This is a genomic window from Paenibacillus sp. SEL1 (assembly GCF_054602535.1).
Genome location: NZ_CM137723.1, coordinates 5,658,813 through 5,716,483, shown reverse-complemented (window position 1 = coordinate 5,716,483; position 57,671 = coordinate 5,658,813). Strand labels below are relative to the sequence as shown.

At 47.2% G+C, this 57,671-nt stretch carries 14 protein-coding genes (2 of these 14 cut by a window edge); 13 read left to right on the top strand and 1 reads right to left on the bottom strand.

Annotated elements, in window-relative coordinates; genetic code table 11:
- The 8 genes from ACYCSE_RS26010 to aspS form a co-directional block, all read left to right on the top strand.
- Positions 1–1,410, top strand: the 3' portion of a protein-coding gene (locus ACYCSE_RS26010; protein WP_459700651.1) for an amino acid adenylation domain-containing protein. It extends 9,732 nt beyond the left edge of the window; only the last 1,410 of its 11,142 coding nucleotides appear in the window; the start codon falls outside the window, past its left edge; the stop codon is at positions 1,408–1,410.
- Positions 1,394–21,088 carry an SDR family NAD(P)-dependent oxidoreductase gene (locus ACYCSE_RS26005; protein ID WP_459700649.1) on the top strand — a complete coding sequence of 6,565 codons (19,695 nt, stop codon included), beginning with the start codon at positions 1,394–1,396 and terminating at the stop codon, positions 21,086–21,088. Before ACYCSE_RS26010 ends, ACYCSE_RS26005 begins: the two co-directional genes overlap by 17 nt.
- 50 nt (positions 21,089–21,138) lie before the next feature.
- Complete coding sequence (locus ACYCSE_RS26000) at positions 21,139–34,542, top strand: SDR family NAD(P)-dependent oxidoreductase (protein ID WP_459700647.1); 13,404 nt, start codon at positions 21,139–21,141, stop codon at positions 34,540–34,542.
- 31 nt (positions 34,543–34,573) lie between these two features.
- Positions 34,574–43,447, top strand: a complete 8,874-nt coding sequence (locus ACYCSE_RS25995; RefSeq protein ID WP_459700645.1) for an SDR family NAD(P)-dependent oxidoreductase — start codon at positions 34,574–34,576, stop codon at positions 43,445–43,447.
- A gap of 60 nt (positions 43,448–43,507) precedes the next feature.
- On the top strand, positions 43,508–44,383 hold the full coding sequence (locus ACYCSE_RS25990) for an SDR family NAD(P)-dependent oxidoreductase (RefSeq protein ID WP_061828465.1): 876 nt from the start codon (positions 43,508–43,510) through the stop codon (positions 44,381–44,383).
- A gap of 61 nt (positions 44,384–44,444) precedes the next feature.
- Positions 44,445–45,398 carry an acyltransferase domain-containing protein gene (locus ACYCSE_RS25985; protein ID WP_336078351.1) on the top strand — a complete coding sequence of 318 codons (954 nt, stop codon included), beginning with the start codon at positions 44,445–44,447 and terminating at the stop codon, positions 45,396–45,398.
- A gap of 31 nt (positions 45,399–45,429) precedes the next feature.
- Positions 45,430–47,703 carry an ACP S-malonyltransferase gene (gene fabD, locus ACYCSE_RS25980; protein ID WP_459700642.1) on the top strand — a complete coding sequence of 758 codons (2,274 nt, stop codon included), beginning with the start codon at positions 45,430–45,432 and terminating at the stop codon, positions 47,701–47,703.
- Positions 47,704–47,768: 65 nt separating this feature from the next.
- Complete coding sequence (gene aspS, locus ACYCSE_RS25975; protein ID WP_250262055.1) at positions 47,769–49,538, top strand: aspartate--tRNA ligase; 1,770 nt, start codon at positions 47,769–47,771, stop codon at positions 49,536–49,538.
- A 184-nt stretch (positions 49,539–49,722) separates the two neighbouring features.
- On the opposite strand, the gene ACYCSE_RS25970 is transcribed toward aspS, so the two are convergent.
- Positions 49,723–51,666 carry a serine hydrolase domain-containing protein gene (locus tag ACYCSE_RS25970; protein ID WP_250261002.1) on the bottom strand — a complete coding sequence of 648 codons (1,944 nt, stop codon included), beginning with the start codon at positions 51,664–51,666 and terminating at the stop codon, positions 49,723–49,725.
- 257 nt (positions 51,667–51,923) lie between these two features.
- Between ACYCSE_RS25970 and ACYCSE_RS25965 the strand changes: the two genes are divergently transcribed.
- From ACYCSE_RS25965 to ACYCSE_RS25945, 5 genes are all read left to right on the top strand, one after another.
- Positions 51,924–53,984 (top strand): glycosyl hydrolase 115 family protein, encoded by a 2,061-nt coding sequence (locus tag ACYCSE_RS25965; RefSeq protein ID WP_459700640.1) that lies wholly within the window; start codon positions 51,924–51,926, stop codon positions 53,982–53,984.
- Between the two features lie 120 nt (positions 53,985–54,104).
- Positions 54,105–54,767, top strand: coding sequence for an S-layer homology domain-containing protein (locus ACYCSE_RS25960; protein ID WP_459700638.1), 663 nt, complete (start codon positions 54,105–54,107; stop codon positions 54,765–54,767).
- 259 nt (positions 54,768–55,026) lie between these two features.
- Positions 55,027–55,695, top strand: a complete 669-nt coding sequence (locus tag ACYCSE_RS25955; protein ID WP_013310967.1) for a uracil-DNA glycosylase — start codon at positions 55,027–55,029, stop codon at positions 55,693–55,695.
- Between the two features lie 16 nt (positions 55,696–55,711).
- Positions 55,712–56,134, top strand: a complete 423-nt coding sequence (locus ACYCSE_RS25950) for a hypothetical protein (RefSeq protein ID WP_061828460.1) — start codon at positions 55,712–55,714, stop codon at positions 56,132–56,134.
- A gap of 120 nt (positions 56,135–56,254) precedes the next feature.
- Positions 56,255–57,671, top strand: partial view of an Ig-like domain-containing protein gene (locus tag ACYCSE_RS25945; protein WP_459700635.1) — the 5' portion only. The gene runs 470 nt beyond the window's last position; 1,417 of the gene's 1,887 nt are visible here — the first part of the coding sequence; it begins with the start codon at positions 56,255–56,257; its stop codon lies off the right edge, out of view.

The window sequence follows — 57,671 nt, the reverse complement described above, 5'->3', positions numbered from 1 at the left end:
ATCGCTGATGGGGACCTCATCCATGCGGTGATCCGGGGGACAAGCATTAACCATGGAGGCAAGACCAACGGCTATACAGTGCCGAACCCGACAGCCCAAGGGGAACTGATCCGGGCGGCCCTAGAGCGAGCGGGGGTACATGCGCGGACGGTCAGCTATATTGAAGCCCACGGAACAGGCACGGAGCTGGGAGACCCGATTGAAGTGACGGGTCTGACTCAGGCATTCAGGAAGGATACGCCGGATACGGGATTCTGCGCCATAGGCTCTGTGAAGTCCAACATCGGACATCTGGAGGCGGCAGCGGGCATCGCCGGGGTGGGGAAAATCATCTTGCAGATGAAAAACCAGACGCTGGTTCCCAGCCTGCATGCCCAAGAATTGAATCCGAACATCCATTTCGGTCAGACGCCGTTCGTCGTCCAGCAGGAGCTGGGGGAATGGAGACGGCCGGTGGTTGAGATCGATGGAGAGACGCGGGAATATCCGAGGATAGCCGGGATTTCATCGTTTGGAGCGGGAGGCTCCAATGCACATGTCATCATCGAAGAGTACATTGCGGAAGAGAAGGTGCCCATGAGCGTTACGGCTCAGAAGCCTGCGATCATCGTATTGTCAGCCAAAAATGAAGAACGACTGAAAAAGCAGGCCGAGAGAATGCTAGCCGTTATGCGGGAAGGACAGCTCAGCGAAAGCAGTCTGGCCGATGTGGCCTACACGCTGCAGGTGGGACGCGAAGCCATGGAAGAACGGCTGGCAGTGATTGCAGGGTCTATGCAGGAGCTGGTGGATAAGCTGGAAGGATTCCTGGAAGGACGAGATGGAATCCCTGAGTTGTACCGGGGCCAGGTCAAACGGAATAAGGAGGCGCTGACGGCGCTGGTAGAAGATGAAGACATGGAGAGAATGATTGCTGCCTGGATAGGGAAAAGGAAATATTCGAAGGTTGTTGATCTCTGGGTCAAGGGACTGGCAATGGATTGGAACCTGCTTTATGGGGATTCCAAGCCGCGGCGAATCAGCCTGCCGGCCTATCCTTTTGCGAGGGAGCGGTACTGGATCACGGATATTAAAACTAAATCGGCTTCCATTGAATCTGCAGATGCTGTAAAGCCAACAGATTCGTTCATTGCCCAAAAGGCACTTGCCAAAACGGCAAATGTTTCGGAAATGAATAAGGAAGACATCGATGCTTCAAATCTCGAAGCTATTCCTTCGTATATCCAAAACATCCAGAGTCATATTTCTGCCAGTGTAAAAATAAAGAAGATGCCGGATCTTTCTTATCTAGCGGCTGCATACGAGACAATGTCCTCGACTACAGTCGACAGCAAAGCTTACTCGCAACAGGATGGAGCGACACGAGGGACTGAACGGGAATGGAGGCTTACAGATGAAGGAAATGAATGATATCTTATGCAGGCTGTTATGGAGTCATTTGCGCTTGATGGGATTATGTCCATATGCGCAAATGGAAAAGAAAGCTATGATGGCGGATTTTAAAACAAAAAACGGCTTACTGAATTTATACGATCGTTGGCTTGAAGAAAGCATAGAGATTTTGGTACGGAATCAGTATTTGTACTGCAATGGAGAGTCATATAGCGTAGCGGGTACTGCTTCGGTCGATCTGCAGGCTGTATGGAAGGAGTGGGAATGGAAGAAAGGGGCATGGCTGAAAAATCCGGATCTCTCAGCCTGGGTATTTTTGGTAGGATCGACCTTGCGCAAGCTGCCGGAAATTTTAACCGGGAAGATACCAGCCACCGATATCATTTTTCCTAATTCCTCCATGAAACTGGTAGAAGGTATATATAAGAACAGTCCTGCAGCGGATTACTTTAATGAAGTGCTGGGAGATATCGTAGTTTCCTATCTAAATGAGCGGATCAAGCATAACCCGTCGGTACCGATTCGAATCATTGAAATTGGTGCAGGCACTGGAGGTACTAGCGCTTTGGTCTTCCAGAAGCTCGAACCTTATCGGGAGCATATTCAAGAATATTGCTATACCGACAAATCCAGAGCATTTTTATTACATGCACAAAAAGAGTACGGTCCGAAAAATCCTTACCTGACTTATCAGATTTTTAATGTGGAAGAGTCGGCTCAGGGACAAGATATTGATGCAGGTGGATATGATATTGCGATTGCCACCAATGTATTGCACGCCACCCGGAACATTCGCCAAACGTTACGCAATGTCAAAGCGGCGCTGCGAGAAAACGGTCTGATTCTTATAAATGAAATCAGCGGTAACTCTCTGTTAAACCATCTATCCTTTGGCCTTTTAGAGGGATGGTGGCTTTATAATGACCCGGAGCTGCGCATTCCAGGCTCTCCCGGGTTATATCCCGAAAGTTGGCAAAAGGTATTGGAGATGGAGGGTTTCCGGTCCGTTTTCTTCCCTGCTCAGGAAGCGCATGATATAGGTCAACAAATTATTGTGGCGGAAAGCGATGGTATGATTCTTAACAAACAGGAGCCTGAACACGACAAATCTCAAATGAAACAGCGTGACGAAGGAATTCGATCAGATATTGATGTAACAAGCGAGATGGCTGAAGAGTATGTCAAGGAGCTTATCGTAGGGAAGCTGGTAGAGGCTTTGAATGTGGACTTTACTATGATTGATATTCATGAGTCATTCGCAGATTATGGGCTGGACTCCATTCTTGGCGTCAACTTTGTGCAGGCTGTCAATCAGGGGCTGGGGATTCATTTGCAAACTACCGATATCTTCGATTACAGTTCGGTAAAACAACTGACGCTATACATTTTAAGCCAATATGGCGATAAAGTTTCACAAGTCTTGGACCAGAGCGCTAATCCAATAGACAACATGGAAGATGCAAGTCGCGACATCCAAAAACTTAAAGACACAGATTATACTCTTCCTCCTGTGGAAACAGCAAGTGTATCCTTTGAGCCGGAGAGACTCAATAAGAAGGATAAAGAGAACGTTTTAACACCTAAGGAGTCCATTGCGATTATTGGAATGAGCGGGCGGTTTGCTGGATCTGATAATGTACATGAGCTTTGGAATCACCTTAAGAACGGTGACGATTTAGTGGAAGAGGTAACCCGGTGGGATCTTTCGAAATACCAGGAAAAACATGCAAGCTACTGCAATCACGGCAGTTTTTTGGGGGATATTGATAAGTTTGATCCGCTTTTTTTCAATATCTCGGGATTGGAAGCGACCTATATGGATCCGCAGCAGCGATTGTTCCTGGAGGAAGCGTGGCATGCTCTGGAAGATGCTGGCTATGCGGGGACAGGGATGGAGGGTCGCCGTTGTGGAGTGTATGTGGGCTGTGCCGAGGGAGATTACCAACAATTGCTGGGTGAAGACCTGCCTCCACAAGCGCTTTGGGGTCATATGGGTTCCGTGATACCCGCTAGAATCTCCTACTACTTGAATCTTCACGGACCAGCAATAGCTGTAGATACAGCTTGTTCCAGTTCGTTAGTTGCAGTTCATCTGGCCTGCCAAAGCTTATGGACCGGAGAAACGGATATGGCTTTAGCTGGTGGTGTCTATATTCATACGACTCCTCGCTGCTATTTATATGGTGACCGGGCAGGAATGCTGTCTCGCTCGGGACGCTGCTATACCTTTGATGATAGGGCAGATGGAATGGTTCCGGGAGAAGCGCTTGGCGCGATTGTGCTCAAGCGACTTCATGAAGCTGTTGCTGATGGAGACCACATCTATGGAGTGATTTTAGGCTCAGCAATCAACCAGGACGGCACCACGAATGGACTTACTGCGCCAAGTCAGAAATCTCAGGAGCGACTCGAGCAAAATGTATACGATACATTTCATATCCACCCAGAGCAAATCCAGATGGTGGAAGCACATGGAACTGGCACCAAATTGGGAGATCCCATTGAATATCAGGCACTGACTCGAACCTTTAGAAAGTATACCGACAAGAAGGAATATTGCGCCCTAGGGTCCATTAAGACGAATATTGGCCATACGCAAATTGCGGCAGGAATTACGGGAATGATCAAACTGTTATTGTCATTAAAGAATAAGCAAATTCCTCCTACACTTCATTTCCGTTCGGGCAATTCAAACATTCAGTTTGCGGATAGTCCTTTTTATGTCAATACGTATCTGCAGGACTGGGAAGTTGAGCCTGGAATCAGACGCTGTGCAGCAGTCAGCTCCTTTGGTGCCAGCGGTACGAATGCTCATATGGTCATAGAAGAGGCTCCACAGACGGAACGGAGACATTCCGAAAAGCCAGGTTATTTCATTCCGTTGTCGGCACGGACTTCAAAACAATTACGCCAGCAGGTAGAGCAACTGCTCGCTTATTGTGAACAGGAGCCTAAGGCGGATTGCGGTAATATGAGCTATACATTATTGCTTGGGAGAAAGCACTGTAATCATCGGCTTGCATGTGTTGCCCGTAATCAAGGCGAGCTTGTCATGTCCCTTAAAAAGTGGCTGGAAAAGGGCAGTGCTTCTCAAGTTTATCATTCTGAACTGCACGAAAAGGATCAACGCATACAAACATCTTTGAAAAGATACGGGGATGAATGTATTTACAATTGTCAAAACGCAAGCGATACCCGCGAGTATTTGGAGCTTCTGACTACGATTGCAGATCTGTATGTTCAGGGATATTCGTTAGACTTTGAGTGCTTGTTTTCAAATGAACAGTACTCTAGGATTCCGTTGCCAACTTATCCTTTTGCAAAAGAGCAGTATTGGGCGCCTAGGAGTGAGGACAAAATTACAGGCGGCAGAGAGGCAGAGCGTGAACCAAAATTTACGGTCGCCAGAGCTGCGGAAGCGCCTGCCGTTACGAGTAGCCGTACACTGCTATTTGAACCTACATGGAAAAAGCAGGATGTACCGCTGGAAGCCGAAGTCCCTGCCTATGATCGGCGAATGGTCTTGCTTTGTGAGCCAGACGAAGCTTTGCACGAGCGACTCGAAGCGAGTTTGAACGGAGCTGTGCAGGTGCTTGCCTTTCAATCCGGGAAGAGGCGGGTTGATGAGCGGTTCCAGGCCTATGCTATTCAGGCCTTTGAGAGCATTCAAAGCATACTCAAAGACAAGCCTGAGGGGAGGGTGCTGGTCCAAATTGTGGTGCGGAACGCCGGGGAAGGACGGCTCTTTTCGGGACTTTCGGGACTGTTGAAGACAGCCCGGCTGGAAAACCCGAAATTCATCGGGCAGCTGATCCAAGTGGAACAGGGAGAACAGGCGGAAGGCATCCTGGCGAAGCTGGAGGATAACAGCCGTAGCCCGATGGATGGCTGGATTCGCTATGAGAACGGACAACGGACAATCGCTTGCTGGAGCAGGCTTGAAACATCTGGGCAAGAAGAGGGGCTTCCATGGAGAGACGGTGGGGTCTATCTGATTACCGGCGGCTCCGGCAGTCTGGGACTGCTGGTTGCAGAAGAGATTGCCCGGCAGACGCAAGCAGCGACCTTCATTTTGACGGGGCGCTCGCCGCTGGACCGAGACAAGCAGACGAAGCTGCAGGAGCTGGAGTCTTCAGGCGCCAGCGTGGTGTACAGGCAAGGCGATATCACTCATAGAAACACCGTTATCGGTTTATTGGACAGCATTCAGCAGGAATTTGGACGTGTCCATGGGATCATCCACTGCGCAGGGGTGATTCACGATGATTTCATGATTAAAAAAACTAGTGAAGAATTTTTGGAGGTGCTGGGACCGAAGGTGAGCGGACTGGTCCATCTGGATGAGGCAAGCAGCGGCCAGAACCTAGACTTCTTTGTGCTCTTTTCTTCCATATCGGGCAGCCTGGGCAATCCGGGACAGGCTGACTATTCGACGGCCAATGCCTTTATGGACGCATACGCCGAATACCGGAATGCCCTGGTAGGGGCCAAGCAACGGCGGGGGCAGACGTTATCCATCCGCTGGCCGCTATGGAAAGAGGGCGGAATGCGGATCGATGCGGACACGGAACAGATCATGACGCAAAACATGGGTATTACAACCATGCAGACCCGGTCGGGAATGAGGGCGTTGTATCAAAGCTTGGCCTCCGGCAAGGAGCAGGTGATGGTCATGGAAGGGGAGCCTGAGAAAATCGAGGCCTACTTGGCGAAAGGCGTCTCACAGCCCGGTGTCCGTGCCATCCAAGTAGCTGTTTCTAATCAGGCAACCCCTAAGCTGGATGCAGGCCAGCTCTACGATAAAACCTTATATCGACTCAAGGTGCTTTTGGGAGAGGTGACTCGGCTGAGCGTCAGCAGCATCGAAGCCCATGAGCCGCTGGAGAGGTATGGAATCGACTCGATCATGATTACCCAGCTGAATGCCAAGCTGGCGGACTTCTTTGGTGAACTGTCCCAGACGTTGTTTTATGAGTACCAGACCTTGCACGCCTTGACGGAATATTTTGTGGCGGAATACCCGCAGGAGTGCATGCAGTGGACCGGAATAAGCCATGACATGCAGCCTGTAGAGGAAATACTTGCGGCACCGTTGTACGCCGAGGAAGAAGCCGTGCCGGCTGCGGCAAAGGCGGAAGCGAAGACTGTCCGAAGCTTGGCTGGGTCTGCCCCTGCGGAAATGCGTGAACCGATAGCGATCATTGGGATGGCTGGAAAGTATCCCTGGTCCAGGGACATGAACGAATATTGGGAAAATCTAAAAGCAGGGAAGGACTGTGTCACCGAAATCCCCAGTGAGCGTTGGACGCTGGAAGGGTTCTTCCATCCTGATCCACAGGAAGCGGTGGCGAATGGAAAAAGCTACAGCAAGTGGGGTGGCTTTATCGAAGGATTTGCGGATTTCGATCCGCGCTTTTTCAATATTGCGCCACGGGAAGCACTCGGTATGGACCCGCAGGAAAGGCTGTTCATTGAAGCCTGTTGGGAAGCGTTGGAGGACGCGGGTTACACCCGGGAACAGCTTGCGGTGCGGCATAACCGCCGGGTAGGCGTATTTGCCGGAATTACCAAAACGGGTTTTGATCTATACGGACTGGATTTATGGAGAAAAGGAACGCAAATATACCCTCACACATCCTTTAGTTCAGTGGCCAACAGGATTTCATATCTCTTTAATTTGCAAGGGCCAAGCATGCCGATCGATACGATGTGTTCGTCCTCGTTGACCGCGATTCATGAAGCCTGTGAGCATCTGTACCGCGGAGAATGCGAAATGGCTATTGCAGGCGGAGTAAATCTGTATCTCCATCCGCTCAGTTATGTGGGACTTTGCGCCAACCACATGCTGTCAGCAGACGGGCAGTGCAAGAGCTTCGGCAAAGGAGGCAATGGGTTTGTCCCTGGAGAAGGCGCGGGGGTCGTCCTATTAAAGCCGCTGTCCAAGGCGATCGCTGATGGGGACCTCATCCATGCGGTGATCCGGGGGACAAGCATTAACCATGGAGGTAAGACCAACGGCTATACGGTGCCGAACCCGACAGCCCAAGGGGAACTGATCCGGGCGGCCCTGGAGCGAGCGGGGGTCCATGCGCGGACGGTCAGCTATATTGAAGCCCACGGGACAGGCACGGAGCTGGGAGACCCGATTGAAGTGACGGGTCTGACCCAGGCATTCAGGAAGGATACGCCGGATACGGGATTCTGCGCCATAGGCTCTGTGAAGTCCAACATCGGACATCTGGAGGCGGCAGCGGGCATCGCCGGGGTGGGGAAAATCATCTTGCAGATGAAAAACCGGACGCTGGTTCCCAGCCTGCATGCCCAAAAATTGAATCCGAACATCCATTTCGGTCAGACGCCGTTCGTCGTCCAGCAGGAGCTGGGGGAATGGAGACGGCCGGTGGTTGAGATCGATGGAGAGACGCGGGAATATCCAAGGATTGCCGGGATTTCATCGTTTGGAGCGGGAGGCTCCAATGCACATGTCATCATCGAAGAGTACATTGCGGAAGAGAAGGTGCCCATGAGCGTTACGGCTCAAAAGCCTGCGATCATCGTATTGTCAGCCAAAAATGAAGAACGACTGAAAAAGCAGGCCGAGAGAATGCTAGCCGTTATGCGGGAAGGACAGCTCAGCGAAAGCAGTCTGGCCGATGTGGCCTACACGCTGCAGGTGGGACGCGAAGCCATGGAAGAGCGCCTGGCAGTGATAGCAGGGTCCATGCAGGAGCTGGTGGACAAACTGGAAGGATTCCTGGAAGGACGGGACGGTATCCTTGAGTTGTACCGGGGTCAGGTCAAACGGAATAAGGAGGCGCTGACGGCGCTGGTAGAAGATGAAGACATGGACAAAACGATCGCTGCCTGGATAGGGAAAAGGAAATATTCGAAGGTTGTTGATCTCTGGGTCAAGGGACTGGCAATGGATTGGAACCTGCTTTATGGGGATACCAAGCCGCGGCGAATCAGCCTGCCGGCCTATCCTTTTGCGAGGGAGCGGTACTGGATCACGGATATTATGAGTCCCTCTGTAGAAAGAGTCTCTTCTGTAGAAAGAGCCGTTACGGAAGCTCAGGAAAAGGCAATTCCCGTCCAGACTCATGCGATGCAGACAACAGCCCTAATGCAATCCGTTTTTTTGAATAGTTCTGAAAAACCAAGCGCTATATCCTTACCGAATTTGTTGGACCGTCAGCCGCATATAAGCAAGTCTGCCAACCAGGAGGGGACAACGATCATGTTAACTTCACTGGAGGAGACATCGCACACATTAGAAGATGAGAAGAAGACGGAAGCGCTGTCGTCTATTCCTTCTGCAATATCAGCGGAAATATTGCAGGAGGAGCTGACAACAAGCCTGGCGCAGGCTTTATATATAGATCGGAGCGATATCGATTCGGATAGAAACTTTGTTGATCTTGGATTGGATTCCATTATAGGCGTAGAGTGGGTTCGTAGCATTAATAAGCATTACAATACATCCATAACAGCGACAAAAGTCTACGATTATCCAACCATCCGGGATTTTAGCAAATTTGTAGAGAAGGAATTGTTGAGCAAATCAATTGCGCCATTCTCTGCCCAGTCTATTTCGGATCATTCTCCAGCAGAGTATTCACCGTCATCCGTTGCATTAGAGCCGGAGAAATCGGCAGAGGCTTCCATTCAGGTGAATTTGATGCCGATTTCGTTTAAAAAGCAGGTGCAGGCCAGCATGGCTGAGTGCAGCGCCTCTGCAGAGCTGTTGCAGGAAGAACTGACGGTAAGCCTGGCAGAGGCTTTGTACATGGAACGGAGCGAGATCGAGGCGGATAAAAACTTTATAGATACCGGACTAGATTCCATTATAGGCGTAGAGTGGGTTCGAAACATAAATAAACGATTTGGTACATCCATAGCAGCGACCAAGGTCTACGACTATCCGACCATTCGCCAATTCGCTACATTTTTGGCACAAGAAATCAATAAGCGTGGAGGAAGCTCCAATCAACAGTCCTTGAACACAGTCCCGGACACAGACAAGCCTATTGCGGAAGTCCATTCGAAGGGACCTGACATGATGCAATGCTCTCCAAGGCTATCGCCCAAGGAGGATTCAGAGCCATTCCACCTGGTAAAGGTAGCAGAGGATTCATCGCCTTTGCCTTCGGAAAATAAAGACGTAATTGCAATTGTCGGGATTTCGGGAAGATATCCTGGTGCGGAAGATGTGCAGCAATACTGGGATAACCTCGCTCTAGGCAAAAATTCCATTATTGAAATCCCGAAGGACCGTTGGGATGTATGCCAATATTATGATCCTCGTCCAGCGCAAGAGGGGAAAATCAATTGCAAGTGGTTGGGTGCTTTAGAGGATATGGAATATTTTGATCCGTTATTTTTCAATATTTCTCCTACCGAGGCGGAAGGGATGGATCCCCAGCAGCGCATCTTTATGCAGGAAGCATATAAGGCAATTGAGGATGCAGGCTATAGTGGCTCACAGTTGGGAAATAAAAAATGCGGGGTTTACCTTGGAATTTTAAATAATGAATATAGTATGCTGCGGTACAAGCATCAAGCGCAGTTCACCAATACTACTGGGAACAGCAACGCTATTGCGGCGGCTCGAATCTCTTATTTTCTCAATCTGAAAGGTCCAGCCATATCCGTAGATACGGCATGCTCCTCATCGCTGGTTGCAACCCATCTGGCATGCCAGGCGTTATCTAACGGAGAGATAGAAATGGCGTTGGTTGGCGGGGTGTCGTTATATCTGACTCCTGAATCGTATGTAGGCATGTCTGCATCCGGAATGTTGTCACCAGATGGCCGGTGTAAAGCGTTTGACAATAGCGCCAACGGCTTTGTTCCAGGGGAAGGAGTAGGGGCGCTGGTTCTGAAGCGGCTGAAGGATGCTGAAGCTGATCGGGATCATATATACGGAGTTATTATCGGGTCCGGAATCAATCAAGATGGAAAAACCAACGGGATTACCGCTCCAAGCACAAACAGCCAAATTGAGCTGGAGCGGGAAATATACAACAAATATCAGATTGAGCCTGAAAGCATTAGCTATGTTGAAATGCATGGGACAGGAACCAAGCTGGGCGACCCTATTGAATTGGAAGCTTTATCAACCGCTTTTAAAGAAAAAACCGATCAGAAGAACTACTGTGCCATAGGTTCGGTAAAAAGCAATATCGGGCATACTTCTGCAGCAGCGGGCATAGCAAGCGTGCAAAAGGTGTTGCTATGCATGAAGCATAGAAAACTAGTACCGACACTGAATTTCAAAAACCCGAATGAGCATTTTGATTTTGATAATTCTCCTTTTTATGTCAATACAGAATTGAACGCGTGGGAACCTTCCCGCGGGGACAAAAGGCGCGCCGCTGTGAGCTCTTTCGGTTTTAGCGGTACGAACGCCCATCTTATTATTGAAGAATATCGTCCCGGGACGGGAACATCTGCGACATCACCAACAGCCGCCGATATCCATAATCCCGTTCTCTTCGTTTTGTCTGCCAAAGGTGAAAAGCAACTAAAAACGTATGCCGAAAGAATGAAAAGCTTTATTGCATCCCAGGAAAATCTTAACCTCTCGGATATGGGATATACGCTGCAAGTGAGCCGCGAGCCGATGGATTACCGGCTGGCTTTTGTGGCAGATTCAAAAGAGGCAATGCTAAAAACGCTCGAAGGATTTGTGAATCATGATCCGCTTGCTGGCGTCCTAACGGCTCAGGTGAAAAAGAGCAAAGACGGGATTGTGATGTTTGAGGCGGATGAAGATGCCAAATCGTTGCTTGAAACCTGGATCAAGAAGAGAAAACTAAAAAAAATAGCGGAGTTGTGGGTAAAGGGGCTAACTATTGACTGGAACAAGCTGTACGGGGACATCAAACCTTACCGGATCAGTCTACCGACCTATCCTTTTGCGAGAGAACGCTGTTGGGCGCCTGAGCTTGACAGCAAGGCAGGCAAAGGCATGACTTCTGTCACTGCTTCGCTCCATCCTTTACTGCATCTAAACACCTCCGATTTCTCGGAACAGCGGTTTAGTTCGACTTTTACAGGCCAGGAGTTTTTCTTGAAGGATCATGTGGTGAATGGACGCAAGGTTCTATCCGGGGCTGCTTGCCTTGAAATGATCCGGGCGGCCGTGGATCAGGCAACAGGATCTGATGAGGATGGGTCAACCGAAATTTGCCTTAAAAACGTGGTTTGGGCACGGCCTATTATCGTAGAGCATGGGCCACTACAGTTACACATCGGACTTTTCCTGGATGATCATCAAGAGATTTCCTATGAAATATATGGGGAGAGCGAAGAAGCTGATGCAGGGATTGTGATATATAGCTACGGCAGTGTTGCACGAAGATTAGCTGCGGAGGTCCCAGCACTGAATATTAAAGACTTGCAGAATGTATGCAGTCGGAACTTCGATCCCACACAATTGTATAGAGTTTTCAGGGATATGGGAATGGATTATGGTCCTGGACATCAAGGGATTAAGATGGTGTATGCGGGAGAGGGTCAAGTGCTGGCTAAGTTATGCTTGCCGTCTTCCGTTTCTGACAACCAAAGCCAATTTGTCCTGCATCCAACTATGATAGATTCGGCCTTGCAGGCAACCATAGGCTTGACGCTGGGGTCTGACGAGATCAAACCTTCTCTGCCTTACGCCATTCAAGAAGTTGAAATTATAAAAAATTGCAGCTCCATCATGTGGGCGTTGATTCGTTATAATGCAGACGGTATAGCTGAGGAAAAGGCACAGAAGCTGGATATTGACCTGAGCGACGAAACCGGAGCCATCTGTGTCAGGATAAAAGGATATTCATCAAGAATCCTGAATAGGGACTCGATTTCCTCGGATGTTCAGTCTAATTCTAGTAACTTGATGCTTGAACCCGTATGGAAAGAGCAAGGGATTGCTCTAGAGGCCGAAATGCCTGCATATGATCGCCATGTCGTGTTACTCTGCCAGCCGTCCGGGATTTCCCGTGAACAAGTTGAAGCTCGGATGGACGGCGTGCAATGCATGGTACTGCAACCCGACCGAAACGGAATCGCGGAACAGTTCCAGCGTTACGCCGTCCAGGTGGTTGAAGAGATTCAAAGCATTTTCAGGGAAAAACCCAGTGGTAAGGTGCTGATCCAGATTGCCATAAGCGGACAGGAGGAGCAGCAGCTTTTCTCGGGACTTTCCGGTCTTTTAAAAACGGCCCGGCTTGAGCATTCAAAACTGGTAGGTCAGTTAATAGAACTGGGACAGGATGAGGACTGGGGAGCAATCATAGACATTTTAAAAGAAAACAGCTGTAGCCTCGAGGATATCCAGATTCGGTACGAGAAAGGCACACGGTGGGTTTCCTGCTGGAACGAAGTTCACATCTCTCAGGAAGCAGCGGGTAACCCTTGGAAGGATGGGGGAGTGTACCTGATTACTGGCGGTGCCGGTGGATTGGGGCTCATTTTTGCCAGAGAGATTACGGATAAAGTTCATAAAGCCGTCTTGATTTTAACGGGGCGTTCCACGCTGGATGAGGGCAAACGGGCTGAGATAAAGAAAATGGAGGCATTAGGGGCACGAATCATATACAGACAGGTTGATGTGACTCAGGAGCAGGCGGTGACCGATTTAATCCAGGAAATTCAGGAGGAATTCGGAAGCATCAATGGCATTATTCACAGTGCAGGAGTCATTCGCGACAACCGCATACTCCAAAAAAATAGCGAGGAGATGCTGGAGGTTCTCGCTCCCAAAGTATTAGGGATAGTGAATCTGGATCAGGCAAGCAAGAACCTGCCGCTTGACTTCTTTGTTCTATTTTCTTCTGTAGCCGGAGGATTAGGTAATCAGGGACAGGCAGACTATTCTGCAGCTAATGCGTTTATGGATGCTTATGCCGGATACCGGAACACTCTGACAGCATCTAAGCAGCGACAGGGTCAAACGCTATCCATCAATTGGCCGCTATGGAAAGAGGGTGGGATGCGTATTGATGAGGAAACGGAGAAGCTGGTAAGGCAGCGTACAGGCATGAGCGGCATGTCAACCTCTTCCGGCATTCAGGCCTTGTATCGTGGCATGATCGCGGGCGTTGATCAGGTTATGGTGATGGAAGGCAATCTCGCAAAAATGAAGAAAACCATGGGGTTAATCACGACTCCAGAGACTAGGCAGCCTGAAAAGGTGACAGGAATTTCAGAAGCTTCCTCTGAAAGCAATGTCGTACCAGATCTGCTGGACAAGGTGCAGGCCGCTATGATACAGGCCGTGTCAAGATTGCTGAAAGTCAAACTTGAAGATATTGATGAACATGTAGAAATGAGTGAGTATGGCTTCGATTCCATCCTGCTCACACAATTTACCAACAACATCAATCACTTATACCGGCTTGAGCTGACGCCGGACATATTTTTTGAATACACAACGATTCATGACTTCACCAGGTATTTGGTGGACGAATATGATGCCGTGCTTGGCGAGCAGTTTGCCGTGCATGCCCGGACTGAGCCTGCTGTGCAGGCCGTGGAAGATGATAGGGAAGACAGTACCCGCGGTAGACGGCAGCGTTTCCGGTTTGCAGGCGGGAATGTGTTGTCCAACCCGCAGCTGACTCAGGCTGCTCCTGAACCCATTGCCATCGTGGGAATGAGCGGTGTATTTCCCATGGCCCGGGATGTGGATGAGTTTTGGAAAAATCTTGAGGAAGGCAGGGACTGTATCACTGAAATCCCTGAGGATCGCTGGGATTGGAAGACGTATTACGGTGACCCTGAGCAGGAGGCCAATAAAACAAACATCAAGTGGGGCGGGTTTATTGAGGGGATCTATGAGTTTGACCCGCTATTCTTTGGAATTTCACCGCGAGAAGCCGCACTCATGGACCCGCAGCAACGTCTGTTGATGACCTATATCTGGAAGGCGATTGAAGATGCAGGCATTCAGGCTGGGAGTCTGTCGGGAACCCGCACAGGAATCTTTGTAGGTACCGCGAACAGTGGCTACAGCGGTGTGATTTATCAGGGAAATGTGGGTGTCGAGGCGTATTCCTCCAGCGGTATGGCACCGTCTGTTGGGCCCAATCGAATGAGCTATTTCCTTAATATTCATGGTCCGAGCGAGCCTGTCGAAACGGCTTGCTCCAGTTCACTGGTGGCCATTCACCGAGCCGTTAGGGCCATAGAGGATGGAAGCTGCGAGATGGCGATTGCGGGTGGTGTTAATGTGATTATCACACCTGAACTCCATATCAGCTTCAACAAAGCAGGAATGCTGTGTGAGGACGGTCGATGCAAAACCTTCTCCAATAAGGCCAATGGCTACGTGCGTGGTGAAGGGGCCGGCATGCTTTTCCTGAAAAAGCTGAAGGATGCAGAGAAGGATGGAGACCATATTTATGGTGTAATTCGGGGTACTGCCGTCAATCACGGAGGCCGGGCCAATTCCCTGACAGCTCCTAATCCGAGGGCTCAGGCGGATGTGTTGGTAAATGCATATACAAAGGCCGGAATCGACCCAAGGACTGTCTCTTACATTGAGGCCCACGGGACAGGCACCGAGCTGGGCGATCCGATTGAAATTAATGGACTGAAAGCAGCTTTCAAAGAGCTTTATGAGAATACAGAAGGGCCCGGGATTACAGAATCCCATTGCGGATTGGGCTCGGTGAAGACCAATATCGGACATCTGGAACTGGCTTCTGGAATCGCGGGCGTCATAAAAGTGCTGCTCCAGTTAAAGCATAAAAAGCTGGTCAAAAGCCTTCATTGTGATGCAATTAATCCTTATATAAAACTTGAAGGCAGTCCGTTCTATATCGTTCAGGAGGCGCAGGAGTGGAAGCCACAGCGGGATACTCGAGGGGAAAATATTCCTCGGAGAGCAGGTGTTAGCTCCTTTGGATTCGGGGGTGCCAATGCCCATTTGGTAATCGAAGAATATATTCCTGGAAAGCAGGAGCAGGATTCTATTACCCGTACCACCCCAAAATCGGCTATTGTGGTGCTGTCAGCCAAGAGTGAAGGACAACTACAAGAGCAGGCGCAGCTATTACTAGCTGCAATCGGGGAGCATCCGTTTACAGACAGCAGTCTGGTAGATATAGCGTATACCCTTCAGGTGGGGCGCGAAGCGATGGAAGAACGTTTGGCTTTCGTTGCAGGCTCTCTCCGGGAGCTAGAAGAGAAATTAAAAGGATTTGTGGAAGGCTGGGATGGTATCCACGGCTTATACGTGGGACACGCCAAACGCCATAGAGAAGAAAATAGAGCTCGTGAAGACGGAGAGGGTGCGGGCACGGCGATTGATGTGTTAGTTAGCGAAGGCTGCTATGGCAAAATCGCTGACCTTTGGGTAAAAGGAGTCGTTATTGACTGGGCCCTGTTGTACGGAGAGGCTAAACCAAACCGTATCAGTCTGCCAACCTATCCCTTTGCCAAAGAACGATATTGCATAACCGATATCAATAAACGGACGGGAGCAAGCGGTGTAGTGCTGGAAAGGGAGACAGCAGTCGGCATTCATCCCCTACTTCAGCGCAATACGTCCGATATTTATGGACTGCAGTTCAGCTCCATTTTTACGGGGAAGGAATTTTTCCTGTCTGACCATGTGATAAGGGGGCAGAGGCTCTTGCCTGGAGTGGCCTACCTTGAAATGGCGCGGGCGGCAGTAGAGCAGGTTGCAGGATCTCCAGAAGACAAGTGGACGTCCATCCGGTTAAAAGATGTGGATTGGATCCGGCCTGTTGTGGTTGGGGAGGAGTCGGTGGACGTTAGTGTTGGGCTCTATCCTCAAGATGGCGGGGAGATCGCCTATGAAATTTACAGCAAGTCTGGAGCAACGGACACGGAGCTGGTGGTGCATAGTGAAGGCAGGGCAGTAATTGTTCCGGTGGCAGACATCCCTGCTATAGATATTAAAACCTTGCTGGAGCAGTGCAGTCTGGGCTCCTTCTCATCCCGTCAGTGCTATGAGGCGTTTGCAGCGATGCAGGTTTCCTATGGGCCGGGACACCAGGGAATTGAGAAGATATATATCGGGGTGGACCAAGTTCTTGCCAAGTTGTCCTTGCCTTCTTCCGTTTACTCTACGATGGAACATTTTGTGATGCACCCCAGTTTGATGGATTCCGCTCTTCAGGCGACGATAGGCTTGATTATGAGTGCGGGTGATTGCAAAGCTTCCATTAAGCCAGCTTTACCATTTGCATTGGAAGAGTTGGTGGTGTTTAACAAATGTACATCAGAGATGTGGGCCTGGATCCGTGATAGTGAAGACAGCATACAAAATGGCTCGCTGCAAAAGTTAGATATCGATTTGTGTGACGAGCAGGGGAATGTTTGTGTGAGAATGAAGGGATTCTCATCACGAGTTGCTGAAGGAGGAACAGGCGGCCCAGATGAATGGACTGCACCTGAGACTTTGATGCTTGAGCCTGTGTGGGAAGAACAAGCGATTGCTCTGGAAGGAACAGCACCTGACTATCAACAGCATCTGGTAATTTTATGCGAACCGGGATATATTTCCGGGGAAATTATTGAATCGCAAATGAACGGGGTGCAGTGCCTCATTCTCCAATCCGAAGAGAAGAGCATTGATGCACAGTTTAGGACTTATGCGACACAGGTGTTTGAGGCAATTCAACATATTCTTAAAACGCAATCCAAAGGCAAAACATTGGTTCAGCTTGTCGTTCCGGTGCAGGAACACCAACAGGTATTCTCGGGACTTTCCGGACTCTTAAAAACAGCATGGCTGGAGAATCCAGTACTGGTTGGCCAGCTGATAGAAATAGATGTGGAGCAGGATTCAGCAGGTATGATAAATATCCTTCAGGAAAACAGTCGCAGTTCGATAGAACCACATATTCGCTATCAACAAGGTAGACGGCATGTTGCCGTATGGACGGAAATTAAAGCCTCCGGGGAAGCAATCAGCATTCCGTGGAAAGACAGGGGAGTATATTTGATTACCGGCGGAACCGGAAGTCTCGGTTTGATTTTTGCCGAAGAAATTACACGACAGGCCAGAGATACTGCTTTAATTCTTGTCGGACGCTCCCCGCTTCGTGGTGACACCAAAGCAAGGATTGAGGAGATAGAAGCTTTAGGTGCAAGAGTAGTATTCCGGCAAGTCGATGTCGCCGATAAAAGGGCGGTTGAAGATTTGATTCGGGATATTCAGGAAGAGTTTGGGAAGCTGGATGGAATTGTGCACAGCGCAGGAATGGTTAGCGATAATTTCATTATTAAAAAAACACGGGAGGAATTGCAAAACGTTTTGGCACCAAAGGTTACGGGATTGGTGAATCTGGATCAGGCTTGTAAGGAAATTCCGCTGGACTTCTTCATCCTTTTTTCATCCGTTGCAGGGAGCCTTGGGAATATAGGACAGGCTGACTATGCTGCTGCCAATGCCTTTATGGACTCCTATGCCAAATACCGCAGTACGCTGGTAGAGCGAGCACAACGCCATGGGCGGACGATTTCAGTCAATTGGCCGCTCTGGAAAGAGGGCGGAATGCGTATTGATGAGGAAACAGAAAAGATCATGGAAGGGATGGGGATGTTTGCAATGGAGACGGGTGCAGGAATTCGGGCTTTGTATCAGAGCCTGGCTTCCGAAAAGAATCAAGTCATGGTGTTGGAAGGGCATGCCAGTCAGCTAAGAGAAACGCTCCTACAGCAACCGTCCCTGAATCAGACTGGAGATGCCTCCTCTATGATAAGGGAAAGCGAGATGGGTTCGGTCATCGGACAAGACCTGCTTGCCGAAAAAGCGGCAAATTATTTAAAGCAATTGCTCGCTACATCCATCAGGCTACCGGTAAGGCAGATTGAAACCGATGCCCCTATGGAGAAATATGGCATTGATTCCATTATGATTAAACAGCTAACCCGTGAGTTGGAGAAAACGTTTGGAACACTGCCCAAAACTTTATTTTTTGAATACCAGAATATCCGGGAATTGACCCAATATTTCCTCAAAGTCCACCAGAAGCAGCTGATTAAATTACTTGGAATCGAGACAGAGGACGCTACGAAAGATTTCAAGCCTTCGTCGGTGGAAAACGACCCGGTAAGGTCACTTTCTGATAGTCGGAAGCAATCGCGTTTCATGCCAGTTCAGGCAAGTTTCCAACCGCAACCGGAAAGAGCAGGCGGATCGGAGGAAATTGCCATTATCGGTTTGTCGGGCATGTATCCCGATGCAGAAAATATCCGGGAATTCTGGAACAATCTGCGCGATGGGAAGGATTGCATTACGGAAATCCCCAAAGATCGCTGGGATCACAGTATGCACTTTGACGAGGACAGGGACCAGTTCGGAAAAACTTACAGCAAGTGGGGAGGCTTTATTAAAGGTGTGGATCAGTTTGACCCCATGTTTTTCAATATCTCACCTAGAGAAGCACAGATCATCGATCCTCAGGAGCGCCTATTCCTAAAATGCGTCTATGAAACGATAGAGGATGCAGGCTATACCCGGGAAGCACTTGGATTGGAGCGGGGCCTTGGGCAGGATAGGAATGTAGGTGTTTTTGTCGGGGTCATGTATGAAGAATACCAACTTTATGGAGCACAGGAACAAGCTAGGGGCAGAATGATTGCCGTTCCTGGCAATCCGGCTTCCATCGCAAACCGGGTATCTTATTTCTGTAACTTCCACGGTCCGAGCATAGCTGTGGACACCATGTGCTCTTCTTCATTGACGACCATTCATCTGGCCTGCCAAAGCTTGCAACAAGGCGAGTGTGAGCTTGCCGTTGCTGGCGGCGTCAATGTATCCATTCATCCGAACAAATACCTGATGCTTGGGCAAGGCAGGTTTGTATCGAGTAAAGGACGGTGCGAAAGCTTTGGACAAGGCGGAGATGGATATGTGCCGGGAGAAGGCGTAGGAGCTGTATTGCTCAAACCACTGGCCAAAGCTATTGCAGATGGCGACCATATATATGGGGTCGTAAAGGGGACCTCGGTGAATCATGGAGGGAAGACAAACGGATTCTCAGTTCCGAATCCCCATGCGCAGGCCAGTGTCATTGGAAGGGCATTAAAGAAAGCAGGAATTAACCCCAGAACCATCAGTTACATCGAAGCGCATGGCACTGGGACATCCTTAGGTGACCCCATTGAAATCGCCGGATTGCAAAAAGTGTTCCAGGAATATACGGAGGATAAGCAATTTTGCGCAATCGGATCAGCAAAATCAAATATTGGGCATTGTGAGAGCGCGGCAGGGATTGCCGGAGTTACAAAGGTGCTCCTTCAGCTCAAATACGGACAAATCGTGCCTTCATTGCATTCAAAAACACTAAACCCGAATATCGATTTTAGCGATAGTCCTTTTATAGTTCAGCAGGAGCTGGGAGAGTGGAAAAGACCCGTCGTCACAATGAATGGGAAGACGGTTGAATACCCAAGAATCGCAGGTATTTCCTCCTTTGGCGCCGGAGGCTCCAACGCACATGTGCTTATTGAGGAATATATCCCTGAGAAGCAGGAGACTAGACAGGCTACCACTTCACTGCAAAATCCGGTAATGATCGTGCTGTCGGCGAGGAATAAAGAGCGACTGGAAGAACAGGTGCAAAGGTTGCTGGCTGAACTCAAAGAGCCGGAATACTCGCAAATCAGCCTGGAAGATATAGCATTTACTCTGCAGGTGGGACGGGAAGCCATGGAAGAACGGTTAGCAGTTATAGTTAAGTCTACCCGTGAACTTACAGGAAAGCTGGAGAGCTTTTTAGCGGGGGATGAGAATATTGACGGGCTATATTGGGGTCAGGCAAAGAAGAATAAAGACATCCTAGCTGTTCTTGAGGCGGACGAAGATATGGCAAAAATGGTGGATAGTTGGATAAGCAAGGGTAAGTATACAAAGCTGGCGGAGCTTTGGGTTAAGGGGCTGCTCTTCGATTGGACTAGACTTTATGAGAATAGCAGCCCTCGTCGGATTAGTCTGCCAACTTATCCATTTGCCAAGGAGAGCTATTGGATCTTCGCGCGTGGGGGCGAATTCCGGGACGTCGAGGCGGAATCTCCTGTAGCCGATGTGTCGGTACAAGAACTCGTTTCCAACCCTCCTGCAGTTAACCATAGCAACGATAATGTGCAGAGACAGACTTTGGCGAAAGTACCTGAAAAACCGCAGGGCATTTTGCTGAGCTCCGTTTCCAACATCCAGATGGTAGCAGATAAGCCGGAGAAGTCAGCCGCGCTGGCAGAATCCAAGCCTGCCCCGCCGCAACCTGAGGCCAAGCCTTCTTCGTCGCCGCCCGCTGCCAGGGATGAGGCAAAGCGTTCGACATATGCGCCAACGGCTGTACGGATAGAAGCATTGGAGAAGGAACTGGTAGAAAGTCTTGCGAAATCCTTGAGTATGAATGAAAAGGATATTGGCCGGGACGATCAATTTATTGATATGGGGCTGGACTCCATTATAGGTGTAGAGTGGGTGCAGGCTGTGAATAAACGCTTTGGAACAGCTTTTCCAGCAACCAGAGTGTACGACTATCCTAACATTAAAGAATTCTCCAAATTTTTAGCAAAGGAATTGAACAAGTCGGCGGGAGATACAAATCAGGCTTCTACAGAGCCGAAGCCTAAGCAGCCCATGCAAGCCTTGTTACAGAAAGTACTGCAGGGTGAGTTGGATTTTGAACAGGCCGACCAGTTATTCAATCAATTACACCCGTAGACAGCCAACACGATATTTGTCCTATTTCATACAGCTAGGAGGACATGTTTATGGATTCAAAAGATATTTTTCGTGCGGTGCAAGCAGGGGAAATAAATTATGAAGATGCTGAAAAACAATTGCTTCAATTTATTGGCGAGCTCCCAGATGAATCATTGGAAGCCAGTCCACAGGAATTACCAGAAGGACTGGCTTTCACGTTGCAGCCATTGGACAGCTTTCACACGCCGGAGGATGGGCAGGAGATAAGCGCCCCCCAAATAAAGGTACAGCCTGTGGTTGAATTGCAGGAATTTGAGCACGGGATTGTTTTGTTGAAAATGAAGGACACGGCGCACAAAAATACATTTTCCGATGAACTGATTAATGGCCTGAATCAGGCGTTTGAGACGGTGCAGGCTAACGAGAATTATAAAGTTGTGATTCTGACGGGATATGACACCTACTTTGCCACAGGAGGCACCCAAGAGGGATTGCTGGCTATCCATGAGGGAAAGGCGAAATATAGCGATACCAATGTTTACAAGATTGCTTTGGATTGCAAGCTGCCCGTCATCGCTGCTATGCAGGGACATGGGATTGGTGCTGGCTGGTGCATGGGGATGTTTTGCGATTTTATCGTGATGAGTCGGGAAAGCATCTATACTACTAACTTTATGAAGTACGGCTTTACTCCCGGAGCGGGTTCGACCCTGATTTTCCCTGAGAAATTTGGGGTTAGTATGGCACAGGAAATTTTATTTACAGGTACTAGATATAGCGGTTCGGAACTGGAAACCAAAGGGGTTCCTTTTCCAGTTGTACCGAGGAATGAAGTGGTGCCGTACGCCATCCAGCTGGCAAGAAAACTGTCCGAGTCTCCCAGGGAGTCATTAATTGAGCTGAAAAACCATATGGCTCAATCGATAAGAGAAAAGCTGGCGGCTACTATTGAAAAAGAAATAAAAATGCAGGATAAAACGTTTGTAAATCAGCAAGAGGTTAAAGAACGGATTCAATTTGCCTATGGACAGCTGCCGAATAGCAATGATTCCCATAAAACGGTCAAGCATGCTGATTCTAAAAAAGCTATGCCAGATATGCCGCGCGGTCAGGAACATAAGGAGTCTATCGCGATTATTGGTATGGCAGGGCAATTCCCCGAATCCAGGACTTTGGCTGAATTTTGGGACAATCTGGCTCAGGGAAGGGATTGTATATCGGAAATCCCTTCAACGCGATGGTCAATCGATGAATATTACGATACCGATCCCAAGGCTCAGGGAAAAACCTATAGCAAATGGATGGGTGTTTTAGAGGATGTAGATAAATTTGACCCATTGTTCTTTAATATATCCCCTGCTGAAGCAGAGATGATGGACCCTCAACAGCGCCTGTTTCTTGAAAGTAGCTGGAAATGCATTGAAGATGCCGGATTAAATCCAGCCTCACTGTCGGAGAGCCGATGCGGTGTTTTTGTAGGTTGTGCAGCCAGTGATTATGGGAGGTCCATGAGTGGGCAGGGGTTAAATGCGCAGGTTCTCATGGGAGGGTCTCCTTCAATTCTATCCGCTCGGATTTCGTATCTGCTAAATTTGAAAGGTCCTTCTTTGGCTATTGATACCGCGTGCTCTTCCTCTCTGGTGGCCATTGCTGAAGCTTGCAACAGTCTCCTTTTAGAAACAAGTGACCTTGCTTTGGCAGGCGGAGTCATGATTATGGCTGGTCCGGGAATGCATGTTATGACTAGCAAGGCAGGAATGCTGTCCAAGGATGGACGGTGCTTTACCTTTGATGCCCGTGCAAACGGGTTTGTCCCCGGAGAAGGAGTTGGGGTCATTTTATTAAAACGGCTCTCTGATGCAGTCAGAGACAAGGACTCCATATATGGAGTTATTCGGGGATGGGGAATGAACCAGGATGGAAAAACCAACGGAATAACTGCCCCAAGTGTAAATTCACAAATCTCGCTGGAAAAAGACGTATATCGACGGTTTAACATTCATCCCGAAACCATCTCCATGGTCGAGGCTCACGGGACAGGAACAAAGCTGGGTGATCCTATCGAGGTGGAGGGACTTACGGAATCATTCCGATCCTATACAAGCAAGAAGGGCTATTGCGCATTGGGGTCACTGAAAAGCAATATGGGTCATATGATGACTGCGGCCGGGGTGGCCAGTGTGATGAAAGTGCTGCTGGCCATGAAGCACCGCCAATTGCCGCCTACCATCCATTTCGAATCCTTAAATGAGCATATTTCTCTGGAGAATAGCCCGTTCTACATTAACACCGGTCTACAAAGCTGGGAGCCCGAACCGGGAGTACCGCGGCGTGCGGGCGTAAGTTCCTTCGGATTTAGCGGCACTAACGCTCATATGGTTATTGAAGAATATGTTCCTGTAGTCTCTGCGGTGAATCTACCCCCAGTGGGTAAAGACAACCCGGGACTATTTGTGCTGTCCGCTAAAAGTGAACAATCCTTGAAAACCTATGCAGCAGATATGATGAATTTTGTTAAGTTGCACGAAAGCGTTAATCTGACGGACCTGACCTATACCTTGCAAGTGGGAAGAGAGGCTATGGACTGGCGTCTCGCGTTTTTGACGGATTCAAGAGAAAATCTGATAGATGAACTTGAACTTTTTATTAACGGAAGTTCGTCGGAAAAAGTGCTGATCGGCCGTGTGAACTATGCAGGGGGCGGAATCGAACTCTTGGATTCGGACGAAGACACCGGAACCCTGATTCGGGCCTGGACTGAGAAAAAAAGACTTGATAAGGTAGCCAAATTGTGGGCCAATGGTGCAAGCATTGAATGGGATGCACTTTATGGAGATATCAAGCCCAGACGAATCAGTCTGCCGACCTATCCTTTTGAAAGGACACGCTATTGGTTATCCGAAACAGGCACTGGAAAAGGCAGTGTAAATCCAGCTATGCCTGCCCAAATTCATCCTTTGTTGCATCAGAATATTTCCGACCTCTCCGGACAACGTTATAGCTCTACTTTTACAGGCCGGGAATTTTTCCTGTCAGACCACAGAATCAAGGGTCAACAAACATTACCCGGGGTGGCTTACCTCGAAATGGTGCGAGCAGCTGTAGAAGAGGCAGTGGGGGCCGTAGTAGAAGGTGAGACTCATATTCGGCTGAAAAATATCGTATGGGCTCGGCCTGTGGTTGTAGCAGACGAACTGGTGAGGGTACTCATCAGTCTATATCCCCAAGACAATGGAGAGATTGCGTTTGAAATATGTAGCGGCATGGAAGGAGCCGACGCCGAAGGGATTATACACAGTCAGGGAATGGCTGTGTTGGTGAGGGCTGGCGAGCTACAGTATCTGGACCTGAATGTCTTACGGGCAGACTGTACCCGCACACCACTTTCTTCAAGCCAATGCTATGAAGCTTTCAGAGCCATGGGGATAGACTATGGACCCGCACACCGTGGCATTGAGGCAATCTTTCGAGGAAAGGATTACGTGCTGGCCAAGCTGTCCCTACCATCCGCTGTACTCCATACTCAAAGTGAATTTGTACTGCATCCAGCTTTGATGGATTCAACTTTGCAGGCCACAATCGGCTTGGTAATGGGTTCGGAAGAAAATTTGCTTGTAGGCAAGCCTGCGTTACCCTTTGCTTTGGAGGAACTGAAGATATCCGAAAAATGCACTCCAGTGATGTGGGCCCGGATCTCTCACGATGGGAGTGAAGAGACGTCGAATGGATTAAGCAAGGTGGATATTGAGCTGTGCGATGAGACCGGAAAGATTTGCGTGCAGCTCAAAGGACTTTTATCCAGAGCGTTGGAAGGAGATGTGGGGCAAGCCAGCATCACTGAGGATATAGGTACACTGATGCTTGAGCCTGTCTGGCAGGAGATGCCTGTCACCACAGGGGTGAACGCTAACGACGATATCCGGCATGTTGTGATCCTGTGTGAAGTGGATGGTATCACCGGGGAGGATATTGAAGCCCGCATGGATGGTACTCGCTGCCTTGTTTTACAGTCCTCCAGCATGGATATGGACAGTCGGTTTGAAGATTATACCATTCAGATATTTGAAGAATTGCAAAGTATCCTGCTAGACATACCCAAACAGAAAGTTTTGATACAGCTTGCAACCCACGCTCGGAAGGACCAACAGGTTTATTCCGGGCTCTTTGCAATGCTGAAAACCGCTCAAAAAGAAAATCCGAATGTCATGGGCCAGTTGCTTGAGCTTGATGTGGAGGATGATGTCGAAAGAATCATTGAGAAACTACAAGGGAACCGGAGTGGCCTGTATAACGAACGGATACGGTACCAAGGGGACAAACGACAGGCTTTAATATGGCAAGAAATTGAAGCCTTACGTGAAGATGCAGATCTGCCGTGGAGAGATGGTGGGATTTATCTCATTACTGGTGGCTTAGGCGGCCTCGGGCTTATTTTTGCCAGAGACATTGTGCGCAATGTGAAAAACTCCACCGTCGTATTGGTGGGTCGGTCATCACTTTCTGCGGACCAAAAGGCTCTGTTAAACGAACTGAGAGCGCTGAGTGGTCATATAGAGTACCAACAGGCGGATGTGGGCCACAACGAATCGGTTAGCGGGCTAATTCATGGCATCGTCGAGCAATTTGGCGGCCTTAACGGTATTTTGCACACAGCCGGAGTGATTCGGGACAACTTCATCATCAAGAAGACTAAAGAAGAGGTTAGAGAAGTGCTGACTCCGAAGGTCTCAGGGGTGATGAATCTGGACCAGGCCAGCAGAGACCTGCCCCTGGATTTCTTTATCTTATTTTCTTCGGGCGCAGGAAGCCTTGGCAATGTAGGACAGGTTGACTACTCCGCTGCTAATGGCTTTATGGATGCCTATGCCTCCTATCGAAATGCTTTGGTGACAGCAAAGCAGCGCCAGGGGCAAACGCTGTCGATAAACTGGCCTCTGTGGAAGGATGGAGGCATGCATGTCGACCTGGAAACGGAAAGGGCAATGCAGGGCCTAGGCATGCTTGCCATGCAAACGGAGAGTGGAATCAAAGCTTTGTATCAAAGTCTGTCTTCCGGCAGAAGTCAGGTTATGGTGATCGAAGGATATCCCCAAAGGATTAAAGCGGCAATTTTAGGCCAGCTCTCGGAAACTGATGTCTCAGGCCGATCTGTAATGGAAAGCGAGGGAGCACCGCTTATCGGAGAAGAATGGCTAAGGGAAAAAGCGGAGGGGTATTTGAAAACGGTACTTTCAACCGTGATCAAGCTGCCCGCTGAAAGTATAGATGTAAATGCACCAATGGACAGGTATGGGATTGACTCCATGCTGGTTATGCAGCTTACCAATGAATTGGAAAAGACTTTCGGCTCACTACCGAAAACATTATTTTTTGAATACCAAAATCTCCGGTCATTGACGGGTTATTTCCTTGAAACGTATCGCGGTCGGCTGATTGATGCTGTAGAAGCGACAGAGAAGAATACGGCTTCTGATGCAGGCCCGAAAGCACCTATAAAAGCAACCATAGAGCCTTTGACCTCGATATCGGCTAATCGTAGACGCCCATGGCTTCTCCCGACAGGTATACAGCCACATCAGGAGAAGAAGGCATTAGACATTGCAGTTATCGGCGTGTCAGGAAGATATCCGGGAGCACTAGGTATCCGAGAGTTCTGGGAAAACCTAAGGGATGGAAAGGATTGCATTACAGAGATTCCCAAGGGGCGCTGGGATCACAGTCTGTACTTTAATGAAAACAGAGGCAAGCCTGGGAAAACCTACAGCAAGTGGGGAGGGTTCATCGATGGGGTGGACTGGTTTGACCCGTTGTTTTTCAATATTTCGCCAAGGGAAGCGGAAACGATGGACCCGCAGGAGCGCTTATTCCTGGAATGCGTTTATGAAACGATAGAGGATGCAGGTTATACGAGAGAAAGCCTTTGTGCAGAGCGGGAGCTTGGCGGCATAGAAGGCAATGTCGGGGTTTACGTTGGAGTGATGTACCATGAGTATCAACTCTATGGAGCCCAGGAACAAGCCAAGGGGAGGATGATTGGACTTTTCGGGAATGCCTCGGCGGTTGCCAACCGGGTATCGTATTTTTGTAATTTTCAAGGGCCAAGTATCGCTGTAGATACCATGTGCTCCTCGTCACTGACATCCATTCATATGGCCTGTCATGGACTGCAGCATGGAGAATGCGAACTGGCAGTAGCAGGAGGGGTCAACGTCTCCATCCATCCTAACAAATACCTATTGTTGGGACAGGGAAGTTTTGCATCAAGCAATGGGAGATGTGAAAGCTTCGGACAGGGAGACGGATATGTACCGGGAGAAGGAGTCGGGGCTTTGCTGCTCAAGCCATTAGCCAAAGCCATAGCAGACGGAGACCGGATATATGGAGTTATCAAAGGAACTGCAGTGAACCACGGGGGGAAAACCAACGGCTATACCGTACCTAATCCCAACGCACAAGCCAGTGTGATTGGTCAGGCAATTAAGGAGGCAGGAATCAACCCCAGAACCATCAGCTATATAGAAGCCCATGGTACAGGAACTCCACTGGGAGATCCGATTGAAATTGCAGGCTTACAAAAGGCCTTCCGGAAATATACCGGCGATAAGCAGTTCTGTTCAATCGGGTCTGCGAAGTCTAATATCGGGCATTGTGAGAGCGCTGCTGGTATCGCCGCGGTGACAAAGGTGCTTTTGCAGTTGAAATATAAACAAATCGTGCCTTCGCTACATGCGAGTACCTTAAATCCCAATATCGACTTCAGCGATAGTCCCTTTAAAGTTCAGCAGGGATTAGAAGAGTGGAAAAGACCTGTAGTTGCCATCAACGGTGAAACCAGAGAATACCCAAGGGCAGCAGGAGTGTCGGCTTTTGGTGCTGGGGGCTCTAACGCTCATGTGGTCATCGAAGAATATATTCCAGAAGAAGCTAGTCAGCAGCAAGCTGCTCCTACATCCCTGAATCCTGTCATGGTCGTGTTGTCGGCCAAAAATAAGGAAAGGCTGGACGAGCAGGTGCAAAGATTGCTGTCTGCAATCAGAGAACTGAATGACCCCTATACAAGTCTCTCAGATATCGCCTATACGCTGCAAATCGGGCGGGAAGCGATGGACGAACGTCTGGCGATCATTGCAAAATCCATCCAAGAGCTTGATTGGAAATTGGAAGGCTTCCTGCAAAAAAGGGAAGGCGTAGAAGAGCTGTATAGAGGACAGGTAAAGCGTAATAGAGGAGGGCTTGTCACTCAGGAAGTCGATGAAGATATGGCTAAAATGATTGATGCAAGGGTGGACAAAGGGAAGTATGGAAAGCTCGCTGAACTTTGGGTTACGGGACTGATTTTGGATTGGAACAAGCTTTATGAGGATGTGAAGCCTCGCAGGATGAGTCTGCCAACCTATCCTTTTGCTAGAGAAAGCTATTGGATACCCGTACATGAGGGAAAGAGCGCCGCAATAACAGAAGCCGCTTCGTCCCAATCTTCCTTTTTGACACCTTTACTGCATCAGAACACTTCAGACTTTCTGGAGCAGCGGTTCAGTTCAACGTTTACAGGCGAGGAATTTTTCCTCAAGGATCATGTTGTAAAAGGCCAAAAGGTTCTGCCTGGCGTAGCCTATCTTGAGATGGTACGGGCGGCTGTAGAACGTTCCACAGGCGATATGGACAACAGCACAACAGGAATCCGTTTGAAAAATGTAAACTGGATTCGGCCCATTGTGGTGGACAACCAGCCAGTTCCTGTACACACCAGGCTATCCCTGGAAGACACCGGAAAAATAAGCTTTGAAGTGTATAGCGGGCAAGTAGGAAGCGAAAGAGGGCATACCGTGCATAGCCAAGGTGATGCGGTGCAGGTTTGCGTAGAGCAAAAACCGAGACTAAACCTTAAGGCGTTACAGACAGATTTTGGTCAACACAGGTTTAACGGATCGCAATGTTACGAAATCTTCGAGGAAATGGAAATGGATTATGGCCCGGCATACAGATGTGTGGAGAAGGTATATACACATCCGGGCAGGGTGCTAGCCGAGCTGGCATTGCCTTCCTTCATTTCTAATATGGCGGACAGCTTGGTCCTTCACCCCAGCTTGCTGGATTCGGCCTTGCATGCATCCATCGGGCTAATCATGGGCCAAGAGAACGGAGGGCTACCGGGTAGCGCTGTACCAGCTACGCCTCATATGCCGTTTGCCCTCCAAGAGATTGAGATTTATGGGGCATGCACCCCGACCATGTGGTCGTTGATTCAATACAGCGAGGGCAGCAAGAAAGAAGACAAGGTACAGAAGCTTAATATTGACTTGTGTGATGAGGAAGGAACTATTTGCGTCAGAATAACAGGATTATCCACCCGGGCGCTGGACAGAGAAATCGGCATTGAAAATGCACAAGGCGCAGCGGCAGGAGAAAGTGCCGCCGATCCGCTTGTGGGATCTGTAATGCTCATCCCGAAATGGGACCCAGCTGCTATAAAAAAAGATGTCGTTTTTTCCCCGTCATCGACAGACCGATTGGTCCTTGCAGGTGGTACTGTCAAAGACAGACAGGCCATCCGGGAGTATTATCCTAGGGCGCATTTCTTGGAGCTTCAAGCGCACGATTCCATTGAAACAGTTGCCTCAAAGGTAGAAGAATATGGAGTCGTTGACCATATTCTGTGGATTGCACCCTGTGCTCCCGTCGAATCGGTGCTTGCCGAATCCTTGATCAAGGAACAGGAGCAGGGAGTCCTACTCTTCTTTAGAATGGTCAAAGCGATGCTTTTATTGGGATACGGGACGAAAAAGCTAGGCTGGACAACGATAACCAATCAAGCTCAGCCGATGGATCAGAACGATACAGTCAATCCGACTCACGCAAGTCTTCATGGGCTGGTAGGCACCATGGCCAAAGAATATCCGAACTGGAAAATCCGTATCCTTGACCTGCAATCCGATGATGACTGGCCACTATCCGATATATTTACGCTGCCTTCGGACCGGCAAGGACGGATGTGGGTTTTCAGAAATGGGCAGTGGTATCGGCAGCAATTGATTCCATTCAAACAGACTTCAGGTTTAAAAGGACAGACGCTATACAAAGCCAGAGGCGTCTATGTGGTCATCGGGGGCGCCGGCACTATCGGAGAGGCTTGGAGCAAGTATATGGCCTGTACCTACCAGGCCCAGATGGTGTGGCTAGGCAGAAGGCAAAAGGATGCCTCTATCCAGGCCAAACTGGACGGATTTGAAGGCCTGGGACCTGTTCCATGCTATATCACGGCGGATGTAGCAGACGAAAGGGAGCTGCAGCGGGCATATGAGGAAATAAAACAGCGGTACTCCAACATAAACGGAGTGGTCCACTCAGCCATTTCATTTTTGGAGAAGGGCTTGGAAGATTTGACGGAGGAAGAGCTCCGGTCAGGGCTTTCAGCAAAGGTTGATGTCAGTGTACGCATGGCTCAGGTCTTCCAAAATGAGCCGTTGGATTTCGTATTGTTCTTCTCTTCCATGATTACCTATGTAAAGAATCCGGGACAAAGTAGCTATGCTGCCGGAAGTACCTTTAAAGACGCGTTTGCGCATCGTCTTTCGCAGGAATGGCGTTGTCCGGTGAAGGTCATGAACTGGGGATATTGGGGGAGCGGCGAAAACAATGCCTCCGAAAATGGACGGCAGGAGGTAGAAAACTACTCCAGACTGGCGCAAATAGGTGTTGGGCTCATTGACCCGCAGGAGGGGATGGAGGCGCTTGAGACGCTTCTTGCCTCACCGATCGACCAAATGGGGCTTATGAAAACAACAAGACATCTGGAGATGGAAGGGACTAATCCGACAGAAGAGATTGATCTCTACCCGCCTAATTCGGATCCGAACCTCAGGGATATACAGGAAAATATTGCTACAGCAATACAATCAAGAAGCCATTTTATCGAAAATTATGCCGCAGACGATATGGGCGATCTCCAGGAAAGGGAGATGGAACATCTCCTACACAGGTTGTTGCGGGAGCAGCTCTTGTCCATGGGGTTATCAGGGACAGATCGTCAGTCTGTCGACGAGTTCAAAAATAAACTCGGACTTCCTGAGCTATATGGCAAATGGCTGAAAGAGAGCATGCAGATTTTGGCACAGATGGATAACGACCTATCAGGTAGAGATTCCAGCTTGACGGATCGAGATGATGTCTGGCAGGAATGGGAAGAGCGCAAGCGTACATGGCTGCAATATCCGCAGATGAGAGCAAGGGTCAATTTGGTTGAGACAACGCTACGAGCTTTACCGGAAGTGCTTACCGGAAAATCGCCTGCGACCGAAATCATCTTCCCCAATTCCTCAATGGAACTAGTGGAAGGAATTTATAAGAATAATCTGGTTGTGGACTACTTTAATGAGGTACTTGCCGATACTACTGCCGCTTATATCCAGGAGAGGATTATGGCCGACGCCGCTGCGGAAATCAGAATTCTGGAAATCGGCGCGGGCACCGGAGGGACCAGTGCTACGCTATTCCTGAAATTACGCCCATATCGCAAACACATTCAGGAATATTGCTATACCGATATTTCCAAAGCCTTTTTGATGCACGCGGAAAAAGAGTATGGGCCGCATAATCCGTATCTCAGCTATCAGATTTTTAATGTTGAAGAACCTATTGCCGGGCAAGGTATTGAGACGGGGAAATATGATATTGTCATTGCCGCTAATGTGCTTCATACCGCAAAAGATATCCGTCAGGCATTACGTAATGCAAAAGCGGTTTTGAAAAGCAACGGCTTGCTCCTGCTCAATGAAATCACAGGTAGTAGCGTGTTTACCCACCTTACCTTCGGATTGCTAGATGGCTGGTGGGCGTATGAGGATCCGGAATGGCGTATTCCTGGATGCCCAGGGCTCCACCCTCAAATATGGGAAACCGTATTGGACAAAGAAGGTTTCCATGCAGCGTTCTTCCCGGCGCAAGAGGCGCATGATTGGGGCCAGCAGATTGTTGCAGCCCAAAGCGATGGCTTGGTTCGGCAAAAGCGACAGCACAAACGAAGATCAATATTGATAGAGAAAAGAACCGTAGAAACGGTATCAGTGAAACAACGAACTCAACCCAAAATAGAGGTAGCACAAGCAGAGGTAGAACATGTGCTGCGTGAAAAAAGTACGGCGTACTTTAAACATTTGCTTGGTGAGACGCTAAAAATGGAACCGGGAAGTATCGACTCAACGGTTGACCTGGAAGAGTATGGAATTGACTCGATATTGGTAGTGCAAATCACAAATGTTTTGCGTGAAGTCATCGAGGATTTTGCCAGCACGCTGTTTTTTGAGTACAACACCATAGATGATCTAGTAGCATACCTTCTTCAAACGCAAAAGGACTCGTTGAAGAAGCTGGTAGGAATGAAGGAACAGGAGTTGACCGAAGAGACTTCCAGAGTTGAAGAGGGCCCTGCTTCGCAATTACTCGCTACTGTCCCAATGAGGTTTGACCGGGGAGGGCGTTTCCTTAAGCCTTCTGACAGCACAATGGAAAAGCCAACGACACGATCCTCCAATATCAGGGATGTTGCGATTGTTGGGATGTCAGGACGCTATCCGGGAGCTCGTAATATAGAGGAATATTGGAACAATCTAAGAGAAGGTAAAAATTGCATAACTGAAATTCCGAAAGACCGTTGGGATTGGAAGACCTACTTTGACCAAGAAAAAGGGAAAAGGGGCACAATCTATACGAAATCGGGTGGTTTTATCGAAGGCATTGATTTATTCGATCCGCTATTTTTCAAAATTTCTCCCGCAGAAGCCGAAACAATGGACCCGCAGGAAAGACTGTTCCTGGAAGCAGCATATGCAAGCATAGAGGATGCTGGGTATACCCCTGCCAATCTTTGTGAGAGTAGAAGAGTCGGTGTATTTGCAGGTGTTATGAACGGAAATTACGGTTTGGGACCTCAATATAATTCCATCTCGAACCGGGTTTCCTATCATTTGGATTTCCAAGGTCCGAGTATGTCCTTAGATACCGCTTGTTCTTCCTCATTGACGGCGATCCATTTGGCTTTGGAAAGTCTGTATAGTGGTACAAGTGAGTGTGCCATTGCCGGGGGAGTCAACTTAATTGTAGATCCTATCCACTATATCAAGCTGTCGGCTATGACGATGCTTTCTAAAACGGGTGAATGTAAGTCATTCGGAGACCAGGCAGATGGATTTGTCGACGGAGAGGGTGTCGGCGCGATTGTGTTGAAGCCGCTGGAGAAGGCCATTGCAGATGGCGACCATATTTATGGAGTTATCAAAGGGAGCATGCTTAATGCTTCAGGTAAAACCAGCGGTTATACAGTACCTAGCCCTCAAGCTCAATCCTGGTTGATTGAAGAAGCGCTCCAGCGTGCGGATGTCGATGCAAGGACAGTTAGTTATATTGAAGCCCACGGAACCGGTACAGCTCTGGGAGATCCTATTGAAATTGCAGGATTGACAAGGGCTTTCGAAAAATTCACAAAGGATAAGCAGTTCTGCGCCATAGGGGCGGTCAAATCGAATATAGGCCATTGTGAGAGTGCAGCAGGCATTGCAGGAGTGACTAAAATATTGTTGCAGCTTAAGCACAGCCAGCTAGTACCATCCTTACATTCCAGGAAGTTGAACCCTGAAATTAATTTCAACAATACTCCATTTATCGTTCAGCAAAGCCTGGAGGAATGGAAGAGACCGGTAATTACAAGCGATGGAATCACAAAAGAATATCCAAGACGGGCTGGAATATCGTCTTTTGGTGCAGGCGGGGCAAACGCCCATATCGTGATTGAAGAGTATATTCCCGAGTATCAGGAACAGTCTGGAACAGAATCTGACTCTCAGGGACCTGCTATGATCGTATTGTCAGCCAAGAGCGAGGAGCAGCTTAAGGAAAAGGGACGGCAGCTGCTGAATGCTCTTCAGGGTCAGCTATCCTCCGCAAGCCTATCGGATATTGCTTACACGCTTCAGGTGGGACGCGAGGCGATGGAGGAGCGTTTAGCCGTACTTGTGGAATCTACCGCAGAGCTTGAGGAAAAATTAAAGAGTTTTGTGGATGGACGTCATAACATGCTCAACCTATATAGGGGACAGGCTAAACGCAACAGAGAATCGTTGTCTATTTTTTCGGGGGACGAAGACTTGCAACAAATGATCGATCTTTGGATTTCCAAAAAGAAATATACCAAGCTTTTGGAGCTGTGGGCCAAAGGGATAAATTTGGATTGGAAAAAACTTTACACAGGGAAGATGCCTCACCGTATCAGCCTGCCTACCTACCCTTTTGCTAAAGAGCATTACTGGACTTCTGAAAGCAAGGATCAAGTAAAAGCCTATGCATTATTTTCGCAAGGTGAGAGCGATGTAGACTTTGATGATATATTGTGCGGCAGACTCTTGGATGAAATGATGAACGATACCCTGTCTGTTGATGAGGCTGCCAGTGAAATCCTCAATATATGTATACGTAAATGAGAAGTTTCTACGTGCTGGGAGGCAATAGAAGATGAAGGACTTTTTTCAATATATTCTAGGCGAGGTAAAAAGCGGACGGATACAGAAAGAGGACGCCATTGTAAAAATACGCCAATTTCAAGCTCAAATGGCTTCGCATGAGACCCCGCAAAGCGGAATAAGGACTTCGGGGTCCTTGGCGGATACGGGAGTCCTTATGCTTGAGCCTTTCTGGAAAGAGCAAGTTGCTCTCCAGAAAGTGGCACACCCTGAATTTAGCCAGCATCTGGTGGTGCTTTGCGAACTGGATCATTTCGCGGAGCGAAGCATTGAATCGCTCATGGAAGGAACCCGTTGCATCAAGCTGCATGCCAGCCAAAGCAGCATGGATGAACGCTTTCAGGCGTATGCCACCCAGCTGCTCACGGAAGTGCAAATGGTTCTCAAAGAGGAATCCAAGGGTAGCGTACTAATACAGATTGCAGTTTCCGCACACAGCGCGCAGCAACCTTTCGCAGGACTATTGGGATTACTGCAGACAGCTGAGAAAGAAAACCCGAAAATCGTAGGGCAGTTCGTAGAATTGGAATCTGTAGGTCTGGAAGAGGTGATTGAGAAATTAAAAGAGAACAGTCAATATCCAAAGGATAAAAGGATACGGTATGAGGATGGCAAACGTCTGGTTCTCGGCTGGAACGAGATGAAACCCACCGAGACAACGGGGAGAGTGCCCTGGAAGGATCGGGGGACTTATTTGATTACAGGCGGTGCAGGAGGTTTAGGACTTATTTTTGCGGAGGATATCGCCCAGCGAGTCAGGGAAGCCACGCTAGTTCTTGTAGGCCGGTCAAATCCGGACGAAGGCAAACAGGCCATATTGGAGAAGTTGAGGGCGCTGGGGGCCCGCGTTGAGTACAGACAGGTAGATGTAGCACGGAAGGAAGAGGTCTCCAAATTGATCCTTGAGATCAGGGAAGAGTATGGAGGCCTTGATGGTATTCTTCATAGTGCTGGAGTAATACAGGATCGTTTTATCATGAATAAATCACAGGAAGAGTTCGCGGGAGTAATGGCACCAAAGGTTGCCGGACTGGTGAACTTAGATCAGGCGACCAAGGAGCTACATCTTGATTTCTTTATTCTCTTCTCCTCAATAGCTGGGATTATGGGCAACCCCGGTCAAGCCGACTATTCTGCCGCAAATGCCTTTATGGATGCCTATGCCGCGTATCGAAACAGCCTTGTATCCTCAAAAGAGCGCAGAGGGCAGACGCTATCTGTCAATTGGCCTCTCTGGAAGGACGGAGGGATGCATGTGGACGATGACACGGAGAGGGCTTGGCAAAGTATTGGCATGGTAGCTATGCAAGCTTCAAACGGTATCCGGGCTTTATATAACGGTCTGGCCGCTGGTCTAAATCAGTTATTGGTCATAGAAGGTGAGCAATCCAGATTGCAAAAGTATTTCTTGGAGTCCCAACCGCAGGAGAAAGAATATGTTGAAGAGTCAGCTTCTTCAGAGGTGAATCTTGAACTGCTTCTGGAAAAAACCTTACATCAGCTAAAACTGTTGTTTGGAGAAGTTACCAAGCTGAGCATTGACAAGATTGATGTCAGCGAGCCTTTGGAGAGTTATGGCATAGACTCCATCATGATTACAAGGCTTAATCAAAAGCTGCAGGGCATTTTTGGAGAAATATCAATGACCTTGTTTTATGAATATCAGACGTTGGAGGCAGTGGCCGAATATTTTATTGCTGATTATCACAAGGAATGCGTACGGTGGACAGGAATCGGAAGCCCGATAAAGACGGAAGAGAAATCCGTCTCCATTTCCGCAACCTTGCATGCTGCCAGCGAGTTTTCTTTGTCACCCCTGCCAAAGGAAGCAAACAATCGTATCTGCAACACGGCTACTAACAGAGACCGTGTGAAACACGAGCAAATAGCGATTATTGGTATAAGCGGACGATATCCGCAGGCCAAAAATATGGATGAGTACTGGAGTAATCTGGAACAGGGCAAAGACTGTATAACAGAAATTCCTGCGGAACGCTGGAAGAGGGAAGGTTTCTACTGTTCCGACATCAAAGAAGCGGTTGAGAAGGGCAAAAGCTATAGTAAATATGGAGGATTTGTGGAGGATTTTGCAGATTTTGATCCTCTCTTCTTTAATATATCTCCCCGGGAAGCGATGAGTATGGATCCTCAGGAGCGAATATTTCTGGAAGAATGCTGGAAGGTTTTCGAGGATGCAGGATATAGCAGGGAACAGCTCGCCGAACAGTATAATGGCCGGATTGGCGTCTTTGCAGGAATTACCGGAACGGGGTTCAATTTATATGGACCAAAGCTGTGGGAACAAGGACAACCCGTCTTTCCGCGAACCTCCTTCAGTTCGGTAGCCAACAGAATATCCTATTTCTTGAACTTAAAGGGGCCCAGTATCCCGGTAGATACCATGTGCTCTTCCTCATTAACTGCAATCCACGAGGCCTGTGAGCATATCTTTAACGGTGAATGCGAAATGGCTGTTGCTGGAGGAGTCAACTTATATCTTCATCCTTCAAGCTATATCTTTCTCAGTACGATGAGAATGCTATCGCCTGAGGGACAGTGTAAAAGCTTTGGGGAAGGCGGGAATGGATTTGTCCCTGGCGAAGGTGCAGGGGTCGTGCTGCTCAAACCTTTATCACGAGCCATTGCAGACAAGGACCATATCTATGCGGTTATTCGGGGAACCCGTATCAACCATGGAGGAAAAACAAATGGGTATACCGTGCCTAACCCGGTAGCACAGGGTGAACTGATCAGAGAGGCTTTTGATAAAGCAGGCGTAAATGCCCGGGCAGTCAGTTATATTGAGGCCCACGGTACTGGAACGGAGCTCGGCGATCCTATTGAGATCACCGGGCTAACCCAGGCATTTAAGAAAGATACGCAGGACACGGGTTTTTGCGCTATTGGCTCGGTAAAATCAAACATAGGCCATTTAGAGGCGGCCGCAGGGATTGCAGGCATCGCTAAAATCATCTTGCAAATGAAAAACCGGAAAATTGCCCCTAGCCTGCATTCCCAAAAACTGAACCCTAATATAAACTTTTCCAAAACGCCATTTGTAGTCCAACAGGGGCTTTCTGAATGGGAGCGTCCGATAGTGGAGGAGGACGGCGAGCAACGGGAATACCCGAGGATCGCCGGGATATCTTCCTTTGGAGCCGGTGGGGCTAATGCCCATATCGTCCTTGAGGAATACCTCCCTGCGGAACAGGATGACTTTCAAAATGCCTTTACTCCTCCAAGACCAGTCGTCGTAGTTCTGTCGGCAAAAAGTGATGGAGCATTGAAGGAGCAGGTAAGCCAATTGGTTGCTGCAATGGATCGGAATGAGTTTTCCGATCACGATTTGGTGAATGTGGCTTATACCTTGCAGACAGGACGCGAAGCGATGGAAGAGCGCCTCGCTGTGGTCGTTGAGTCAGTGGAGGAACTTAGAAGCAAGTTGCGGGGCTTTATTGGAGGAAGACAGAGTATTGCACAGCTTTACCGGGGACAGGCCAAGCGAGACAAGGAGAGCTTGAACATGGCCTCAGAGGAGAAAACGCTCGATGAAACGGTTGATTTACAGATTCTGGCGGAAAAGTACGGCAGAATCTCAGACTTGTGGGTCAAGGGTGTCCATATGGACTGGAGCAGACTTTACGGTAATGTCCAGCCCCGCCGTATCCCTTTACCCACCTATCCTTTTGGCAGAGAACGCTATTGGATACATGTAGATGAAGAAAAGCCTGTCGTCAATGCGGTTGCACATCTACATCCATTACTGCATCAAAACACCTCCGTACTTTCTGAGCAAAGATTTAGTTCAACCTTTAGCGGCCAGGAGTTTTATCTGAAAAACTCCGTAATTGACGGAAAGCTTGTCCTGTCAGAAGCGGCATGCCTTGAAATGGTGCGGGCAGCGGTTGAGCAGTCGTTAACAGTACAGGAGAAGGGGCAGGCAAACATCATTATTAAAGATATTGTATGGACACATGCTCCCGCTATAGGAGATCAGCCGTTAGAAATACATATAGGGCTCTTTCCGGGAGATCAAGGAGCGATTGGCTTTAAAATCTACAGCAGATTAACAGAAGCCGGAGACCCTGTCTTACACAGCCAGGGTAATGCCGCACTGGAGATGTTGAATGAAGCGGAAACGTGGGATATACAAGCTTTGCAGATGGAATGCTTTCAGCATGTTTCGCCTGGGATAGACGACGAAGCAGTGTGGGACATGGGAGCCGACGACAGTCTGGGACATCAGACCAATGAACAAGTGCATATAGGACAGGGGTTAGTGCTGGCCAAGCAATCGTTGCCTTCCGGTATTAGGAATACTGAGAGCTTATTTGTTTTGCATCCCTTTATAATAAACGCTGCTTTGCAAATGCCGCCGGCATACTTGTTTTCGAATGATGAAAATATCATGCGGCCTTCAGGCATTGATCCTCTACAGAAAATACGGCCGACTGCCATTGAGGGAATCGAAATATTTCGGGAATGTCCCTGTGAAATGTGGGCGTTGATCCGATATAGCAGAGGAAGCGGGGCTGGTCATAATACGCAGAAGTATGACATTGAATTGTGTGATGAGGCAGGCCAGGTCTGCGTGCGCATAAAAGGATGCTCCTACAAGGTAGTGGGCGCATGTGAGAAAACACCTGGTGCAATGATGCTCCAACCCTTCTGGAAAGAACAGGCGGTTGTTGCGGAGGACACGATGGTTCCCATTTACGAACGACATGTGGTAATGCTTTGCGAAACAGATACCATTGCTGCAGGAGATATCGAGTTCTCCTTGGCAGGAGTGGAATGTATCACTCTGCAATCCGGTATGGAAGAGATCGATCGCGGCTTCGAAATGTATGCTGTCCAGGTTTTTGAAAAAATAAAAAGTATCCTGAATGATAAACCCAAAGGCAAGGTGCTGGTGCAGATTGTAACGATGCCTCAACATGAAAAGCTGCTCTTCGCTGGGCTGTGCGGCATACTCAAAACTGCGCAAAAGGAAAATCCAAAGATCCATGGTCAGTTAATTGAAGTTGAGGGTACAGAAAAAATGGAAGGGCTCATCGAAATACTAAAGACGAGCAGCCGACACCCTGCGGATAGCCGCATCCGGTTTGCAGAAGGCAAACGTTGGGTTCCTGTCTGGAGTAAAGCAGAAATGCCGTCAGAGACACCGGATATTCCATGGAAAGACCGCGGGGTTTATTTGATTACTGGAGGAGCAAAGGGTGTAGGTCTTATTTTTGCTAAAGAGATTGCGCGTCAGGCCAAGGAAGTGACTTTGATTCTTACTGGACGTTCCCTACTGGACCAGGACAAGCAGACCTCATTGGAGGAATTGAAGGCATTGGGCGTCCGGGTGGAATACAGACAGGTGGATGTCACGCGGAAGGAAGCTGTGGTTGGCTTAATTGAAGATATCAAACAGACATACGGCGGAATCAACGGCATCCTGCACAGTGCTGGAATAATCCAGGATAACTACATTATTAAAAAGACTAGCCTGGAATTCAGGGCAGTGCTGGCGCCCAAGGTTGCGGGACTGGTAAATCTGGACCAAGCCAGTAAGGACATTGCTCTTGACTTCTTTATCCTTTTTTCGTCAGGTTCGGGAGTGGGTGGTAATGCAGGTCAGTCTGACTATGCTGCCGCGAATGCTTTTATGGACGCATATGCCTGGTACCGCAATACCTTGGTATCCTCCATGGAGCGTACAGGCAAAACGCTGTCCATCAATTGGCCGTTATGGAAAGATGGCGGAATGCGCCCTGACCAAGAGACGGAGAAGGCCATGCAGAAGGTGGGTATGTATGCGATGAGGACAGAGACAGGAATGAGCGCCCTGTACCAAAGTATAGCCTGTATTTCGGATCAGGTCATGGTGATCGAAGGAGACGTAGATCTAATCAGCAACATGATGATCATGGAGGGACAGCTTGAAGAAAGCGGTAAAGCATCTCAGGATCAGGCGCTCGGGTCAGAAGCTAACATCGTTCCCTCCACAGCAAACAAAACAGAGTCCGGCCAAGAAGAAGACCTGTTGCGTGAAAAGACGGTCCATTACTTGAAGACTCTGCTTTCAACGTCCATCGGCCTGCCCGTATATCGAATCGAAGAGGATACACCTTTTGAAAATTATGGGGTTGATTCTATAAAGTCTATGGAGTTGACCGACCAGCTGGAGAAAACATTCGATCAGGTATCTAGGACTCTATTTTTTGAATATCCGGATATCCGGAGTTTAACGGAATATTTTGTGGAAGCCTATCGAGACCAATTGATTGCTTTGTTTGGTATAGATCAGGTAGCGGTGGCAGGCGCGAAAGCTGACACAACTTTTGCAGCAAACGAGGAAGTGTCCGGCAGAGCAGAGGACCTGCTGCGTGAAAAGACGGTCCATTACTTGAAGACCCTGCTTTCATCGTCCATCGCACTGCCAATATATCGAATCGAAGAGGATACCCCTTTTGAAAATTATGGGGTTGATTCTATAAAGTCTATGGAGTTGACCGACCAGCTGGAAAAAACATTCGATCAGGTGTCGAGGACTCTATTTTTTGAATATCCAGATATTCGGAGTTTGACGGAATATTTTATGGAAGCCTATCGAGACCAATTGATCGCTTTGTTTGGTATAGATCAGGCAGCAGCTGCGGGTGCAAAAGCCGACACAACTTCTATAACAAATAAGGCAGTGTCCAGCCAGGAAGAAGAGCTACTGCGTGAAAAAATGACAAGTTACCTAAAGCGCCTGCTCTCTTCGTCCACTGGACTGCCGGAACAGCGCATTGAAGAGGACAAAAATCTGGAAAACTATGGTGTAGACTCCATAAAGTCAATGGAATTAACCGATGAGTTGGAAAAAAACTTCGGACCGCTATCGAGGACCTTACTTTTTGAATATCCGAATATCCAGAGTTTAATAGAATATTTCCTGGAATCGCATCGAGGCGAATTGATTGAATGGTTTGGTATGGAGCAGGTAAAAGCCCCTTCTCCGATATTCCGTCACCCCCAATTTTCAGCAACCGAGGTAGAGCCTCCAGAGGAGAAGAAACAAGAAACAGGAGCGATGGACATTGCTGTTATCGGGATGTCCGGGAAATATCCAGGTGCGGAAAATCTTCAGGAGTTCTGGAGCAATCTCCAAGAAAGCAAGGACTGCATTACCGAAGTTCCAAAAGATCGTTGGGAGCATGATCTTTATTTTGACAAGGAGAGAAACAAGCCGGGAAAAACCTACTGCAAGTGGGGCGGTTTCATGGAACGAATGAGCCTGTCAGAGCCAGCATTCTTTCATCTCACCCCCTATGAGATCAGTTTAATGGACCCGATGGAGCAACTCTTCCTGGGAATAATATGGAATTTGCTTGAAAGTGCAGGATATACGCGAGAGGCATTACAGAAGAAACACCAGAACAAGGTTGGCGTCTATGTGGGCGCTACATATCACAAATACTGCTCCTGTGATACCGAACCGGACTCTGCTCAACGGGTAACATCATTTGGGTCTGTTGCAGTCGCCAACCCCATGTCGCATTATTTCAATTTCCAGGGACCGAGCATATCCATTGATACGATGAGCTCTTCCTCAGCTGTAGCTGTCCATATGGCATGTGAAAGCCTGATCAGGGGAGAGTGTCAAATAGCGGTAGCTGGCGGGGGGAATCTATTGACCAGTCCCAAAAAATATATTGAATCCAGTCAAAATCAGTTGATTGGAAGTCATGAAGATAGCAGAAGCTTTGCAGATGGGGATGGGTACCTTCCAGCGGAAGGAGTTGGAGCGGTACTCTTAAAACCGCTTCATAAGGCTGTACAGGATGGAGATTGCATTTTAGCGGTTATTAAATCCACGGCAACCAATCATGGGGGACATAGCAATGGATATACAATCCCTAACCCCAATGCGCAGGCGCAACTAGTCGAAGAAAACTTTTTGAAAGCTGGTATAGACCCCCGGACGATCAGTTATGTAGAGGCAGCCGCAAATGGGTCTACATTGGGAGACCCTATTGAACTTGCTGCTTTGAATAAAGCATTCCAGAAATTCACGACCGAGCAGCAATTTTGTGCCATTGGCTCAGTCAAATCCAATATTGGGCATGCAGAAGCGGCTTCGGGGATATCACAGCTAACCAAGGTCATATTGCAATTATGGCATCGAAAACTGGTTCCTACCATTAAGGCCGAGAAGCTTAACCCTAATATTAATTTCAGTAATACTCCATTTTATTTGCAGCGGGAAGTTCAGGAATGGGAGCGGCCTGTAATTGAGATGCAGGGAGAAAAACGGGAATTCCCGTTGCGGGCAACCGTAAGCTCCTTTGGTGCGGGAGGCTCTAATGTGCATTTCATTCTGGAAGAATATATCCCTTCAGAAAAAGACAACATTCATTTACGAGTCGCAGATCAGCCCGAAGTGGTGATTCTCTCGGACATAAACCGGGAGAGACTGATGGCGCTTGCCAATCAATTACTGGGATATCTGGAGCAGCAGAGCGATGATGCCTTACAAGATATTGCCTTTACACTTCAGACAGGTCGCGAAGCGATGACATGCCGGGCGGCAATCGTAGCGAGTACGCGGCAGGATCTACTCACGGGTCTTAGGGAACTTCTCGAAATAGCTGATAGCGGCAACGGACCCGAAGGGGCATCTATTCCTTTATTTATAGGAGAAAGCGTAGAAGACTCAAACACGAGTGCGCTTCTCTCAGGGAAAATAGGAGAGACCGTTTCTCAATTGCTGCTAGAGGAGAAAAACATGGAAAATATAGCGATGTATTGGACCCAGGGGGGCAGGATTTCATGGGAGGCACTCCATGAGGATAAAGATGTCCGCAGGATTCCCCTACCGATAACCCAGTTTTAAACATAAGCAGGGAACCGATCACTATCAGATGGAAATTACAAATTATATTGGAGGTAAATCATGAGGGAATTTAAAGATAAGATAGCCGTAGTTACAGGAGCTGCCAGTGGGATTGGCCGCGCTATTGCGGACCGGTGTGTAAATGAGGGCATGAAGGTCGTCCTCGCGGACATTGAGGAGGAGGCCCTTCTAAGGGCCGAAAAACAATTGAAAGACATGGGCGCAGAAACGTTATCCGTAGTGACGGATATTTCCAAAGAAGCTGATATACGTGCATTAGCGCAAAAAACGGTTCAGACATTTGGAGCTGTGCATCTTTTGTTCAACAATGCAGGGGTGGACGCCGGCACGGGCTGCTTATTGTGGGAAAATACGGTGGCAGATTGGCAGTGGGTAATAAACGTAAACATATGGGGGATTCTCTTTGCAACTGAAGTTTTTGTTCCTATTATGCTGAAACAGAAAACCGCATGTCATATTGTGAATACAGCATCCATCGCCGGACTATTGTCCGGCCCCGGTAATGGAATATATAGCGCGTCAAAACATGCCGTTTTAAGCTTGTCTGAAACGCTACACCAAGAACTCAGATTGATAGGTTCCAATGTAGGAGTTTCGGTTGTCTGCCCTGGGTTCGTACGTACCCAAATTATGGATGCGGAACGGAACCGACCGACGGAGCTGAGTAAGCAGACCGGACTAGGAAATCTTCCCCCGGAAAGACAAGTCATTAATCAATTGGCCCGCAAGGCTGTCCAGAATGGAATACTTCCAGAGGATGTAGCAAATCAGATGTTTGAGGGAATCAAAAAAGGGCAGCTATATATCATAACAGAGCCGAAATTCAAACCTGCAATAAGACAACATATGGAGAATGTTCTTAACGAAAGCAATCCTACACCTTCCCAAATGCAATTAGTTCGCAATTTACTGTGAAATATTTATTTTAAATGGTTTTATTAGGATTTTATCAATGAGTATGTTGTGGGAGGTTAGAATGGACAGATCTGTGATTTTTATGTTTTCAGGCCAAGGCTCACAATACTACGGCATGGGAAAAGAATTATATAGGTTAAATTCAGTTTTTCGGAAATGGATGACCAAGCTGGATGAGATTCATACGGATATTACAGGCAGGTCCGTATTAAAAATGCTGTACGACGACAACCGTGGGAGGGGGGACGTGTTTGATAGCCTGTTATATACTCACCCTGCGATTTTCATGGTGGAGTATGCCCTCACACAGGTATTACTGGAAAAGGGGATTTATCCTGATTATGTTTTGGGTTCCAGCCTCGGTGAGTTTGCATCTGTTGCTGTGGCTGGCTGTATGAGTTATGAAGATACTCTTCAAAGCCTTGTCAAGCAAGCACAAATGGTAGAAAACTACTGTCCAAAGGGTGGCATGCTGGCCGTAATTGGCGACCTCAGTCTGTATGACCAAATATCCGTATTGAATGCCAACTCAGAGTTAGCATCAATCAACTACGACTCGCATTTTGTCATTTCTGGCAGCTGTGAGGAACTGGAAAAAATTGAACGCTACTTGATAGCTAATGAGATTATATGTCAAAGACTGCCGGTCCAGTTTGCTTTCCACTCTTCCTTAATGGACCCTATAGCCTTGGAATATACAGCGTTTTTAAAGCTTAAAACTCTAAGGAATCCGACCATAAATATGGTCTCATCTATGTACGGAGGCAAGGCGGCATCCCTTGACAACCGTTTTCTTTGGGATGTTGCTAGAAAACCTATCCGTTTTCGGAACGCTTTAAAATGTCTGGGAGACGGGGACGGGATTATCTATATTGACCTTGGCCCCTCAGGCACTCTTGCTAATTTTGTAAAGTACAATTTTGGTAGCAAGAAAATGGCAAGTATTTGTTCTATTCTTTCACCTTTTCAAAACGATATGAAAAATTTGGATCGTCTATTTGAAATATTCGACTAATATGCATTCACTAGCAAAAAGGAGGACACAAATGATCGCATATCTGTTCCCTGGACAAGGGGCTCAAGCCAAAGGCATGGGAGTAGAACTATTTGACGAATTTCAGGAATTGGTTGCAAAAGCGGATGCTATTCTTGGTTATTCTATTAAAAAACTGTGTCTTGAAGATCCTGCCAATCAACTAGGACAAACGGATTTTACCCAACCGGCGCTATTTGTCGTAAACGCTTTGAGTTATCTTAATACATTAAAAGAGACTGGAAGAAAACCCGATTATGTTGCAGGACATAGCCTGGGTGAATACAATGCCTTATTTGCCGCAGAGGCATTTGACTTTGAAACGGGCTTGAAGCTGGTTAAAAAAAGAGGAGAGCTGATGGTCAAGGCTACCGGTGGTGGTATGGCTGCGGTCATAGGCTTGAAGGAGGAAGTATTTAGAGAAGTTATCGAGAAAAATAATTTAAGGGAGATTGATGTTGCCAATTTTAATTCGCCAAGCCAGATTGTCATCTCAGGACCGAAGGGCATGATTGAACGGGCGCAGCCAATTTTTGAGGATGCAGGAGCCACAAACTATGTAATTTTAAATGTAAGCGGAGCATTTCACTCTAGGTATTTGGAAGATGCCAGACAGAGATTTGAGGCCTATGCGTCACAGTTCGAATTCTCAAAATTAAAAATACCAGTCATTTCAAATATCTATGCCAGACCCTACAGGCAGCAAGATGTAAGAAGTACGCTGATCAACCAGATCGTAAGTCCGGTCAAATGGTCGGAAAGTATAAGATATCTAATGGGTAAAAATGTAACCCAATTCATCCAGGTTGGACCTGGAAAAGTCATAACAGGGTTAGTTAATGCAATACAACGAGAAGCAGAACCGCTGATTGTGAGGGAGGATGAAGAACATAGCGAGCAGGTACAGGAAGTAAAGTCGAGGAATAATATATCCGGCCAACGATTTACAGCGGAGTCTCTTGGTCATAGCGAATTCAAACAATATTATGGACTTAAATACGCGTATCTTATGGGTTCGATGTATAAGGGAATATCTTCAAAAGAGATGGTCGTTAAGGCAGGTAAGGCAGGAATGATGGGATTCTTTGGGGCAGGGGGAGTCAAAATTGGGGCCCTTGAAGAAGCTATAAAGTATATTCAGAAAGAATTGAACCAAGGCGAAGCCTATGGAATGAATCTTATTCATGTTCCTGATCACCTGGAAATAGAAAATAACATCGTTGATTTATACATAAAATACGGTGTTAGAACTATTGAAGCCTCTGCGTTTATGAGTATAACGCCTTCTTTGGTAAGGTACAGATTGAAAGGTTTAAAACGAGATGAAAAGGGGATCGTAACACCGCAGAACAGGATTATAGCGAAAGTATCAAGACCCGAGGTTGTGGAGGCATTCTTGAGTCCTTCGCCTCAGAATATCGTAAATAAACTGCTAGAGGAAAATAGGATAAGCCGGGATGAGGCCCGGATGGCGATGGAAATTCCTATGGTAGACGATCTGTGCGTCGAGGCTGATTCAGGCGGGCATACGGATCATGCGGTTGCATATGTACTGGTTCCGTTAATGCTTAAAATGAGGGATGAAGCGTTACTTAAGTATAAATACAATAAAAGTATAAGGGTAGGGGCAGCCGGGGGGATAGGGACTCCACAAGCAGCTGCGGCAGCGTTTATACTGGGTGCGGATTTTATCATGACAGGATCAATCAACCAATGTACGGTTGAAGCAGGGACAAGTGATGATGTAAAAGATTTGCTCCAGCAGTTAAATATACAGGATACAGACTACGCTCCCGCAGGGGATATGTTTGAAATAGGAGCGAAAATTCAGGTTATGAAAAAAGGAGTTTTTTTCCCGGCCAGGGCGAATAAATTATATGATCTTTACCGTAATTATAACTCCATAGATGAAATTGATAGCGGAACCAAAAAATATATTGAAGAAAAGTATTTTAAGAAGAGTATTGAACAAGTATATGAAGATATTAAAGCTTATTACCCGGCTGAGATCATTGAAAAAGCTGAAAGGATTCCTAAACGTAAGATGGCGTTGATATTTAGATGGTACTTTACTTATTCTACACGACTTGCAATGAATGGAGACAAACACAGTAAGGTTGATTATCAAGTACACTGCGGACCAGCCCTTGGCGCTTTTAACCAATGGGTCAAGGGAACAGTCTTTGAGAATTGGAAGAACAGGCATGTTGATGAAATAGGACAAAAAATAATGGTTGAAACTGCGGAATACCTGAATGAAAGGTATAAAGCTTTAACGATAATGTGAGTATAAGTGTGGAGAAAAATAGAAATTATTAAGATAATAAGGGATAAAAGAAAGTGAGGTTTTTCATGCATAGTTATAGGACTCATAACTGTGGAGAACTGGATCAAAAACATGTCGGCGAAGTAGTGAGAATTGCAGGATGGATAAAAAATATGCGTGACCATGGCGGGGTTATTTTTATTGACCTTAGGGACCATTATGGAGTAACGCAGGTTGTTGTTTCTGATAATAACGAATTGAAAGATTTTGTATCAAAGATCAGCAGGGAGTCAACCATTTCTGTTACAGGTACTGTATGTAACAGATCTGAAAATACGATTAGTCCCACTATGAAAACCGGGCATATTGAGTTAGCTGCCAATGAGATAAAAGTTTTAGGGAAGGTAGTGAATCCATTACCTTTTGAAGTAACTTTAGCAAATGAAGCTCGGGAGGATTTAAGATTAAAGTATCGTTTCTTGGATCTGCGGAATGAAAAACTACACAATAATATTATACTTCGTTCTAAAGTAATTCAAAGTATCAGAAGAAAGATGATCGATTTGAATTTTTTAGAGATTCAGACACCTATCCTGACAAGTTCATCTCCAGAAGGCGCCAGAGACTATTTAGTTCCTAGTAGAGTGCATCCAGGTCAATTTTATGCCTTGCCTCAAGCACCTCAACAATTTAAACAATTATTAATGGTTTCGGGCTTTGATAAATATTTTCAAATTGCTCCTTGCTTTAGAGATGAGGATGCAAGGGCAGACAGATCACCAGGCGAGTTTTATCAGCTGGATTTGGAAATGGCTTTCGCAACACAGGAAGATGTCTTTAATGTAGTTGAAAATATGCTATATGAAGTTTTCTCCGAATTTACAAATTTTAAAATCTCAAAGCCTTTTAGCAGGATTCCATATCAAGAAGCCATGCTCAAATACGGGAGCGATAAACCTGATTTAAGAAATCCATTAATTATCCATGATGTTACAGAGCTGTTTACAGAGACTGATTTTAAAGTATTTAAAAATAAAACGATAAGAGTTATTGCTGTTCCTGGTTGTGGAGCACAGCCAAGAAGCTTTTATGACGATATAGTAAACTTTGCTGTTGAGGCTGGAGCGAAAGGCCTATCATGGATTAAGTTCAATGATGATATGTCTCTTAGTGGCTCTATTGCAAAATTCATCTCTGAAGAGGTGAAAACCCAATTAATACATGTTACGCAAGCTAGTTCAGGATATGCACTGTTTTTTGCTGCTGACCAACTTAAAAATGTAGAAAAAATAGCCGGTGCTGTCAGAAATCAATTAGGAAAAAGACTGGATTTGCTGGAAAAGGATATATATAAATTTTGCTGGATAGTTGATTTTCCTATGTTTGAATTGGATCCTGATACTCATAAAATTGGATTTAGCCATAATCCTTTTTCGATGCCACAAGGTGGTATGGATGCGCTGCTGAATATGAATCCTCTTGATATCCTTGCGTACCAATATGATATTGTATGTAATGGGATTGAACTGTCCTCGGGTGCTGTCCGGAATCATGATACGGAGATTATGGTAAAAGCCTTTGAGATTGCAGGTTATACATATGGAGACATCAAGAGTAAATTTCCTGCACTCTTTAATGCTTTTCAATTTGGGCCGCCGCCTCATGCAGGTATAGCACCTGGAATTGATAGGATTGTTATGATCATTGCAAATGAATCGAATATCCGCGAGGTTATTGCTTTTCCAATGAATAGCAAAGCGCAGGATATATTAATGGGAGCACCTTCGGAGGTTACTGAGAAACAATTGAGAGATGTTCATATAAAATTGGTAAATACTCAGCCAGAAACAGAATAAACAGATTCAACAACATACTGAAAGCAAAGGCTCAATCCGGCACGTATTTAAATCTCATTGAGTGTGTTAAAAACTCTCCCTGCTAGATGCAGAGGAGAGTTTTTTTATTTAGCTCAGATTAGGGTTGTTCACGATGACAATCTTTAACGGTACACTGGAAGGTATGCAGGCTTATCGAGTGGAGCTATACCAAAAAGTAGAAATTATAGGAATACAGGAAAATCGAAATAGCTAGAAACGAAAGAATCAGCGTCGCGGTGTATACCTTTCTTAACAATGTAGTTTGGGTAACACTGCATCTTCTTACAGCAAGATAGGCGGCCGATACAAAGGCAAGCCCCAGTACCCAGAAAAAGATAATATTCAAATTGAAATTGGACATAGGCTGATAGGGGTCGCCTATCAATTGGATGCTTGAAGCAATGAGATTGACGATCACAAGCAGACCCAGCAAGGGGATTACGGTTACACTGTCAGGCAAGGGAAGCCGCGAAGTACTCTTCTGCTTTCTTGCGTCCCTGAGCTTCCGCAGCCATCCAATAATACCGAGAATAGACCCAAGCGCAAACCAAATACCACATCCCCCGACCAGAATATAACTGAAAATGGATGTTTGCAGGAAGGATATCGGCAATTGGTCATCAATCACTCCATATGACAACTGCGTCACTTTACCATCGGCATTGGTTAAGAAAAAAAGACGGCTGATATTTAGGCCCGCATGATCATAAGGAGTGCTCCCGGGAGTCACACGTTCAAAAAAATAGGGTTTGGTTTCTACATAATCAACATTAATATTCATGGATGGAATACTCAGAGTGATTCCGCCATTGCCGTTGGCTGTGACCACTTCTTCCGCATTGGATAATACGGGTAGAAGCTTCAATATACCAGATGATACTGCGCGAGCAGAACGGTATTTTCCCGCCACATCCCCGCTATGCTTCAACGTGCTGTCAGCTTGCGGAGTAGCATCGGAACCCCCGACAAACAGGTCAATGAGTTCGCTTCTCGCCCCAGACATTTCATTTTCCACATTAGTCAGAATACTGATCCCAAAGTTTTGATCCGGCACGATAGAGACCAGAGAGGAGAATGAATCTGTATTTCCACCGTGCTCGATAACACGATAATCCCCCGCGAACCGTTCCCAAAAGCCATGGGCATTCCCCGGAAGCTCGGGATAGTGGGTATACGAAGCCTCATGCATTTCTCGCAAGGTTTCATTCTTGTTGAACAGCGAATATTTTAAGGAATGGTCCATGTTCAGATGAGCAAGCATAAAATGAGCCATGTCCTCCGAAGTAATGTTTAACGCACCAGCCGGCACATCATTAAAGAAAACATTCGGTTTTGCCACCCAGTTTCCATCCTTCTTGGAGTAGCCTGTTGCTTTATGTTCGATAACCTCTGGGATAAGATCATACCGTTGTGTAAAGTAAGAATGTTTCATGTCCAGAGGCTCAAATATATGTTTCTGAATATAGGTTTCAAAAGGCATTCCGGATACACGTTCTATAATATAACCGGCCAGGTTGGTCCCATAGTTGGAATAAGCAATCACTGTTCCAGGCTCATAAATCTGTTGAGGCTGATTTCCGGGTGCGATATGCTCCTTGAGAGGCCTAAGATCAGCAGCGTCATGAACCAAAAGTTTTTCCAGGCGCTCCTCAAAACCTGCCGTGTGGCTCATCAGTGATTTCAGGGTAATAGGCTTATCAAAAGAAGGCTTGAGAAAGCCGTCAGGCAAGTATGTGCGGATGTCCGTATTCAAATCCAGCTTTCCTTGCTCAACCAGTTGCATTACTGCCGTCCAGGTGAACAATTTCGATACGGAACCTGCCTCCATATAGGTTGTTTCCGTACTCATGGGTGTTTGTTTCTCGATGTTTGCGTATCCGTAACCTTTTGAAAAAACAATTTTTCCGTCCTTTACTATGGAAACCGCAGCACCAGGAATCGCTGTTCCTATATATTTTTTCATAATTTGATCTGTTCTGTTTTCGATTTCGGAAATCGGAATTCCAGAGGGAGTGGTTGGAACGGACCCAGAAGCATATGCCTGGACCGGGATAAATGCCATCAATGCCAACAGGAACAAAGAGGCAAATCGTTTTTTTAATTTCATATCAAGTCTCCTTTTTGCTGCGCTTGAATCTTTAAGAGCAGTCTGTTTTTTGGAACATTTTTAGTGTAGCAGTCAAGTCTTTCTTATTTCTCTCCTGTTCCTTACTTTTTTCTTTCTCAAATGAAGCTTCAACTCTCAAATGATTTACCGAAAAAAAGCTATATTTACGTTGGTACAGCTTTATATGTATGTTGACAACCTATAAAATAAAGACAAGAAGAATCCTCATAGTTGAAAAAAATAGGAGATGACAATAAATGAAAGCCTGTGAACCTCTGACTATTTCATCTGAAAGCGGATACAATCTTCAAACTGATGAAAGTGTGCCCATTGCCCACGCTTGGAACATGATTGCGCGAGATCATAAGCAAGTGTTTGGCCGCGAACCATTGCTAACAGAAGTAGAGCCCTCGATCATTATCCGTTATGCGCAGGAAGGAGATAGCTGTCCGCATTGGCCAGAGGGCTATTGTCTGCGTTTTGTTGCTGGTAGCAAGGGAACGGTACTCCATATTATTGGCCGTGATGAATTAGGAATTATTTATGGACTGCTTCATTACAGCCGTTTCGCTCTGGGTGTGGAGCCGTTCTGGTTCTGGGCGGAGATTCTACCGCCTAAGCGGGATACCATAGTAATGCCGAGTCAGAATGTTGACAGTATACCGTCCAAGGTTCGATATCGGGGATGGTTTGTCAATGATGAGGTATGCTTGATTGGCTGGAAGGATAATTATCCACCGACGGAGCAGGTGTGGCAGCCCGTTTTTGAAGCGTTACTGCGCTGTGGTGGAAATATGGTGATTCCCGGAACCGATTTACCACGCACAGGTATCCATCATAAGCTTGCAGCAGACATGGGCTTATGGATCACACATCATCATGCTGAACCGTTGGGGGCGGAGATGTTTTTGCGCGCCTTTCCGGGTAAACAAGCTAGCTACAGGGAGCATCCCGAGTTGTTTGAACAGCTGTGGCAGGAAGCGATTGAACGGCAAAAGGAAGAGAAGATTGTATGGGTATTATCTTTTCGCGGGCAGGGTGACAAGCCTTTTTGGGAAGATGATCCTTCCTTTAATACGCCGGACAAACGTGGACAATTAATCTCATATGTGGTTCGCAAGCAGTACCATATGATCTGTGAATTTGTGGAGCATCCCGTGTGCTGCATGGCGATGTATGGTGAGATTGCCGAGTTATACAAGCAGGGGCATATTGAAGTACCCGAAGGGGTGATCAAAATATGGGCGGACAATGGTTACGGTAAAATGGTATCTCGACGCCATGGGAATCTTAATTATCGTGTACCAGCATTGCCTGAGGCGCAGGATGGGGGCAAGAATGGAGTATATTACCATGTGACCTTCCACGACTTGCAAGCGTCAAACCATCTTACCCAATTTCCCTCCTCAGCCAGCTTGATTGTAGAGGAATTAACAGCAGCGTTTACTTCAGGGGCGGACGAGTACCTGCTGGTCAATTCAGGTAATATTTTGCCACATGTATATACGCTGGATTTAGTAGCAAATTTATGGACAAAGGGTGAAGTGGATGCTGAAGATCAGCTTACTGATTTTATCGGACGGCTGTACAGTAGTCAGCATCAAGAGATTTCCGATTTATACCGGGATTATTCCCGTTGTACGATCGTTTATGGCCCGCATAAGGATGATCGGGCAGGGGAGGAATTCTATCACCATCCGGCTCGGCAAATTATGGGGTATTGGCTACAAGGCAAGGAAAGCCGTGATGAACGGCTGTACTGGGCTACTGGAAAAAGGCCTTTTCCTGAACAGGTACGCTGGTTCAAGGAAAAAGCCGAGTCGGCAATCCCGGACTGGGTTGAACTGCGAGAGCGGTGTCTACGAATCATGAAGCAGTTGTCAGAAGATGAATGTCGAAGGCTGTATAATCAACTGCTTGTGCAGATTGAACTGCATCTAAGTGGCTCACGTGGACTGGCAAGCTTGTGTAGCGCTTATGGGCTGTTCCTTGAAAAAGATTATCCACGAGCATTTATACAAGCTTCTCATGCCGTTTGGAGCTACCGAATGGGTAAAGAAGCTTTATCGCTCGCAGGAACTGGAAGATGGGAGCATTTCTACCGGGCAGATTGGTTAACCAATCTAGATAACACTATTTCTCATGCGGACACTGTGCGGAGATTTCTTCGTCTTCAGGGAGACAGTCCGGATATGTTCCTGTGGTCCAAACAATATTTGATGCCAGAAACTGAGAAATATATCTACCTAGAGAATACGCATCGCAAGCCCCTTCCCGATGATGAGTTGGCACGCAGTCTGGAGAAGGTATTATATTAAAAAGGAAGGCATGTAGCATAAGAAGCAACAGCGTCTGCCTGCAACCTTTCCAGCTTATACTACGTCAATGAAGTTGTTAATGGCCAAGCGGCCTAATTCAACTACAAGGTGGAACTTAACATGAGTATGAGAAAAAGTGCATTCGCAGCCATTACAACCGTAGCCATTTTGTCCTTCTCCTTTGGAAGTCAATTGTCTGCGGCAGACAGTCAATTCAAGGATTTGAACAACGTAAGCGGCAAAGAAAAAATCATATCCCTTAAAGATCAGGGTCTACTCAAAGGTGTCTCTGACACGCAGTTTCTCCCGTCATCTAAAGTGACCGCTGCCCAAGGCATTCAGTTGATCTCCGGCGGACTCCAGCTCAGTTTGGCCGCGATTGATTTTAATAAGGCGCCACAGGCCAGCGGACTGTTTACCCATGTTAAGGATACTGCATGGTATGCCGAAGCCTTTATCAACGCGCATTATAATGGCGTAGAGATTCCAAAGGATATTGATCCTGCCAAAGCTCTGACTAAGGAAGAGTTCACCTACATGCTGATTCAGGGCATGGAAAAAGCAGGCGCTCTTCCGATGATTAAAATTGCACCTGCGAATATTGCGGATGACAGCGAACTGGAGCCTTCTTACCAAGGTAGCATTCAACGCTCGCTAGTCTACAAGGTCAATACCTTGGATGCAAATGAAAAGTTTCATCCAAAAAAAGAGATTACACGTGCCGAAGCTGCTGTTATGTTATATAATGCATTGGAATACCTGAATGCTCATACAAAATCGTAATAAATACAGCAATAAAGAGCTTTTCTTCTGAGGGAATTAAGCTTTCAGTTACTTGACATCATTATCGTTAATGTTATAATAAGGAAATCGAATTTAGACCTGCGGTAGCTGATTACCGTAAGGATATTTTCCTGGTCCTTCGGCATATAACACAGGTAACGAATAAATAAGCTGGCTCCGGATGAGGAGTTCAGCTTATTTTTTTGGATCAAAAAGCTTACCGTTTTCACAGATCTACATATTGAGAGGAGACAGGGGCATGTTTGGGAATGACTGGGATGATGTACTACGAGAAGAGGTCGAAAAGCCATACTTTAATGAATTAAGGTATACGTTAGCCCGAGAGTACAAGTTACATAAGGTATATCCTCCAAAAGAAGACTTGTTTTCCGCACTTAAATTAACGCCATTTCATCTGACCAAAGCGGTTATATTGGGACAGGATCCATATCATGGAGAGGGACAAGCTCACGGTTTGAGCTTTTCTGTTAGACCTGGTGTGCGAACACCGCCATCTCTACTAAATATATATAAGGAGCTTCGCGATGATATCGGTACTCCCATTCCGAATCAGGGATACCTCGTTCCTTGGGCTGAGCAAGGTGTGCTGCTGCTAAACAACGTGTTAACCGTGCGTGAAGGACAACCGCAATCTCACCAGGGAATAGGTTGGGAACGTTTCACGGATGCTGTCATTGAAGCGATTAATGAGCGCGAGCAGCCAGCAGTGTTTATTTTGTGGGGGAGCCATGCTCAGAAAAAAGCAAGCTTCGTGAATACCAGCAAGCATTTGGTGCTGAAATCCGTTCATCCGAGTCCATTGGCGGCTCACAGAGGCTTTTTTGGCAGCAAGCCTTTTTCGCGTACCAATGCATTTTTGCAGGAGCATGGAATGGAGCCGATTCGGTGGGAGATTCCTAACCGCTAGCACTGGAGGTGAGGACATGCGTCAATGGAAGGGACGTCAGGTCATTTTATATCACGGCAACAACGATCATACCCAGAAGGTGCGCGGCACGCTTGAAAAATGGGATGATATACGAAAGTGCGTTATTTTAGGCCCGAAAATGCTGGCTATTCCTTTTGAAAATATTACATATATTACCATGCTACCTCCGGGGCGTGAGCGTAGAAGCCGCCATCCGGCGAAGCTCAACGCTATCGGTTATGTAATGAGTGTTCCGTTACAGTTTGATAATGCCATTCATTTTCAGTCGGCGGTGACGATTTGGAGAGAAGATCAGCTGATTGCTTATAATGTAAAGCTGGTTAGTCACTCGGCACACAATGTAATCCTTGAAGATGGACAAACCTTATCTAAAGAAGAGCATTTGTTTGTGGTAAGGTCACTGCGTGGAGAACTTTAACTGTAATTATTCACCTTTTTTTGATGAAGGGTTCAATTTAGTCAGCTGCTAACCGATAAAAGTAATGGGATTGTTAATTATATCCTATTTTATAGAGATGAAACTAAGGGAGAGAAACGAATGGAGCGTATGAAACGTATGAGCAAACGGAGTACCTTCTTACTTGCTTTGCTGATGTTTGTATTTGCAGCATGGCCAGCGGGTTTGATCCGGGCTGAGGAGAGCACGACCTCCACGGTACAGTGGGACAGTCAAAATCCGACTACATTGAATCTGGGTGGAAGCCCCGCTCAATTAAAAGTGTGGTCATTGACTGAAAAGGGCAAAGAAGATGTTACCCAAAAGGCAGAATGGATCTCTGGGGATTCAAGCATTTTAAAGGTTGATAAGGGGCTCATTACTCCTGTGTCAAAAGGGCAGATTAAGATTGTTGCCACATATGAGAAGCAAACGGTAAGTACAACGATTACAGTAAAATCGCCTTACAGCAAGCTGCAATTAAATCCGTCTAGTCCCATTAATTTGACGATTGGCGGAGAATCAAAGCAATTGACTGCTCAAGGTGTACTTACTGGAGGTGGGACGGAAAATGTATCCGGTGTCGAATGGACTTCTTCGAATGCGGCTGTTGCTACCGTTGAAGATGGTCTTGTTCGTCCACTTGCCAAAGGCGTGACTTACATTAAGGCAAGCAAAGATGAACTTAAAGCACAAACGATTGTGTATGTGCGTTCTTCTTCTCAGGCGTTAGTATTGAGTGCAACTGGGGCCAAATCGGTCTTTCTGGGTAGCTCCCCAATTCAGGTTAGTGCAACCGATGTTAACCTGACTGGCGGCAAAACAGATGTAACCAACACGGCAGAATGGACTTCCTCTAATCCGCTGGTTGCCACAGTCGAGCAAGGTAAAATCACACCAATGGATGCAGGCAATTCGACGATTACAGCGTCCTATCACGGTTTGAGCAAGACTCTGAAGATTAATGTACTTCCAACGGTTGAAAAACTGGTTTCGAGCAAAGCCAGTCTGACTCTCGAAACAGGAGGCAAAACTTCTCTTCCGAGTATATCTGCTTATTTGGTCAATGGGGCGAAAAAAGCAGTTCAATCCGATGTAAAATGGAGCTTAAGCAGTGAAAGTGCAGTTAAAATAGCAAATGGTAAGCTAGTTGCAGTGAACCCAGGCAGTGCAACATTGACAGCAACGGTAGGTGCACTCAAACTTGATATTCCAGTGACTGTGCAATACAAAGTACTTAAACTAACCGCTTCAGAGAAAAAATACGTATTGGTTGCAGGCCAAGAAGCAAATATTCCGACAGTAAAAGCACACATGGCTGGTGGCGGAATACTTGATGTTACCAATCAGGTAAGCTGGGTAGGTACAACAGCCGCAGTTACAGTAGCAAATGGTAAAGTAAAAGCGGTGAATGGCGGTAACTCTGGAATCAAGGCTATGTATATGAACAAATATGTGAAAGTACCTGTCATTGTGGAAGGAGCCATTTCTACATTGACACCAAGCTTTTCGAGTGCTG

What these genes read in the sequence shown, in the direction of transcription:
- ACYCSE_RS26000 (WP_459700647.1), top strand. Translation starts at nt 21,139, where the DNA reads ATGGATTCAAAAGATATTTTTCGTGCGGTGCAAGCAGGGGAAATAAAT.
- ACYCSE_RS25950 (WP_061828460.1), top strand. Translation starts at nt 55,712, where the DNA reads ATGCGTCAATGGAAGGGACGTCAGGTCATTTTATATCACGGCAACAAC.
- aspS (WP_250262055.1), top strand. Translation starts at nt 47,769, where the DNA reads ATGCATAGTTATAGGACTCATAACTGTGGAGAACTGGATCAAAAACAT.
- ACYCSE_RS25955 (WP_013310967.1), top strand. Translation starts at nt 55,027, where the DNA reads ATGTTTGGGAATGACTGGGATGATGTACTACGAGAAGAGGTCGAAAAG.
- ACYCSE_RS26005 (WP_459700649.1), top strand. Translation starts at nt 1,394, where the DNA reads ATGAAGGAAATGAATGATATCTTATGCAGGCTGTTATGGAGTCATTTG.
- ACYCSE_RS25985 (WP_336078351.1), top strand. Translation starts at nt 44,445, where the DNA reads ATGGACAGATCTGTGATTTTTATGTTTTCAGGCCAAGGCTCACAATAC.
- ACYCSE_RS25995 (WP_459700645.1), top strand. Translation starts at nt 34,574, where the DNA reads ATGAAGGACTTTTTTCAATATATTCTAGGCGAGGTAAAAAGCGGACGG.
- fabD (WP_459700642.1), top strand. Translation starts at nt 45,430, where the DNA reads ATGATCGCATATCTGTTCCCTGGACAAGGGGCTCAAGCCAAAGGCATG.
- ACYCSE_RS25960 (WP_459700638.1), top strand. Translation starts at nt 54,105, where the DNA reads ATGAGTATGAGAAAAAGTGCATTCGCAGCCATTACAACCGTAGCCATT.
- ACYCSE_RS25990 (WP_061828465.1), top strand. Translation starts at nt 43,508, where the DNA reads ATGAGGGAATTTAAAGATAAGATAGCCGTAGTTACAGGAGCTGCCAGT.
- ACYCSE_RS25965 (WP_459700640.1), top strand. Translation starts at nt 51,924, where the DNA reads ATGAAAGCCTGTGAACCTCTGACTATTTCATCTGAAAGCGGATACAAT.
- ACYCSE_RS25970 (WP_250261002.1), bottom strand. Translation starts at nt 51,666, where the DNA reads ATGAAATTAAAAAAACGATTTGCCTCTTTGTTCCTGTTGGCATTGATG.